Genomic DNA, 44,456 nt, shown 5'->3' with positions numbered 1-44,456 from the left:
GGCGGGCGCTCCGGGGTGCGCGGGAGGCGTCGCGGTGCCGCGGGGCGCGCGGTGGCGGCCGCCGGCGGCGGGCGCGCGGGTGTCGTCCATCGGGGGTGCACCTCCTCTGTCCCGCCGATCGGCCGCCGGCCGCGCTTCCTGAGCACCGCGCGCCACCCGTCCACAGGCTCGATCTCCCCTCCCCGACGAGCACCCCGGCGCCGGGTAGGGTCGGGTCCCTGCCCGCGCCTGCCACCGGCGGACGTGCACGAGGCAGCACACCGGTCGACGACGCCCGTGGGCCCTGGCGAGGAGGAACCGTGCGGAGCACCAGCGAGCCACTGCTCGTGGAGGTGGCGGCGACGGGGAACATGACGGACTGCGTCGTGGACACCGCCCGCGAGGCGCCGGCCCACGTCACCGTCAGCACCAAGGCCCCCGACGGCAGCTGGCACGACGTCACCGCCGAGGCGTTCCTCACCGCGGTGCGGGGCCTCGCCAAGGGCCTCGTCGCGGCGGGCGTCGAACCGGGCGACAAGGTCGCCCTGCTGTGCCGCACGCGCTACGAGTGGACGCTGGCCGACGTGGCGACCTGGTTCGCGGGGGCCGTGACCGTCCCCGTCTACGAGACGTCCTCGGCCGAGCAGATCCGCTGGATCCTCGCCGACTCCGAGGCCGTCGTGTGCCTCGTCGAGACCCCCGAGAACGCGGCCCGCGTCGCCTCCGTGCGCGGCGACCTGCCCCGTCTGCGCGACGTGTGGACGATCGACTCGGGCGCCGTCGAGGAGCTCACCGCCGCGGGCCGCGAGGTCGGCGACGAGCAGCTGGAGCGGGCCCGCACCTCGGCCGGCCCGCACGACCCGGCCACGATCATCTACACCTCGGGCACGACCGGCCGGCCCAAGGGCTGCGTCCTGTCCCACAGCAACTTCCGCGACCTGTCCCTGAACGCCTACGCCGCGATCCCCGAGGTCCTCGCCCGCGAGGGCGCCGCCACGCTGCTGTTCATCCCGCTGGCCCACGTCTTCGCGCGCTTCATCCAGGGCCTGTGCCTGGTGAACCGGATCCGGATGGGTCACACGCCCGACGCGAAGGACCTGCTGCCGGACCTGGCCGGGTTCCGCCCGACCTTCATCCTCGCGGTGCCGCGGGTGTTCCAGAAGGTCTACAACGGCGCCGAGCAGAAGGCCGCGGCCGGCGGCAAGCTCAAGGCCCGCATCTTCGAGGGCGCCTCGAAGACGGCGATCGCCTGGTCCCGCAGCCTGGACGACCGGGGCCCGAGCCCCGTCCTGCGTGCGCGCCACGCCCTGTTCGACCGGCTCGTGTACTCCAAGCTGCGGACCCTGCTCGGCGGGCGCGTCGAGTTCGCCGTCTCCGGCGGCGCCCCGATGGGCGAGCACCTCGCGCACTTCTTCCGCGGTGTCGGGCTCGTCGTGCTGGAGGGCTACGGCCTCACCGAGACGACCGCGCCGCTGGCCGTCAGCCGCCCGTCGCGCCTGCGCATCGGCACCGTCGGGCCGCCCCTGCCGGGCACCGACCTCACCATCGCCGAGGACGGCGAGATCCTCGCCCGCGGCCCGCAGGTCTTCTCCGAGTACCTGCACCGTCCCGAGGACACGGCCGCGGCGATGGCCGGCGGTTGGTTCCACACGGGCGACCTGGGCGACATCGACGCCGACGGGTACCTGCGGATCACGGGGCGCAAGAAGGAGATCATCGTCACGGCCAACGGCAAGAACGTGGCGCCGGCCCAGATGGAGGACCGGCTGCGGGCCCACACCCTCGTCTCGCAGTGCGTCGTCGTGGGCGACCAGCGCCACTTCATCGGCTGCCTCGTCACCCTGGACGCCGAGTCGCTGCCGAGCTGGGGCACCAACCACGGCAAGCCGGGCCTGGACGTCGAGCGCGCCCGGCAGGACCCCGACGTCCTCGCCGAGCTGCAGCGCGCCGTCGACGCCGTCAACGAGACCGTGAGCCGCGCCGAGTCGATCCGGAAGTTCCGCGTCCTGCCCGGCGACTTCACCGTCGAGAACCAGTACCTGACGCCGTCGCAGAAGGTGAAGCGCGGTGAGGTGCTGAAGGACTTCGCGGCCGACGTCGAGGCGATCTACGCCCCGTGACGCGCCGCTCGGCCACCACGCTCCTCGCGTGGTGGGTGCTGCTCGCCCTCGCGACCCACAGCGTCGTGCGCTACCGCTGGTGGCTGGTGGCGGGCTACGTGGCCGTGGCGGTCGTCGTCGTCCTGCTCGCGGTGACGGGCCGCGACGACCGCAGCGCTGACGGCGGCACCGACCGCAGGAGCGCACCGCGCCGGCGGTGGGCGGGCGCGGTCGGCGGGGTCCTCCTGCTGGTGGCCGCGACCCACCTGGCGCTGACCCCCTTCAGCTACGTCGCGCCCTCGACCCTGCTGGCGGTCCGGGCCGCCCTCGCCGTGGCCGCGGTGCTCGTGGCCGTGCTGCTGGCGCTCCCCCGCCGGGGCACCGGCGCGGTGGCGCTCGTCGTGGCGGTGGCCGCCTCGGCCGGGACGTCGGCCGCCGTGGTCGTCGGCGACCCCGCCCCGCACATCGACGTCTGGGTGATCCTGCAGCAGGCCGCGGACGGCATGGCGCAGGGCCGCTCGATGTACGCGCAGGTGTGGCGCGGTTCCCCCGGCATCACCGACGCCTTCGCCTACCTGCCGTGGACCGCGGTCCTGACGGCCCCCGGGCGCTGGCTCGCGGGTGACGTCCGCTGGGCGCTCGCGGGCCTGCTGGTCCTCACGGCCCTGCTCGTCGCGGCGACGGGCCGCTGGCGCCGCCCGGCGCTCGGCGCGGCCGCGCTCCTCCTGCTCTCGCCCGGGACGAGCACGCTCGTCGAGCAGGCGTGGACGGAGCCGACCGTGCTCGTCGGCCTGGCCGCGTGGGCGCTGCTCGTCTCCCGCGAGCGCGCCTGGTGGGCCGTGGTGCCGCTGGCGGTGGCGCTGGCGTCGAAGCAGCACGTCGTCCTGCTGCTGCCGCTGGTCGCCGTGTGGCCGCGCTTCGGGCTGCGCCGCACCCTCGCCACCGCGGGGGCGGCCGGGCTGCTGGTCGCGCCCTGGCTCGTCGCGGGGCTGCCGGACTTCCTGCACGACACCGTCTCCACGATGCTCGAGCTGCCGCCCCTGCGCTTCGCGGACACCCTCTACACGGCGCTGCTCAACGAGACGGGCGTGCAGCTGCCGTTCGCGGTCGTCGGCCTGCTGATCGGCGGGGTGCTGCTGCTGGCCGTCGTGCGCCTGCGCCGCCACCCCGTGGGGCTGCCGGGTCTGCTGACGTGGTGCGCGGCGGTGCTGCTGGTCGCCAACCTCGTCAACAAGCAGGCCTTCTACAACCAGTACTGGCTCGTGGGCGGCCTGCTGCTGGAGGCCTTGGCCGCGCGCGCCGGGCAGGCGCCCGCGGTCAGCGCGCCGGCGGCGCGTCCTCGACGTCCCGGCCGGCGAGCAGGGCGTCCAGCCGCTGCGCCTGGAGCGCCCAGCCCCAGCGCCCGCTGACCCACGCCCGCCCGCGCTCGCCGAAGGCACGCGCCGTGGCGCGGTCCAGCAGGAGCGCGGAGACCCGCTCCGCGACCGCGGCGACGTCGCGACCGTCCACGACGTGGCCGTTCTCCCCGTCGAGCACCGCGTCGGGGGCGCCGCCGGAGTCCCCCGCGACGACGGGCAGCCCGCACGCGGCGGCCTCGAGGTAGCAGATGCCCAGCGCCTCGGGTTCGAGACCGGCCAGGCGCGTGCGGGTCGGCATGCAGAAGACGTCGCCCGCGTCGTAGTGCGCGGGGGTGTCCGACCACGGCACGGCCCCGGTGAGGACGACGTCGTCCTGCAGGCCCAGCTCGGCGACGAGCTGCTCGACGCGGCGCCGGTGCGGGCCGTCGCCGACGATGAGCAGGGCCGCCCCGGGCACCGCGCGCCGGATCGCGGGCAGCGCCCGCACGAGGACGTCCTGTCCCTTGCGCGCCACGAGCCGGGACACGCAGACCACGACGGGCCGCTCCCCCAGCCCCAGCTCGCGGCGCACGCGCTCGCCGCCGCAGCCGGGGTGGAACACCGCGTCGTCGACGCCCGGGGTCAGCTGCCGCATCCGCGCCCGGGCCGCCGCGGTGAGCGGCCGCTCGATGCGCGAGCGGCACCACGGCCCCAGGTAGGTGAGCGTGTCCGTCGCCTCGCCGATGCGCCGCAGGGCGCGGCGGGAGCCCGGCAGGGTCGACCACCACACCTCGTGGCCGTGGGTCGTGGCCACCGCGCGCCGGACCCCGTGCCGGCGCAGGGCCGGCGCCATGAGGGCCAGCGGGGCCGCCGCCCCGAACCACACGCGGTCGCAGCCGTGGGCGCGGGCCGTCGCGGCGACGCGGCGCGTGATGGCCGGGGTGGGTACCAGGAGGCGGGACGGGTCGCGCACCACGTGGACGCCCTGCGCCGCGAGCTCGGCGTCGACCGCCGCGCTGCCGGGCTGGCGGGCGGTGTGCACGACGACGGCGGGGCGTGCCGCGTCCTCCCCGTCGGCTGCGTCCATCCGGTCCGCGTCGGCGCGGGCCAGGGCGGGCAGCCGCCGCACGACCTCCAGCACGAAGGACTCGATGCCGCCCGTGCGCGGCGGGAAGTCGTTGGTGACGACGAGCGTGCTCACGCGCCGATCATCCCGGTCGCCGGCGCCACCGGCAGCGCCCCGGTCACCGGCGCGGCCGGTCACCAGCCGTCCAGCCCGCCCCGCACGTCGGCCTCCCAGCGGCGCCGGACGTCCTCGAACGCCTCGCCGAACGCGCGGTAGCAGCCCTCGTCGAGCCGCTGGGCGGGCTCGGCGGCGGGTAGGCCGCCGCGGTCGGGAGCAGCGGCCAGCCCCCGGTAGAGCCCGGTGACGGCCTCCGCGGCGGTCCGCCGGGCCACCGACGTCACGAGCGTCCAGCCGGCTGCGTACGCGACCTGCAGCGCGGTGGGGTCGGCCGCGGCGAAGGCGTCGTCGTCCGGGACCAGGACGGGCGCCCCCGCCGCGACGGCGTCCAGCAGCGGCCGCGCGAGGGCCCGGGCGTCCAGGCCGCGACCGGCCCGGGCCGCGTAGTCCGCGTAGCCCTCGACGAGCCAGCGGGGCAGCGCCCCGGGCGCGGTCACCGTGGTGGCGGCCCGGGTGGCGACGTGGACGAGCTCGTGGGTCAGCGTGATGTGGCGGCCGAGCCGCGTGAGGCCCGGGAAGCGGGCGGGCTGCACGACGATCCGCACGCCCGCGGGGCGGCCGTCGGGGAGCTCCGCCTCGACGCCGACGGCGAGGGCGTCCAGGCCGGCCACCTGCGCCGGCGCGACCCCGGCCAGGCGGGCGGCGTCCGCGGCCGTCGCGGGCACGACGACCGCGGTCGCCCGGGGCCAGTCCGTGCCCCAGGCCGCGTCGACCCGCTGCGCGGCGTCGCCCAGGTCACCGGCCAGCTCGGCGGCGAGCGCCGCGGTGTCCACCGCGTCGGGACCGCTCCCCGCGATGCGCAGCACCACCCCGCGCTCCCCCGGCAGCACCTCGACGTCGCCGAGGTCCCACGGCTGCGGGGTCCCCGGGTCCGCGACGGGCGCGAGGAGCCAGCGGCCCTCGCGCCGCACCACGCCCGTGCGGGCGCGGGTGACGACGTCCCGCTCCTCGCCGCGCACGCGGACGCGCAGCAGCAGGTCGGCCGTGGCGGCGAGCTCGACGGCGCCCTCGGGCTCGGCCGCGGACGGGCTCACCGACGACGACGGGCCCACCGACGACGAGCCCGGCGACGGGTCCGACGGCGACGGGGCCGCCGTCGTGCCCGGCGTCGCGGCCGCCGTGACGTCGGCGGCCCACGCGGCGACCCCCGCGGCGACCGCCCGGGCGTCGGAGGTGCGCAGCGCGTCCAGCTCGGACGGGGCGGCCACCACCTCGGCCAGGGCGTCCGCCCCGGCGACCAGCGCGAGGCCGCGCCGCTGCAGGAGCCCCACGACCTCCTCGGCCGTGGGCACGGGGACGCTGCCGGGGGTCACCGAGGGCACGGCGGCCTCGCCCGGACCCGTCGCCGGACCCTGCGCCGCGTCGTCGCGGCCGCCGGTGCACCCGGCGAGCGCCGCGACCGCACCCGCACCCACCGCGCCGAGCACCGCGCGCCGGGTGGCTCGCCCGCGGCGGGGTCCGGACGTCGGCGGCACCCGGGCATCGTGTCACCGCCCGCTCCCTCGGCACCGGCCCGCACCGCCCCTCGGCGGGGGCCGGTGCTCAGCCCGCGGCGCGGCGGCCGGTCGCCCCCTCCCGGCGGTGCAGGCGCAGCGGGGGGACCATCCCGGCCCCGGCCAGCACCTCGAGGGCACCTCGCTCGTCGGCGTCCAGCTCGGGCCCGGCGGCCTGCGGACGCTCGCCCGGCATCCCGAGCAGCACCGAGACGACGCACTCGCCGCAGGCCCGGGGCCGTTCGGTGCAGCTGTCGCAGTCGATGAGCATCGGCACCTCCACACCGTCGCGGGCTGCTCCGCCCGACCGGTCCCTCGACCGGCCTGGCGCACGCTAGGGAGGACCTCCGACACGGGCCCCCGGCGCCGGCCGGACCGCCCTCCCGCGACGCTGCTCGCGACGCCCGGAGCGGCCGGACCCGGCGCGCCGCAGCGGGTGTGTCGCAGGCGGCTCCTACGGTGACCGACATGCCCACCGCGCTCCACCCCCCGGCCTCCCGGCCGCAGGCCGTGCAGACGAGCTTCGAGGACCTCGGCCGTCCGCTGGCGACCACGACCTTCGTCGTGGTCGACCTGGAGACCACGGGCGGGTCGCCGTCGGAGGCGGGGATCACCGAGATCGGCGCCGTGAAGGTCCGCGGGGGCGAGGTCCTCGGGGAGTTCCAGACGCTCGTGCGCCCGCCGTCGGCCATCCCGGCCTTCGTGCAGGTGCTCACGGGCATCACCAACGCCATGGTGGCCTCGGCCCCGACCGTGGAGGCGGTCGTGCCGAGCTTCCTGGAGTTCGCGCGCGGCGCGGTCCTCGTCGCCCACAACGCCCCCTACGACACGGGCTTCCTGCGCGCCGCCTGCGCCCGCAGCCAGATCGCCTGGCCGGCCCCCGAGGTCGTCGACACCGTCGTCCTGGCCCGCCACCTGGTGCTGCCCGACGAGGCCCCCGACCGCAAGCTCGGCACGCTCGCGCGCCTGTTCGGCGCGAGCACCACGCCGGACCACCGCGCGCTCTCCGACGCCCGGGCCACCGTGGACGTCCTGCACGCGCTGCTGGGGCGCCTCGGCAACCGGGGCGTGCAGACCCTGGAGGACCTCAAGACGTTCGCGGCCCGCGTGCCCGCCGCCCGCCGGGCCAAGCGGCACCTGGCCTTCGGGCTGCCGTCCGCGCCGGGGGTCTACCAGTTCCGCGACGCGGCCGGCCGCGTCCTGTACGTCGGGACCTCGGTCGACGTCCGCCGCCGGGTGTCGTCGTACTTCACGGCCTCGGAGACGCGCCCCCGCATGACGGAGATGGTGCGCGCCGCCACGACGGTCGTCCCGGTCGTGTGCGAGACCCCGCTCGAGGCCCGCGTGCGCGAGCTGCGGCTCATCGCCGAGCACGAGCCGCCGTACAACCGCCGCTCCAAGCGGCCCGAGCGCGGGACGTGGGTGAAGCTCACGGCCGAGGCGTGGCCGCGCCTGTCCCTGGTGAAGCAAGTCCGCGAGGACACCGGCGCCGGGGCCGCCTACCTGGGCCCGTTCCGCTCGGCGCACTCCGCCGAGCTCGCGGTCGCCGCCCTGCACGAGGCCGTCCCGCTGCGCCAGTGCACGCGGCGCATCCCCCGCACCCCGCGCGCGGAGGACCCGGGCGCCTGCGTCCTGGCCGAGCTGGGCCGCTGCGGTGCCCCGTGCCTGGGCCCGCAGCGCGGGGGTCAGGACGCGGAGTCCTACGCGGCGGTCGTCGACGCGGCCCGCCAGGCCCTGACCGTGGACGCCCGCTCGACGTTCCAGGCCGTGCGCGAGCGCATGACCTCCCTGGCCGCGCAGCAGCGCTTCGAGGAGGCTGCCACCCACCGCGACCGCCTCGACGCGTTCCTGCGCGCGGCCGAGCGCGCGCAGCGCCGCGCCCCCCTGGGCGACGCCCCGGAGCTCGTGGCCGCCCGGCGCAGCGCCCCGTCGCCCGGCTGGCCGGTGGGCGGCTGGGAGCTCGTCCTCGTGCGCTACGGCCGCCTCGCGGGGACGAGCCTGACCCCGCGCGGCGCGGACCCCATGCCGTACGTGGAGGCCCTGCGGGCCACCGGCGAGGTCGTGGCCCCTCCCGGCCCCGGGCGGCCCGGCCTGCTGACGGAGGAGACCGACGCCCTGCTGACCTGGCTGGAGCAGCCGGGCGTGCGCCTGGTGTCGGTGGAGGACCCGGAGGTCTCGCCGTGGACGTGCCCCGTCAACGGGGCGGGCTGGGCGCGCTCCCTGCTGGAGGCCTGAGGCCGCAGGGCGGGTGCGCGGGGCCCGCCCGCACTAAGCTCCCCGCGTGATCACCGCCATCGTGAACGTGCAGACGGACGGTCGGCGCATCCCCGAGGTCGCCACCGCCCTGGCCGAGATCCGCGGCGTGTCCGAGGTCTACTCGGTCACCGGCGACGTCGACCTCATCGTCATGGTGCGCGTCGCCCAGCACGAGGAGCTGGCCGACGTCATCGCCGGCGAGGTCAACAAGGTCGACGGCGTGACCGGCACGACGACGAACATCGCCTTCCGCGCCTACTCCCGCCACGACCTGGAGAGCGCCTTCTCCCTCGGCCTCGACGGCTGACGCGGGCCCCCGGGGCACCGCGGACGCGCTGGGTCACCGCGGACGCGCCAGGACGCCTGCGGGGCGCCGCGAGGCGTCAGGACGCGCTGGCGCGCACCCAGCGCTCGAGCACGTCGGCCGCGGCGCCGGAGTCGAGCGCGTCGCCCGCCCGGCGCACGGCCTCGGCCAGGTGGTCCGCGAGCGCGCCGACGAGGTCGCCGCCGGCGGGTGAGCGCACCCCCGCCGCGACCATCGCCGCGGCCGCGTTGAGGACGACCGCGTCGCGCACGGCCCCGCGCTCGCCCGCCAGGAGGCGCCGGGCGACCTCCGCGTTGTGCTGCGCGTCGGCGCCGCGGAGGTCCGCGAGCGTCGCGGGGGCGAGCCCCAGCTGGGCGACGGGGTCGATCAGCGTCTCGGACACCTCGCCGCCCTCGACCACCCAGACCGCGGCGGGACCGGTGGTGGTGAGCTCGTCGAGCCCGTCCTCGCCGCGGAAGACGAGGGCCGAGGTGCGGCGCCGCGCGAAGACGCCGGCGACCAGCGGGGCCAGCCGGCGGTCGGCGACGCCCACGGCGGCGGCCCCCGCGCGAGCCGGGTTGGTCAGCGGCCCGAGGACGTTGAACGCCGTGGGGACGCCCAGGCCGCTGCGGGCGCCCGCCGCGTAGCGCATGGCCGGGTGGAAGACCTGGGCGAAGCAGAAGGTGATGCCGACCTCGGTGGCGAGCTCGCCCACGCGCTGGGGCGGCAGGTCCAGGCGGACGCCCAGCGCCTCCAGCACGTCGGCCGACCCCGACGCCGAGGACGCGGCGCGGTTGCCGTGCTTGACGACGCGGTGCCCCGCCCCGGCCAGGACCAGGGCCCCCATGGTCGAGATGTTGACCGTGTTCGCCTGGTCGCCGCCGGTGCCCACGAGGTCGACCAGCGGCCCCGGGACGGACAGCGGCACGCCGTGGGCGAGCATCGCGTCGGCGAGCCCCTCGAGCTCGGCCACGCTCTCGCCCTTGGCGCGCAGCGCGACGAGGAAGCCGGCGAGCGCGACGTCGTCGGCGACGCCCGACATGACCTGGCCCATCGCCCAGGCGGCCTGCGGCGCCTCGAGGTCGCGGCCGGCCAGCAGGTCCGTCAGCAGGGAGCGCCACGTCGGCACCGCCGGGCGGGGTGCGGACGCCGCGGTCGGGGACGGGCTGCTGCTCATGGCGGGGTTCCCGGGGTGGTGGGGACAGGACGAGCCAGACCCTACTGAGCCGCCGCCCCGCCGCGGCGGCCCCGGGGACCGCGCGGCGGGCCCGCGCGGGGCGGCCAGGCGCCGTCCGCCGCGGCGGGAAGCGCCCTCCGGGACCTCCCCGCGACCCCGCCGAGTCCTCCCCGAGACCTCCGCGGGGACGTGAGCGACCTGCGGAGAAGCCGTGACGGAGCGTCGCGCCGGCTCGGCCGGGAGATCTACGACACGTTGTCGGTGGGCCGAGCGGCGCACCCCGGGGGACGTGGGGCATGATGTCGACGTGGCGAGTGCACAGGCTGTCCAGAGCAGTACCCCGAGCCCTGCTCACGGTTCCGTGAACCGGCCGAACATGGTCTCGGTCGGGGTGATCGTGTGGCTCTCGAGCGAGCTCATGTTCTTCGCCGGGCTGTTCGCGATGTACTTCACGATCCGCTCGGTCGCACCGGCCCTCTGGGAGTCCGGTCCCGCCGAGCTGAACGTGCCGTTCTCCAGCGTGAACACGACCATCCTGGTGATCTCGTCGTTCTGGTGCCAGTTCGGCGTCTTCGCCGCCGAGCGCTTCCAGCCGCGACGCACGGGCCGCCTGTGGCAGGCCTCCACCTGGGGCATGCAGGAGTGGTTCGTCCTCACCTACATCTTCGGCGCCCTCTTCGTGACCGGTCAGGTCTACGAGTACGCCGAGCTCGCCCACGAGGGCCTGACGATCGCGACCAACGCGTACGGCTCCGTCTTCTTCCTGACGACCGGCTTCCACGGGATCCACGTCCTCGGCGGCCTCATCGCCTTCCTCTTCGTCATCGGCCGCTCCTTCTCGGCCAAGCGCTTCGGCCACCAGGAGGCCACCAGCGCGATCGTCGTCAGCTACTACTGGCACTTCGTCGACGTCGTCTGGATCGGCCTCTTCACGGTCATCTACATCCTCAAGTAGTCCTCCCGGAGCGGTCCACGGCTCCGCACCGAACCGCACGCCCAGCACCGACGGAAGCGAGCACCACGACCGTGACCAGGACCCTCACCGCCCTCAGCGCCCGACGGCGCCACCCGCTGGCCGTCGTCGTGCTGATCGCGTTGGCGCTCCTCCTCGTCGGCGGGCTGTACGCGGCACTGGCGCCGCGCGCGGCGGAGGCCTCCACCGCGACGGCCTCGGCGGACGACGTCGAGACGGGCAAGAAGCTCTTCCTCGCCAACTGCGCCACGTGCCACGGTCTCAACGCCCAGGGCGGCGGGGTGACCGTCAACGGCGACACCGCCCAGAACCCGGGCCCGTCGCTCATCGGCGTCGGGGCCGCGGCCGTCGACTTCCAGGTCGGCAGCGGGCGCATGCCGCTCGCGCAGAGCGGGCCGCAGGCGCCCAAGGTCAACAAGATCCGCTTCTCGCAGGAGCAGATCGACCAGATGGCCGCCTACATCGCCTCGCTGGCCCCCGGCCCCGCCATCCCCACCGAGGAGCAGCTGGACGTCTCCACGGTGAACGACGAGCAGCTCGCCCGCGGTGCCGCGATCTTCCGCACCAACTGCGCCATGTGCCACAACTTCGCCGGCAAGGGCGGCGCGCTGACCGAGGGCAAGTACGCCCCGAGCCTCGACGAGGCCAGCGCCAAGCACATCTACGAGGCGATGCTGACCGGCCCGCAGTCGATGCCGGTCTTCAACGACACGACCATCAGCAGCGAGGACAAGACGGCGATCATCGCCTGGCTGACCCAGGACGAGAAGCGTCCCGACCCGGGCGGGCTCACCCTCGGCTCCGTCGGCCCCGTGAGCGAGGGCCTCTTCGCCTGGATCGCGGGCATCGGCCTCCTCATCGGGTGCTCCGTCTGGCTGGGGATGAAGTCCTCGTGACCCGGCGCTCCGGCGCCGGCCGGTCGCACCTCACCACCACCACCGCGTCAGCGGTACGTCGCACGAACGGGCAGGGAGCATGAGCGAGATCGAGCGCGCGGGCGACGCGCACGGGCAGGGCCCGGGCACGACCCTCGCCCGCGGCCAGGGCGGCGTCGCCGAGAAGTTCGAGAACCCGGGGCTGCCGGAGCACCGGCACCGCATGGGTGACACCGACCCGAAGGCCGCGCGCCGCGCCGAGCGTCAGGTCGCCATCCTCCTGGTGCTCTCGATGATCGGCTCGGTCCTCATCGTGGTGTCGATCATCGGCGTCAAGTACGACGGGTCCTTCAATCAGATCAGCCTGTCGACGAAGGCCATCGGCCTGTCGATGTTCCTCTCGCTGTTCGCCCTCGGCGTCGGCGCCGTGCACTGGGCCAAGACCCTCATGCCCGACGACGAGCGCATCGACTACCGCCACCGCCAGCGGGGCACCACGGCCGAGCGGGACCAGGCGGTGGCCATCCTCAAGGAGGGCACCGACGAGTCCGGCATCGCGCGCCGCCCCCTGATCCGCAACACGCTGATCGGCGCCGGCGTCCTCTTCCCGATCCCCGCGGTCTTCTTCTTCCGCGACACTGGCCCCCTCCCGGGCGACGACCTCTCGACCACGATGTGGCGCGAGGGCATGTACCTCACGAAGGACCCCGAGGGCGGGCGCATCCGCGCCTCCGACCTCGGTCTCGGCTCCGTCGTGCACGTCATGCCCGAGGGCATCGAGGACCAGGAGGAGATCCTCAACGCCAAGGCCAAGGCCGCGGTGCTCCTCATGCGCCTCGAGCCCGAGCTCCTCAACCCCGGTTCCGGGCGCGAGGACTGGGCGGTCGACGGCATCGTCGCCTACTCGAAGATCTGTACCCACATGGGCTGCCCCGTGGCCCTGTACGAGCAGCAGACCCACCACCTGCTGTGCCCGTGCCACCAGTCGACGTTCGACGTGACACGGGAATGCAAGGTGATCTTCGGCCCCGCCAAGAGGGCCCTCCCGCAGCTGCCCATCCGGGTTGACGCAGAGGGTTACCTTCAGGCACAGAGCGGTTTCCACGAAGCCGTCGGCCCGAGCTTCTGGGAGCGTGGATGAGCAGTCAGACCACCGTCGACAAGGTCGCGGCGGGCATCGGCAACTACGCCGACGACACCGCAGGCGCCAGCAAGATCGTCAACGGATTCGCCCGCAAGATCTTCCCGGACCACTGGTCCTTCATGCTCGGGGAGATCACGCTCTACAGCTTCGTCATCCTGCTGCTCACCGGGACGTTCCTCACGTTCTTCTACGAGCCCAGCGCAGCGGAGACGACCTACACCGGCATCTACGCCCCGCTGGCCGGTCAGACGGTCTCCGAGGCCTACGCCTCCTCGCTGCGCCTGTCGTTCGACATCCGCGGCGGCCTGCTGATGCGCCAGGTCCACCACTGGGCGGCCCTGGTCTTCGTCGCCGCGACGATCGTGCACATGGCCCGCGTCTTCTTCACCGGCGCGTTCCGCAAGCCGCGCGAGCTGAACTGGGTCATCGGTGGCGTCCTCGCCCTGCTGGCCGTGTTCGAGGGCTTCACCGGCTACTCCCTCCCCGACGACCTGCTGTCCGGGACCGGCATCCGCATCGCGGACGCGATCATCCTGGCCGTGCCCGTCGTCGGCAGCTACATCAGCTTCTTCCTCTTCGGCGGTGAGTTCCCGGGCCAGGACTTCATCCCGCGGTTCTTCACCATCCACATCCTTCTGCTCCCGGCGGTGATGCTGGCGCTGATCGTGGTCCACCTCTTCTTCGTGGTGATCCACAAGCACACCCAGTACCCCGGCCCGGGCCGGACCGAGGACAACGTCGTCGGCTTCCCGCTCTTCCCGGTGTACGCCGCGAAGGCCGGCGGGTTCTTCTTCATCGTCTTCGGCGTCATCGCCCTGATCGCCGCGCTGTTCTCGATCAACCCGATCTGGGCCTACGGCGCCTACGACCCCTCCCCCGTCACCGCCGGCTCGCAGCCGGACTGGTACATGGGCTGGCTCGACGGCGCGGTCCGGCTCATGCCGGGCTGGACGGAGATCTCGGCGTTCGGCTACACGCTCTCGCTGAACATCTTCATCCCGACGACCGTGATCATCCTGTTCGTGATGGGCGCCCTGGTGGCATACCCCTACCTCGAGCAGATCGCCACGGGCGACAAGCGTGAGCACCACCTGCTGGACCGCCCCCGCAACGCCCCGACCCGCACCGGGCTCGGCGTCATGGCCGTCACGTTCTACGTGCTGCTGTGGATCTCGGGCGGCAACGACATCATCGCCCACATCATGCAGCTGTCGATCAACGACATCACCCGGTTCTTGCGGGTGGCGCTGTTCGTCCTGCCGGCGATCGCGTTCGTGGTCACCAAGCGGATCTGCCTGGGCCTGCAGCGCAAGGACCGCGAGAAGGCGCTGCACGGTCGTGAGACCGGGCGCATCGTGCGGCTGCCGCACGGTGAGTTCATCGAGGTCCACGCCCCGCTGTCCGACCTGGAGCGCTGGACCCTCGTGCAGCACGAGGTGCAGCGCCCCATGGAGATCGAGGACCGCGTCGACGCGGGCAACCCCGACACCCTCTACGGGCGGTTCCAGCGCCGGCTCTCGAAGTTCTACTTCGAGGACCGCGTGGAGCCGGTGACCCCGGCCGAGGTCGAGGCCGCGCACAGCCACGGCGAGCTCGGCTCCGACGAGGAGCACCTGGCCGTCGGCGACAAGGAGAACGCCGCGATCGGCACCTCCCAGACGCTGCACGGCTGATCCAGCCGCACTGACGACGAAGGCCCCGGGCGATCCGCCCGGGGCCTTCGTCGTGTCCGGGGCACCCCTGCGAGACGGGCCGCCCGGGTCGTCGTCAGGTGACGCACGAGCCAACCGGCTGAGGAGGACTGGATCGGGCGAGCTGAGTGGAGCAGGCGGTGCTCGGCGTCGTCCGGGTCCGCGGTGCCGCCGCTCCCCCGCCGTCGACGGTGCGAGCCGCCCGCCCCGGAACGAAGACGTCACCGTCGTCGTCGTGACGGACTGCCGACTTCCCGACTGCTCGTCGAGCATGGACGCGGTGGTCCGCCGCCGCCAGTGCCGGCGACGGGGTCCGTCGCCGGGCTGCTCGTGGCGCACCGCCTCGCCGACGAGGTCTGGCCTCAGCCGACGAGCTGATGCACTTGCGCGGCGTCACACCCCCACCTGCAGCAGCCCGACCACCGACCCCTCCGTGATCATGCAGGTATTACCTGCATGATCACGGCGGGTGGTCGGGATCTTTGACGAAGGCCCCGGGCGGAGAGCTCGGGGCCTTCGTCGTGCCGTCGGCGTGCTGGCGCCTTCGTCGTGCGGGGTGCTGAGGGCAGGTCGGTCGACTTGTCCCGCAGCGGGGCTCAGGCGCCGAGGGCCGAGCCGGCCTTCCACTCCGGGAAGGTCTCGTTCCACACGTTGAAGCCGTTGCCGGGCTCGATGGTGCGGTCGCTGCCCACGTAGGAGACGACGTCGCCGACCTTGGAGTTGTCGAACATCCACTTCGCGTCCGCGGTGCTCATGCCGGTGCAGCCGTGGCTGACGTTGGCCCGGCCCTGGGACGACACCGACCAGGGGGCGGCGTGGAGGAACTCCCCCGAGTTGGTCAGGCGCATCGCGTACTTGGTCGCCACGTTGTAGTAGTTCGGGTCGTCCGGGCTGACGCCGGTGGTCTCCGCGTCCATCTGGCGGGTCGCCTCCAGGCTCATGATGACCTTGGTCCCGCTGCGGGTGATGTACTTCCCGCCGTTGCCGGTCTGCCCGAGCGTGACGGGGATGGTCCGCAGCACGGCCCCGTCGCGCGTCACCGTGAGCGTGTGGGCGGCGATGTCCACGGTGCTGACCATCGCGCTGCCGACGGTGAAGTCGATGTCGCGGGTCTTGCCCCAGACGCCGGGGCTGACCTCGACGTCACCGAGGTCGAGGTCGACGTGGACCGTCGTGTGAGCGGGCCAGTAGTCCGCGGGCCGGTACTCGAGCTTCGACGGGGAGATCCAGTTCCAGGCGCCCTCGACCGGGGCGGGCTGCGTGGTGACGTGCAGGTTCTGCTCGACGGCCGCGCGGGCGCTGTCGGCGACGGGCTCGTCGAGCGTCACGATGACCGGCATGCCGACCCCGACGGTCGAGCCGGACAGCGGCGCCACCGCGGGGAACGCGGTCGCGACCGGCGTGAGCGTCGTCAGGGCGCTGTCGCGCGTCACCTGCCCCGCCGCTCCGGTGGCGACGGCGTGCACGGCGTAGCGCGTCGCGGGCGCGAGGGCACCGGAGCTCGTCCACGTGGTGCCGGCCGGGTCCAGCGCCCCCTCCAGGGGGGCGCCGTCGGGGCCGGAGACCGTGACGTCCTGCAGCGTGCCGTCCTTCACGCTGACCGTCACCGGGGCGTCCAGGCGGACGTCGGCGGTCGCGTCGGTGGGCGTCACGGCGATCGTCGCCGGGACGGCCGACGGCGAGGCGGCGGACGAGGCCGGCGCGGCCGCGCCGTCGGAGGACGCCGTGGACTGGCACGACGCGAGCGGGAGGGCCAGGCCGGCCAGCACCAGAGCCGGCAACCACCGGCGTGCCCGGTGGCGGCGCTGCGGCGGCGCGGTGGTGCGGCTGGACGACGACGTGCTCACGACGGTGCTCCCCCTGTTCGGCCCGCCGGTCACGACCGGCGGGCGTTCTCCCCCGCAGCCATCGTGCCACGCGGTCCCCTCCACCAGAGTGACGTCACCGCGGTCCGGAACGTTGCACGCCACGTGTTCCGGATCCGTCACACGTCGGCTGGGCGGTGCGGTGCCGGCGGAGGCGGATCTCCCGGCCGCGGCCACCCCGCGGGTCCGCCCTGGTGCGGGCGGCGCGGACGAGGCACCGGACCTCCCCCGCCCTGCGTGCCCCCTGTGCCGCCGGGACCGCGCGGCGGTGCCACGGGTGCCACGAGCCGCGTGCGGGGCGCCCAGCGGTACCTGGAGAGCTCGAGGGAGACGTCCAGCCCCCACCCTCCGGGAACGACCGTGCGAGCGGGCTGCAGTGCCGCGCACCGAGCCGCCAACGCGGTGCTGCGCCAAGCAGGGCCGGCCCCCCCCAGAGACCGTCGGCTCGGGGTACGGGGCGACCGGGTCCCGCGAGGGCGCCCCGGCCGTCGGCGACTCCCCCGGCCGCGACACGGGGCCTGCGTACGCCCTGAGCCGTCACCCGGCGACCCGGTGACGCGGAGCGCCGGGGCCGGGGCCGGGAACGACGAAGGGCCCGCAGCACCGTGAGGTGCTGCGGGCCCTGCGGGGGTTCGTCCGCTCAGTGAGCGTGCTCGCCCTGGTAGTACTCGAAGACCCAGCCGAGGAGCATCGGGATGCTGACGACGACGCCGATGAGCCAGAGCCACCAGCCGACCGCCACACCGCCGAAGGCGATGGCCCCGCCGAAGGCGAGGAAGAGCGGCCACCAGCTGTGCGGGGAGAAGAAGCCCTGCTCGCCGGCGCCCTCCTCGACGTTCGCCCGGGGGTTGTCCTCCGGGCGGTCGTCGATCCGGCGCGCGGTGATGGCGAGGTAGGTGCCCACGAGCAGCGCCAGGCCGCCCGTGAGGATCAGGGCGATCAGCCCGACCGGCTCGTTCCACTGCGTGAGCAGCCCGTAGACGAACCCGATCGGGATGAAGAAGAGGATCCCGCCCGAGAAGAGCCAGGTTTCAGCCTTCATGAGTGGTCAGTGCCCCTTCCCGCCGCGGACGTCTTCCTGACGCCCGGACAGATCGGCTTCGCCGTACACGTGGTCGAGGAGGTTCTTGCTGCGGCCGTCGGTCGGGGTGTCGTGCGCGGCGACCTCGGGGTGGTGCAGGTCGAACGCGGGACGCTCCGAGCGGATGCGGGGCAGCGAGGTGAAGTTGTGCCGCGGCGGCGGGCAGGAGGTCGCCCACTCGAGCGAGGCGCCGTAGCCCCACGGGTCGTCCACGGTGACCTTCTCGCCGTGGCGAGCGGTCTGGTAGACGTTCCAGAGGAAGGGCAGGAAGGACAGGCCGAGGACGAAGGACCCGATCGTGGAGATCTGGTTCATCGTCGTGAAGCCCTCGCCCGGCAGGTAGTCCGCGTAGCGGCGCGGCATGCCGGCGGCCCCCAGCCAGTGCTGGATGAGGAACGTGGTGTGGAAGCCGACGAACAGCAGCCAGAAGTGGATCTTCCCCAGGCGCTCGTCGAGCATCTTGCCCGTGAGCTTGGGCCACCAGAAGTAGAAGCCGGCGAACATCGCGAACACCACGGTGCCGAAGACGACGTAGTGGAAGTGCGCGACGACGAAGTAGGAGTCCGACAGCTGGAAGTCCAACGGGGGCGCCGACAGGATGACGCCGGTGAGGCCACCGAAGAGGAAGGTGACCAGGAAGCCGACCGACCAGAGCAGCGGGGTGTCGAAGGTCAGCGACCCGCGCCACATCGTGCCCAGCCAGTTGAAGAACTTCACGCCCGTCGGGACCGCGATCAGCATGGTCATGAAGGCGAAGAAGGGCAGCAGCACCTTGCCGGTCACGTACATGTGGTGCGCCCACACCGTGACCGAGAGGCCGGCGATGGAGATGGTCGCGAAGACCAGGCCCTTGTAGCCGAAGACGGGCTTGCGGCTGAAGACCGGGAAGATCTCCGTCACGATGCCGAAGAACGGCAGCGCGATGATGTAGACCTCCGGGTGGCCGAAGAACCAGAACAGGTGCTGCCACAGGATCGGGCCGCCGTTCGCGGCCTCGAAGACGTGGGCCCCCATCACCCGGTCCGCCGCCAGCGCCAGCAGCGCGGCCGCGAGCACCGGGAACGCCATGAGGATCAGGACGCTGGTGATGAGCGTGTTCCAGGTGAAGATCGGCATCCGGAACATGGTCATGCCGGGGGCGCGCATGCAGACGATCGTGGTGATGAAGTTGACCGCGCCGAGGATGGTGCCGAAGCCCGAGAAGGCCAGGCCCATCACCCAGAGGTTGCCGCCGAGGCCGGGTGAGTGGACCACGTCGGACAGCGGGGCGTAGGCGAACCACCCGAAGGAGGCCGCGCCGCCCGGGGTCACGAAGCCGGCGCCGGCGATGAGGCCGCCGAAGAGGAACAGCCAGTACGCGAACATGTTCAGCCGCGGGAACGCGACGTCCGGCGCGCCGATCTGCAGCGGCATGATCGCGTTGGCGAACGCGGAGAACAGCGGCGTCGCGAACAGCAGCAGCATGATCGTGCCGTGCATCGTGAACGCCTGGTTGTACTCGTTCTTGGTGTTGAAGACCTGCATGCCGGGCTCGAAGAGCTCGGCGCGGATCAGCAGCGCCATGATCCCGGCGAGCAGGAACCAGATGAACGCGGTGATGAAGTACAGGTTGCCGATGACCTTGTGGTCGGTGCTGGACAGCCAGCCGGCGATCACGGCGCCGCGGCGCTGGGGGACGACGGCGCCGCGCGGCTGGCGGACCTGCGTCGTCACGCGGGCGGCGATCCCCGGTGCGTTGAAGCTCTCGGTGGCCATCAGTTGCTCCCGTCCACGGATGCGTCCTTCTCACGCTCGATGGAGTCCGCCTGGACCCCCGCGAGCTCGTTGGCACCCGCGAGGGAGGTGGGCAGCGAGCCCGTCTTCCCGACGGCTTCGAGGTCGTCCATGTGGTCCTGGTACTCCTCCTGCGAGACGACCTTCACGTTGAAGAGCATCTCCGAGTGGTAGTCGCCGCACAGCTCCGCGCACTTGCCGCGGAAGTCGCCCTCCTTGGTGGGGGTGACCTGGAACTTGTTCGGGCTGCCCGGGATGAGGTCCATCTTCATCAGGAAGGCGGGGATCCAGAACGAGTGGATGACGTCGCGGGAGTAGAGGTCGAACTGCACGCGCTCGTTCACCGGCAGGTAGAGCGTGGGCAGCTGCTCCTCGACCCCGGACTGACCCGTGAGGTCGGCCTGGCGACCTGTGTCGTAGACGTTGGAGTCGACGTAGTTGAAGTCCCACGACCACTTCTTGCCGACGACCTGGACGGTCACGTCCGGCTTCTCGCTCGTGTCGAGGATGGCCTGCTGGTCGCGCGCCACGTAGTAGAAGAGGACGCCGACCATCATGACCGGGACGATCGTGTAGAAGATCTCGATCGGCATGTTGTAGCGCACCTGCGCCGGCAGCTCCGGGTCGTTCTTGCGGCGCCGGTAGGCGACCACGACCCAGATGGTCAGGCCCCACACGAGGACCCCGACGGCGAGCGCCGCGATCCAGGAGCCGTTCCAGAGCGTCTGGATGCGCTCCGTCATGTTGGTCGCGCCCTCGGAGGCGTCCGGGAGGAAGCCGTTGCGCAGGCTCGCGTCCGGCACGTCGGCGTTGCTGCTGCAGCCCGACAGGAGCAGCAGGGCACCGGTGGCGGCTGCGGCGAGCAGCGTCCCGGAGGGACGGCGACGACGTGTCGCGCCCAGATCTCGCATGACCAAAGCCGGCCTTCCCACGGGTCCTCACGACAAGTTCGGGGCCGCCCGTGTGAGGAGTGTGTGCTCCTCGCACGGAGAGGTCCCGCTGAGTGGTGAGACTACCCCTCGTCGTAGCTGGTGCACCCCTCGGGGCGCGCCGAGAAGGACGGGGGCACAGGCAGCGCCAGGGCTGCCCCCAGCAGGCGCAGGTAGCGTCCGCGCGGGACCGCCTGCACGCCGAGGGTGGCGAGGTGCTCCGTGCGCCACTGCACGTCCACCAGCCGCCCCTCGACGCCGTCCGACGTCATGACGCCCGCCAGGGCGACGACCGCGGCCTTGGAGGCGTCGGTCGTGCGGTGGAACTTGGACTCGGCCGCGAAGAGGCCGCCGATGCTGATGCCGTAGAGGCCGCCGGCGAGCTCGCCGTCCTCGAAGACCTCCACCGAGTGGGCCCACCCGAGCGCGTGCAGGCGCCGGTAGGCGGCCGCGACGTCGGCGGTGATCCAGGCGCCCTCGCGCGAGGGGTCCGCGCAGCCGTCGACCACGTCGGCGAAGGCGGTGTCCACGCGGACCTCGAAGCGGCGCAGGGAGCGCCGCAGGGAGCGCGAGACGTGCACCGCGGCCGGCAGCAGGACGCCCCGGGGGTCCGGCGACCACCACCCGAGGGGTCCCTCGCCGCCCCCGCCGAGCCCCATGGGGAAGTAGCCCGCCGCGTAGGCGGCCAGCAGGGTCGAGGGCAGCAGGTCGCCCCCCGAGGCGACGAGGTCCTCCCCCGCCTCGGGCGTCAGGTGCGCGAAGTCGAAGCGGGCCGGCGGCACGGGGACGCGCGCACGGGGGCGGCTGACGCGGGGGGAAACGCCGACGACCCCCGCACCGGCCGGTGCGGGGGTCGTCGGGTCGTCCGCGACGGTCAGGGTGCGACCGTCAGGAGAAGGAGTCCCCGCACGCGCAGCTGCTGCCGGCGTTCGGGTTGTCGATCGTGAAGCCCTGCTTCTCGATCGTGTCGGCGAAGTCGATGGTGGCGCCCGAGAGGTACGGGGCGCTCATCTTGTCCACGACGACCCCGACGCCGGAGAAGTCGCGCACGGCGTCCCCGTCGAGGGTGCGCTCGTCGAAGTAGAGCTGGTAGATGAGGCCGGAGCAGCCGCCGGGCTGGACCGCGATGCGCAGACGCAGGTCGTCGCGCCCCTCGGACTCCAGCAGGGTGCGGACCTTGGTCGCGGCCACCTCGGTGAGCTCCACGCCGTGGGCTTCCGCGGGGGTCTGCTCGGTCTGGACGGTGGTGGAGGTGGTCATGGACATCGTCTCCGGTTCGCTCGTCGGCGGTCGTGACTTCTCGCCTGCTGCTTCGCTCAACCGGCGCGGGGTGACGGGTGTTCCCGCGCGCCCCGCTCGGCGTCGCCCCTGAAGACTACGACGACGCGGGGGCCGGCGCCGCCGTGGACGTCGTCGTCGGCGCGGTGGCCGCGAGCCCGTCGAGCAGCAGCACCTCCCCCAGGCACGCCGAGGCGAAGTCGGCCAGGTGCAGGGACTCGTCCGCGCCGTGGGCGCGGGAGTCCGGGTCCTCGACGCCCGTGACGAGGATCGCCGCGCCGGGGTAGACCGCGGCCAGATCGGCCACGAAGGGGATGGAGCCGCCCATCCCGATCTCCACGACCTCGGCGCCGAAGGCCTCGGCGAAGGCCGCGCGGGCCACGTCGTGCGCGGGCGAGGACGTGTCGGCCGCGAAGGCCTGCCCCGCCTCCCCCGCCGTCACCGTCACCCGGGCGCCGAAGGGCGCGTTGGCCTCGAGGTGGCGGCGCAGCGCGGTCATGGCGGCCGCGGGCTCCTGCCCGGGGGCGATGCGCAGGCTGAGCTTGGCGCGGGCGGAGGGGATGAGCGTGTTGCTGGCGTGCTCGACGTCGGTGGCGTCCAGGCCGATCACCGACAGGGCCGGGCGCGTCCAGAGCCGGCTCGTCAGGGGGCCGGTCCCGGCCAGGCGCACCCCGGGCAGGACGCCCGCGTCGGCGCGGAACTGCGCCTCGGTCAGCTCGGTGCCCGGCGGGAGGTCGGCCGCGACGCCGGTGTGCAGCCCGCGCACGGCGACGTCGCCGTTCTCGTCGTGCAGCGTCGCCACCAGGCGGCAGAGCGAGGTGAGGGCGTCCACGACCGGTCCGCCGTTGACCCCGGAGTGCACGGCGTGGGACAGGACGTCGACCCGCACGTCGCAGTCGACGAGCCCGCGCAGCGTGGTGGTGATGGCGGGCACGCCCGTGCGCCAGTTGGCGGAGTCCGCGACGACGATGGCGTCGGCGGCGAGGTCGGCGCGGTGCTCGGCGAGGAACGCCTGGAAGGTCGGCGAGCCGATCTCCTCCTCGCCCTCGACGAAGACGGTCACGCCCACGCCGTCCTCGGGGCCCCACAGGGGCAGGACGGTGCGCAGCGCGCTGACGTGCACCATGACGCCCGCCTTGTCGTCGGCGGCGCCGCGGCCGAACAGCCGCCCGTCGCGCTCGGCGGGCTCGAAGGCGGGGCTGGCCCAGTCCTCCGGGCGCCCGGGGGGCTGCACGTCGTGGTGGGCGTAGAGCAGGACGGTCGGGCGCCCGGCCGGCGCGGGCCGGCGCGCGATGACGGCGGGTGCGCTGGTGGCGCCGTCGCCCGTGGCGGTGACGATCCGGACCTCCGGCAGGCCGGCGTCGCGCAGCAGCCCGGCCACGGCCTCCGCGCTCGCCGCGACGTGCGCCTGGTCGAAGGCCGGCGCGGAGACGCTCGGGATGCGCACGAGCCGCTCGAGGTCGGCGCGCGTGGCGTCGCGCTGGGCCGCCGACGCCGCCCGCAGGGCCGCGGTGCGCTCCGGCCCGGGTGGGGGCAGGGCGCCCGGCGCGGTCGTGCCCGCCGCGCTGGCGGGTCGCTGGTCGCTGGTCGCAGAGGTGCCGTCGCTCACGGTGCGGACGCTACCGAAGTCGCCCGGGCGGGGCCGGTCGCCGGGGCGTCGCGCCGCCTCCCGCGCGGGCGGGGGTGCCGTACGCTCCTGCTCGTGTTCGGACGCCCGAAGGAGAAGCAGGCCCCCGGGGCCACCACGACGGTGAGCCTGAGCAAGGAGGGCGGCGACGCGCGGCCGGCGGGTACCGGCCGGCGCCTGGTGCGCGCCTCGCGCAAGGCGCCCGTGGCCACTCCCCCGGCGAGCCTGACCAAGGAGGGCGGCAAGGGCCGGCCGACGCCGAAGCGCAGCGACGCGCAGGCCCGCAACAAGCGCCCCCTCGTCCCCACCGACCGCAAGGCCGCCTCCAAGGTGGCGCGCGAGGCGGCCCGCGAGGAGCGCGCCCGCATGCAGGTCGCCCTCACCACGGGCGACGAGCGGCACCTGCCCGTCCGCGACCGCGGCGCGCAGAAGCGCTTCGTGCGCGACGTCGTGGACGCCCGCCGCAACGTCGGCGAGTACTTCCTCATCATCGCGGGGGCGTCGCTGCTGATCTCCCTGCTGTCGCAGTCGCTCGGCTCGCAGTCCCTGCTGGTCGCCACCACCGTGCTCATCTACGGGATGCTCGCGGTCGCGATCGCCGACTCCTTCGTGCTGAGCCGCCGCATCAAGCGCGCGCTCGCCGAGCGCTTCGGCGACACCCTCGAGGGCGGCCTGACGGGCTACGGCGTGACGCGCGCCCTGCAGATCCGCCGCCTGCGCCGCCCGATCCCGATGGTCCCCCGGGGTGGCGCACCCCGCTGACCCGGACGCCCGCCGCGCGGGGGCCCGCTGGCCCCGCGCCGGGCGACGGCCCTAGCGTGCGGTCATGGAGTTCCGACACCTCGGCAGCAGCGGTCTCAAGATCTCTGAGATCACCTACGGCAACTGGCTCACCCACGGGTCCCAGGTGGAGAACGACGCCGCCATCGCGTGCGTCCGCGCCGCGCTCGACGCGGGCATCACCACCTTCGACACCGCCGACGTCTACGCGAACACCGCGGCCGAGACCGTCCTCGGCCAGGCGCTGAAGGGCCAGCGCCGCGAGTCCCTCGAGATCATGACCAAGGTCTACTTCCCGACGGGCCCCAAGGGCCCGAACGACACCGGCCTGTCCCGCAAGCACATCAGCGAGTCCATCGACGGGTCCCTGCAGCGCCTCGGCACCGACCACGTCGACGTCTACCAGGCCCACCGCTACGACCACGCGACGCCGCTCGAGGAGACCGTCCAGGCCTTCGCCGACGTCGTGCGCGCGGGCAAGGCGCTCTACATCGGCGTCAGCGAGTGGACCGTGGAGCAGCTGCGCGCGGGTCAGGACCTGGCGCGCCAGCTCGGGTTCCGCATCGTGTCCAACCAGCCCGAGTACTCGGCGCTGTGGCGCGTCATCGAGACCGAGGTCGTGCCCGCGTCGCGCGAGCTGGGCATCGGGCAGGTCGTCTTCTCCCCCATCGCCCAGGGCGTCCTGACCGGCAAGTACCTGCCGGGGGCGGAGCTGCCCGCGGGCTCGCGGGCCACCGACGCCAAGGGCGGCGCGGACATGATCAGCCGCTGGCTGCAGGACGACGTCCTCACCCGCGTGCAGGCGCTCAAGCCCGTCGCGGACGAGCTGGGCCTGACGCTCGCGCAGCTCGCGATCGCCTGGGTGCTGCAGAACGACAACGTGTCCGCGGCCATCATCGGCGCCTCGCGGCCCGAGCAGGTCACCGCGAACGCGCAGGCGTCCGGGGTCGTGATCCCGCCGGAGCTGCTGCAGCGCATCGACGAGGCGCTGGGCGACGTCGTCGAGCGCGACGTGGCCAAGACGGCCGACCGCTCGCCTCGCGAGCGCCTCACCTGAGTCCCCGCTCCTGAGCCCGGACCCCCGCGTCCTCCGGCCGGTGACCGGCCGGAGGACACGGGGCCCGGGTGTCCCGTCGGGCGCGGGCGGTCAGTCCGCCGGGCGCAGGCTCAGCGGGCCGTAGATCCGCTCGCCGTCGGCGAAGAGGTGCGCGGACTCCACGCCCCCGGCGCGCAGGCCGCGCCAGCTCTCCCCGATCCAGACCTCGGCGTCCGACTGCGTCGGGAACACCTCACCGCCGCCCTCGACCGGGCGGCCGTCGATGTCCTCCAGCTGCCACGACCACTGCGCGATCCGGCTCACGGGTTCCCCTCCTCGACTGCTGCGACGTCCACCCGGCGCACGCTAGCCCGCGCCGGCGACACCCACCCCGCGACACGAGGCCGCGGCGGTGCGCCGGACGGGGGGGGCGTCAGCCGGTCGGCGCGCCCCGGCGGTGCCGCGGGCCGCGCTGCGCCGGCGTGGTGGCGTGCCTCCCGCCGGCCGCGGCGTGCGGGGCGCCCGCGTCGGGGTCCGCGGAGTGCTTGCGGCGGCGCAGGTCCAGCAGCGCGAGCACCAGGGCGAGCAGCACCAGGCCGAGCGAGACGCGCAGCCCCATCGACAGCGCGTCGCCGAACAGCGCCTGGACGGCCTCGGGCGGCCGGCCGCCCCCGCTGTCCGGGCGCCCGCCGCCGGCCGCGGAGGCGATGCCGGAGAAGAAGATGGCCGAGACCAGCGCCACGCCCATCGCGGAGCCCACGCGCTGCCCCGTCTGCAGGACGCCGCCCGCGACCCCGCCGACCTCGGTCGGCACCTCGGCGAGCGTGAGCGTCTGGTTGGGCGAGATGACCAGGCCCGTGCCGGCCCCCGCGACCATGAGGCACGCCGACAGCGCGATCGCGCCGGGGACCTCCTGCACGGAAGCCGAGACGAGGTCCGCCGCGACGAGCCCGACGGACATGACGACGAGGCCCACGACGACGGTCTGGCGGCCGAAGCGGTTGACGAAGCGCCCCCCGAGGCCCGAGCAGGCCGCCGACGCGAGCGCGAACGGCGTCTGGACGAGCCCGGCCTGCAGGGCCGTGAAGCCCAGCCCGGACTGCAGGTACAGCGTCACGACGAGGAAGATGCCGGTGAAGCCCGCGAAGAAGGCGATGCCGACGAGGGCCCCGCCCGTGAAGGACCGGGTCCGCACCAGCGCGGACGGCACGACGGGTTCGCGGCCGCGCCGCTCGTAGGCGCGCTCCCACAGGACGAAGCCGACGAGGAGCGCGACGCCCGGCACCAGCGACAGCCAGCGCAGGGGCTCGTCGTCCTGGCCCGTGGTGAGCACGAACGGGAGCATGAGGAACACGACGCCGACCGCGAGCAGGGCGAGCCCGACGAGGTCGAGGGTCAGCTTGCGCCCGCGCACCCGCTCGGCGCGGGGCAGCAGCCGCACCGCGAACGGCAGCAGCACCAGGCCGATCGGCACGTTGACGAGGAACACCGCCCGCCAGCCCGCGTCGGTGCCGAAGACCTGGATGAGCAGCCCGCCGAGCAGCGGCCCGACGGCCGTCGAGACCCCGACCGTGGTGCCGAAGAGGCCGAAGGCCTTGCCCCGCTCCGGGCCCTGGAAGAGCTCCTGCAGCAGGCCGATGACCTGCGGGTTCAGGATGCCCGCGGCGATGCCCTGCACGAGCCGCACGACGGCGAGCGCCGTGGCCGACTGCACCAGGCCGGCGCCCGCGCTGGTCACCGTGAAGGCGACCAGGCCGACGAGGAAGACGGTGCGGCGGCTGAACAGGTCGCCGAAGCGGCCCGCGGGGACGAGGACCAGGCCGAACGCCAGCGCGTAGCCCGCGACGATCCACTGGACCTGGCTGGGGCCCGCCCCGAGCGAGCCCTGGATCGAGGGCAGCGCCACGTTGACGATGGAGACGTCGAGCAGGGTCATGAACCCGGCGGCGAGGCAGACGGCGAGGGCCCTCCAGCGGTGCGGGTCGGGCTGACCGCTGCCGCCCTGCTGCGCAGGGGCGTCGGGCATGGGGGTTCTCCTCGGGTGCGGTGCTGGGGGTGGGCCGGTGGGCGCCACCCCCGACCGTCACCCGGATCGTCGCCCCCCACAACTCGACACGCTCGCCACCCGGCGCGCCGGATCGGCTCTCGTGCGAGGCGTCGCCCTCAGGGCGTGGCGGTGTCGGACTCCCGCCGGGTCCGGGAGGCCGCGAGGCCCTCCAGGACGCGCCGCGGCCACGCCGGGCCCTCGTAGACGAACGCCGTGTACGCCTGGACCAGCGACGCCCCGGCCTCCAGGCGCGCGGCCACGTCGGCGGAGGTCTCGATGCCGCCGACGCTGATCAGCACGAGGCGGTCGGTGGTGCGCTCGGAGAGCCGGCGCAGGACGGCGAGGGAGCGCTCCTTCAGCGGGGCCCCCGAGAGGCCCCCGCCCCCGGCCGAGGCGACCTCGGCCGCGGGGGTGCGCAGGCCCTCCCGCGTGATGGTGGTGTTGGTCGCGACGATGCCGTCCAGCCCGGTCTCCAGCGCGAGGTCGGCGACCGCGTCGACGTCGGCGTCGGAGAGGTCCGGGGCGATCTTGACGAGCAGCGGCACGTGGCGGTGCGCGGCGGCGTCGGCGGCGGTGCGCACGGCCTCGAGCACGGGCCGCAGCTTGCCGACGGCCTGCAGGTCGCGCAGGCCCGGGGTGTTGGGCGAGCTGACGTTGACGACCAGGTAGTCGGCGTAGGGGGCGAGCAGGCGGGCGGAGGTCGCGTAGTCCGCGGCGGCGTCGGCCTCGTCGACGACCTTGCTCTTGCCGATGTTGACGCCGATCGCCACGGGGTGGCGCGGGGGGACGGCGCGCAGCTGCCGCAGCCGGCGGGCCACGACCTCGGCGCCGGAGTTGTTGAAGCCCATGCGGTTGACGATGGCCCGGTCCTCGGTCAGCCGGGCCAGGCGCGGTCGCGGGTTGCCGGGCTGGGGCAGGGCCGTGACGGTGCCGACCTCGACGAAGCAGAAGCCCAGGTTCCCGAGCGCCTCGACGCCGAGGCCGTCCTTGTCGAAGCCGGCCGCGAGGCCGAGCGGGCCGGGCAGGTCCATGCCGAGGACGCGGGTGCGCAGCCGAGGGTCCGGGGCCACGAACAGGTGCCGGGTGAGGTCGGCGACCGGGGGGACGCGCGCAGCGGCGCGCATCGCGGAGAAGGCCCAGTGGTGCGCCCGCTCCGGGTCGATCTTCGTGAAGACGGTCCGGTAGAGCGCCCGGTACACCATGTCCTGCTCAGCCCCCTGCGTCTCGAGCCCCCGCCACCGCGGCCAGAGCGGCCGGGATCGACCTTAATCGATGCGCTCGCCGCCCGGCAGCAGACCGCCCCCGGACCGCGGGGTCCGGGGGCGGTCGGTGCGGCGAGGGGTCAGCTCGACAGCGACGCCGTGCGGGTCTCGCGCAGCAGGGCCAGCGCGACGAGGCTCACGACGGCCGTGCCGGCGAGGTAGAACCCGACCCAGCTGAGCCCGCCCGCCTGCGCGAGGCGCACCGCGGTGTAGGGGGCCAGCGAGGCGCCGAGGATGCTGCCGAGGTTGAAGGCCAGCGAGGCCCCCGTGTAGCGGACCGTCGTCGGGAACAGCTCGGGCAGGTAGGCGCCGATGGGCCCGAACACCAGGCCCATGAAGAACAGCCCGGCGCACAGCCAGAGCAGGACGAGACCGCGGTCGCCGGAGCCCAGCAGGGGCTCGGTGAGCAGGCCGACGACGGCCGCGCCGACCATCGCGACCGCGAGGACGGGGCGGCGGCCGAAGCGGTCCGAGGCCAGCCCGGACAGCGGCGTCGCGGCGGCCATGAACAGCACCGCGAAGCACAGCATCAGGAGGAAGTCCTGGCGCGGGTAGGCGAGGCCGGTGGGCGACGTCCCGAAGCTCAGCGACCAGGCCGTGGTCAGGTAGAAGAGCGTGTAGGTGACGATCACCGACACGGCGCCGAGCACGACGATCTTCCAGCTGGAGCGGAACAGGACCGCGACGGGCACGCGCACGGGCTTCTTCTCGGCCAGCGCCTGCGCGAAGACCGGGGTCTCGCTGAGGCTCAGGCGGATGTAGAGGCCGAGGCCGACGAGGACGGCGCTGAGCAGGAACGGCACGCGCCAGCCCCAGGACGTGAACGCCTCGTCGCTCATGCCCGCGGACAGCGCGATGAAGAGGGTGTTCGCGATGATGAACCCGAGGGGCGCGCCGAGCTGCGGCAGCATCCCGTACAGCGCGCGGCGGTTCGGCGGCGCGTTCTCGGTGGCGAGCAGCGCGGCGCCGCCCCACTCCCCGCCGAGGCCGAAGCCCTGTCCGAAGCGCAGCACGCACAGCAGGAACGGGGCCAGGTTGCCGGCCGTGGCGTGGGTGGGCAGCACGCCGATGAGGATCGTGCAGATCCCCATGACGAGCAGCGAGGCGATGAGGGTGGTCTTGCGGCCGACGCGGTCGCCGAAGTGGCCGAACACGATCGAGCCGAAGGGCCGGGCGACGAACGCCACCCCGAACGTCGCGAGCGAGGCGAGCGTCTCGGCGGTGTCGTTGTCGGAGGGGAAGAACAGCGGCCCGAAGACGAGGACCGCCGCGGTCGCGTAGACGTAGAAGTCGTAGAACTCGATCGTGGTGCCGACGAGGCTCGCGGCGGCGACCCGGCGCATCGGGTTCGCGGGGGCGGTGCCCGGCGCGGTGCGGGTGCTGGCTGGTGTCAGGTCGGGATGACCCATGGGAGGAGACCTCTGCTGGACGGGGCGGCCGCGCGGGGCGCGCAGGGATCGTCCTGCTCGGCGGCCTGGTCGTGGGCGGGCACCCCCGGCCACCAGGGTCTCCGGCCACCCGGGAGGTGCGGCGAGGAGCCTAGGGCATGCGCGGCCCGCGACCGGCTCTCCTGGAACCCGGGTGTCAGCCGAGGACGACGGTGCGGCCCTCGGCGGCGCTGGTGCGCGCGGCGTCGAGCACGGTCGCCGTGACGACCGCGTCCGCGGGCTCGACGGGCACCGGCCCCGTGCCGCGCACGGCCGCGGCGAAGCGCTCGTAGAAGAGCGGCCAGCGCCCGTTCTCGCTGCGCACCGGCAGCACCGGCCCTCCCGCGACGTGCAGCCGGCCCCAGCGGTGCGCGGGTTCCGCGCCCCACGCCTCCCCCTCCGCGGCGGGGGTGCGCCCGGCGAGCAGCAGCTCCTCCTGCACCTCCATCGGGGTGTCCAGGACGAAGGTGCCCGCGGTGCCCGTGACCCGGAACCGCGGCGCCGGGGCGGCCTGCTTCCACGAGCCCGAGACCTCGGTGCGCACGCCGACCGCGTGCTGCAGCTGCAGGCGGACGTCGTGCTCGGCGCCGTCCGCGCCGAGCGTCTGCGCGCTCACGGTCGCGACGGGGCCGAACAGCAGCAGCGCCTGGTCCACGAGGTGGCTGCCGAAGTCGCGCAGGAGACCGGCGCCGGCCTCCGGCGGGTCCCCCGCGGCCCAGCGCTCGAAGGAGGACTCGAAGCGCTGCACGCGCCCCAGCCCGCCCTCGTCGAGCACGCGCCGCAGCGTCAGCAGGTCGGCGTCGAAGCGGCGGTTCTGGTAGACGCTGAGCAGCACGCCGAGCTCGGCGGCCAGGGCGACGGTGCCCCGCGCGGCCTCGGCGTCCAGGGCGAAGGGCTTGTCGCACACCGTGGCCAGGCCCAGGCGCAGCGCCTGCTCGGTCAGGGCGGTGTGCGTCGCGGCGGGTGTGGAGATCGCCACCGCCTCGACGCCCAGCGCCGGGAGGTCCTCCAGGGCACCGACCACCGGCACGCCGTGCTCGGCGCGGGCCAGCTCCGCGCGCTCGGGCGAGCGGGTCACGACCGCGACCAGCTCGCACCCCGCCGCGCCCGCGACCACGGGGGCGTGGAAGAACCGGCCCCCCGCGCCGTAGCCGACGACGGCGGTGCGGACGGGTGCTGCGCTGGCGGCCGGGGTGCTCACGCGGTCGACGCTACCGGCCGGTCCCCCCGGCGGCCGGCACCTCGCAGCTCACGGGACCCGACAGCTCGTCCGGCACGCCCGCGGCCGTGATCAGCCGCGACCGGATGAGGAACCGGACGCCGTCGGGCGCCTCGAGCGAGAACCCCGCCCCGCGCCCCTTCACGAGGTCGATCGTCAGGTGGGTGTGCGACCAGAGCTGGAACTGCTCCTTCGACATCCACACGGGGACGGTGAACGCCTCGTCGTCGCCCTCGGCCGCGACCGCGAGATCGCCCAGCCGGACGTCCGCCTCGGAGGTGATGAAGTCGCCGTCGGGGAAGCACATCGGGGAGCTGCCGTCGCAGCAGCCGCCCGACTGGTGGAACATCAGCGGCCCGTTGCGCCGCCGCAGCCGCCGCAGCTGCGACGCGGCGGCGTCCGTCACCGCCACCCGCTCGGGGGTCCCTGCCTGCTCCACGCGTTCCTCCTGCTGGGTCGCGGACGGTTCCCCGTCCCGCTGGTGCGCTCCTCGCGGTGTCGCGGTCCTCCGCGGTCGAGCCTGGCCTCCGCGGTCGTGCAGGGCGTCCCTGCACGACCGCGGAGGGGTCGGGGTCGGCTCAGAAGAAGCCGAGCTTCGACGTCGCGTAGCTCACCAGCAGGTTCTTGGTCTGCTGGTAGTGGTCGAGCATCATCTTGTGGTTCTCGCGGCCGATGCCCGAGCTCTTGTAGCCGCCGAACGCCGCGTGCGCCGGGTAGGCGTGGTAGTTGTTCGTCCACACCCGCCCCGCCTGGATCCCGCGGCCCATCCGGTAGGCGGTGTGGATGTTGCGCGACCACACGCCCGCCCCGAGCCCGTACAGGGTGTCGTTGGCGATCTTCAGCGCGTCGTCCTCGCCGTCGAAGCGCGTCACCGCGAGCACCGGCCCGAAGATCTCCTCCTGGAAGATCCGCATGCTGTTGTCGCCCTCGAAGATCGTCGGGGTGACGTAGTAGCCGCCCGCGAGGTCGCCGCCGAGCTCGGCGCGCTCGCCGCCCGTGAGCAGGCGGGCGCCCTCCTGCTTGCCGATGTCGATGTAGGACAGGATCTTCTCGAGCTGGTCGTTGCTCGCCTGCGCCCCGATCATCGTGGCGGTGTCGAGCGGGTTGCCCTGCACCACGGCCTCGGTCCGCTTCACGCCGTCGGCGAGGAACGTGTCGTAGATCGAGCTCTGGATGAGCGCGCGCGACGGGCAGGTGCAGACCTCGCCGCCGTTCAGCGCGAACATCGTGAACCCCTCGAGGGCCTTGTCGTAGAAGTCGTCGTGGGCGCTGGCGACGTCCTCGAAGAACACGTTGGGGCTCTTGCCGCCGAGTTCCAGCGTCACGGGGATGAGGTTCTGGCTGGCGTACTGCATGATCAGCCGGCCGGTCGTCGTCTCGCCCGTGAAGGCGATCTTGCGGATGCGCGGGTTCGAGGCCAGCGGCTTGCCGGCCTCGACGCCGAAGCCGTTGACGATGTTCACGACGCCGGGCGGCAGCAGGTCCCCGATGAGCCCGAACAGGTACATGATCGACGCGGGCGTCTGCTCGGCGGGCTTGAGCACGACGCAGTTCCCGGCCGCGAGCGCGGGGGCCAGCTTCCAGAACGCCATGAGGATCGGGAAGTTCCAGGGGATGATCTGCCCGACCACGCCGAGCGGTTCGTGGAAGTGGTAGGCGACGGTGTCGTCGTCGATCTGCGAGATGCCGCCCTCCTGGGCGCGCACGACGCCCGCGAAGTAGCGCAGGTGGTCCACGACGAGCGGGATGTCGGCGGCCAGGCACTCGCGCACCGGCTTGCCGTTGTCCCACGTCTCCGCGACCGCGATGGCCTCGAGGTTCGCCTCGATGCGGTCGGCGATCCGGTTGAGGACCAGCGCGCGGGCGGCGACCGAGGTCCGTCCCCACGCGGGGGCCGCGGCGTGCGCGGCGTCCAGCGCCCGCTCGATGTCGGCCGCGGTCCCGCGGGCGACCTCGGTGAACGTCCTGCCGTTCACGGGCGAGGGGTTCTCGAAGTACTCCCCCGACGCCGGGGGGACCCACTCGCCGCCGATGTAGTGGTCGTAGCGCTCGGCGTACGTCATCAGGCTGCCGTCGGTGCCCGGGGCTGCGTACACGGTCATGAAGAACCTCCGCGGTGCTCTGCGCGACTCCCTCGTCGCGCGCAGGCCGCCACGCTAGGCCCCGCGGCGTTGCAGGTCCGTTGCAGCCGCCCCGGACGGCGCGGTCAGGGCGCGGGACGGGACCGGGTGCCGGCTCAGACGGCGTGCAGGCGGGTCGCCCGCGCGAGCGCCTCGCCGCGGGCCGGGTCGCCCGGCGCGAGGCGGCGCAGCAGCTCGGCGGCCACCCCGGCGTCGTCGCGGCCCTGCGCCGTGCGCGCCCAGCGCAGTAGGGCGTCGTCGTCGCGGCCCTCCAGCACGGCCGTGCGGACCCCGATCTCGAGCTCGTCGCGCAGCTCCCGCACGGCCGGGGCGTCGGAGGCCGGCAGCAGCGGGCCGCCCCAGGCGGCGACGGCGTCGGCGACGCGCCCCTCGCGCAGCGCGGCCCGCACGTCCAGGGCGTCGCAGCGGACGTCGCCGAGGACCCGGTGCGGCGAGGCGCTGATGCCCACCGCCCCGCCCGTGCGCTCCCCCAGCACCGCGCGCAGGCGGTGCACCTCGGCGCGCACCGAGCCCGGCGCCAGGTCGCGCTCGTCCAGCGCCGCCGCCAGCCGCGCGGCCCCGCAGCCCCGGCCCTCCTCGTCGGCGAGCAGCAGGAGCAGCAGCTCGCTGTGACGCAGCGACAGCGACCGCTGGACCCCGTCCGCCACCAGCGTGCCGTCGGCGGGCCCGAGCACCCGCAGCATCGCGACGGGGGCGGCCGCCCCGGCGGGGGGAGCACCGCCGGAGACGAGCCGGCGCAGGTCGGCGACCCGCAGCTCCGCCTCCACGGCCCCGGCGGCCGCGCGCACGAGCTGCAGGGCCCGCTCGCGGCCGAGCTCGTCGCCGCCCGTGAGGTCCAGGACGCCGAGGACGTCACCCGTCGCGGGGTCCCGCACGGGCGCGGCGGAGCAGCTCCACCGGGCCACCGCGGTGGCGTAGTGCTCGGCGGAGCGGACGCGAACCGGGCGCTGCAGGGCCAGCGCGGTGCCCGGGGCGTTCAGGCCCGCGACGTCCTCGCTCCACCGCGTGCCCTCGGTGAAGGACATCCGCTCCGCGGCGCGGCGCAGCCCGGGGTCGCCCTCGACCCAGAGCAGCGTGCCGTCGGCGTCGCTGACCGCCATGAGGACGGGCACCCCGAGCGGCTCCTCGAGCAGGAGCCGGCGCGCGGTCGGCAGGACGGGCGTGAGGCGGTGCGCGGCGCGGCGCTCGCGCAGTCCCGGGGCGTCCAGCGCGACCGGGGCCAGGACGCGGTCGGGGTCCAGGCCCGTGCCGCGGCTGCGCCACCACGACGAGGACACGAGGTCGCGGGCACCGGTCAGCGGCCGGCCGGCCGCGCTGTCGCTCAGCCAGTCGTCGCGCGCGGCGAGCAGCCCGTCGCCCTCGGGGGGCTCCGCGGTGCCTGGCGTCCTCACCGGTCCCCCTCCTCCACCGTCGGCCCGGGCGCGGCCGGCGGGCCGGGGCGTGCGTGCCGCCGACGGTAGGTCGGGCGGGCGGCCGGGACAAGGACCGCGGCGCGGACGGGTCGGGCCGGGCGACGGGCCGGGCCGGGCGAGGGGTCCGGCCGGGCGGGGGTCCGGTGGGGGCGGGACGCGCGGCGGGGCGGGGGTGCGGCGGCCCGGGTGCGACGATCGGGGGCCCCGCCCCGGGCGAGCGCCCCACGCGCCGCCCGGCCGACCACCTCACGCCCCGCCCCAGGAGGACCCCGATGAGCGACGGCCCGCCGCCGCTGAACCTGCGCGAGCTCGCCGAGGGCCTGAGCTCGCCCCGCCAGCAGACCGCGCCGCCGCGCGTGGACGCCCCGCTGCTGGCGGACTCGCGCCTGGAGACCGTGGGCCGCTGGCTCGCGAGCACCCAGGACCGCGACGTCCCGGCGCCCCTGGACCGCGTGCGGCTGGTCGTCTTCGCGGGTGACCACGGCGTCGCGCACGCGGACGTCTCCCGCCTCGCGCCGGGCACCACGGCCGACGCCGTGCGGGCCCTGGTGCAGGGCCGCGGGCCGACCGCGAGCCTCGCGGCGCTGCACGGGGTCGGGGTGGCGGTGCACGCCGTCGGGGTCGACGACGACCTGTCCGACCTGCCCGCGGCCGTGACCGCGCACGCGGTGCGCCGCGGCTCGGGCGACGTGCGCGTCGAGGACGCCATGACGCTCGCGGAGACCGAGACCGCCCTGCGCGCGGGCGCGGCCGTCGCGGATGCCGAGATCGACGCGGGCGTGGACCTGCTGGTGCTGGGCGACCTCGGCGTCGGGGCGACGACCGTCGCGGCCGTGCTGGTCGCGGCCTGCCTGCGCAAGGGCGCGGTCGAGGTCGTCGGACGCGGCAGCGGTGTCGACGACGCCGCCTGGATGCGCAAGACCGCCGCAATCCGCGACGCGGTGCGCCGCAGCCGGCGCCACGCGACCCGTCCCACGGTGCTGCTGCAGACCGTCGGCAGCGCCGACACCGCGGCCGCGGTGGGCTTCCTGCTGCGCGCCGCGGCCCGGCGCACGCCCGTGCTCCTCGACGGCGTGGTCTCGGTCGCGGCCGCGCTCGTCGCCTCCCGGGGCGTGCCGGGCGTGGAGAGCTGGTGGGCCCTGGCCGCCCGCAGCGCCGAGCCGGCGCTCGTCCTCGGGGCGGAGCGCACCAAGCTCGTCCCGCTGCTCGACCTCGGGGCCGGCCGCGGCGGCGGCACCGCCGCGCTCACCGCGCTGCCGGTCCTGCGGGCCGCCCAAGCGCTCGCGGCCTCCGACGCGGCGGACGCCCCGCCCGCCCCGGAGCCGGAACCCGAGCCGGAGCCCGTGGCCGGGAGCGCCCAGGAAGAGGAGGCGACCTCGGTCCACGCGGACGAGGTCGCGGCCGTGGAGGTCCTGCCCGTCGAGGTCGTGGCCGTCGAGGTCGTGCCCGTCGAGGTGGCCCCGGGCGAGCGGGTCCTGGAAGAGCGGGTCCCCGACGAGCGGGTCCCCGACGAGCGGGTCCCCGACGACCTCGACCGGGACGAGGCGGCGCCTCAGGCGGGCGCGTCCCCGTCCGCGGCGAACGAGCGCCCCAGCACGTAGCTCGTGGCCCCCGGCTCGGGCTCGACCAGCGGTCGCAGCCCGAGCCGGGCGTAGAACCCGACGGCCCGGGTGTTGGCCGCCCCCACCCCGAGGTGCACGCCCGGTGACCCCGCGTCGCGCAGCCGGCCGAGGACGTGGTCGATCAGCCGCCGGCCGAGCCCGAGGCCCTGGGCGACGGGCAGCAGGTCGACGTGCAGGTGCGACGGGTGGGTCGCCAGGTACGGGCGCTCCTCCACGGGTGCCGTGTGCACCTGCCGCAGCAGGGGGGCGTCGAAGGCGGACGCGTCGGGCCCGGGTGCGGGGTAGCGCTCCCGCAGCGCGGGCCACCAGTGCTCGGCGCACCACGCCTCGAAGGCGAGCGTGTCGCGGCAGCCGATGACGTAGCCGACGACCCGCAAGTCGAGCTCGACGACCGTCACGAGACCGGGGTCGGCGACGGCGTAGGGCGCGGCGTAGACGTCGCCCACCAGGTCGGGCCACGCGGTGAGCGCACTGCCGTCGGCGCCGAGGTCGCCCGTGCGCAGGCACACCTCCCGCAGGTCGCCGAGGTCGTCCGCGGCGAAGGGCCGCAGCCTCGGCTCGCCGCCGTCCGCACTGCGCTGCGCGGCCGCCGGCCGTCCCGTCCGCTCGTCGCTCACGCGGGGAGCCTGCCACGGCACCCGTCCGGGGGCCGCGGGCCCGTCGCTAGGCTGCGCAGGTGGTCCAACTGAGCCTGTCCGGGAAGTCCCTCAAGAGCGCTGCCGCCGACGTGCTGGTGCTGGCGGTCGCCGACGACGGGGGCAGCCCCGTCCTGCTGGCCACCGAGGAGCTGCCGCGCGCGGCCGCGTCCGCGCTGAAGAGCGCCGTCACCGACCTGCGGGTCACCGGGGCCGCGGAGTCCGTGCACCTGGTGCCCGCCGTGCCGGGGCTCGCGACCTCCCTCGTCGCCCTCGTCGGCGTCGGCCCGCTCGCCGCGGCCGACGGCCACGAGGTGCTGCGCCGTGCGGCCGGCGCCGTCGTGCGCTCCCTCGCCGGCCGCCGCAGCGTGGCGCTGGCGCTGCCGGTGCCCGACGCGATCTCCGTCGCCGCCGTGGCCGAGGGCGCCGCGCTCGGCGCGTACGCCTTCTCCCTCTACCGCACCGTGCCGAAGGCCCCGGTGGCCGAGGTCGCCGTCCTCGTCGCCAAGCCGCGCGACCGCGCGCTGCGGGCGGCCGTGGAGCGCGCCCAGGTCGTCGGCGAGGCCGTCGCCGTGGCGCGCGACCTGATCAACACCGCCCCCGGGGACCTCGCGCCCGCCGACCTCGCCGCGGCGGCCGTCCGCCTGGCGGAGGGCTCGTCGATGACGGTCCGCGTCCTCGCTGAGCAGGAGCTCGCCGACGGCGGCTTCGGCGGCATCCTCGGCGTGGGCCAGGGCTCCTCGCGGCCGCCGCGCCTCGTCGTGGTGGAGCACGCGCCCAAGGGCGCCCGGGGCCACCTGGCCCTGGTCGGCAAGGGCATCACGTTCGACTCGGGCGGCCTGTCGCTGAAGCCCCCGGCCGGCATGGAGACGATGAAGAGCGACATGTCCGGCGCCGCGGCCGTGCTGGCCGCGGTCAAGGCCGTCGCCGACCTGGGCCTGCCGCTGCGCGTCACCGGCTGGCTCGCGGTCGCGGAGAACATGCCCTCGGGCACGGCGATCCGCCCCTCCGACGTGCTGACGATGCACGGCGGGACGACGGTCGAGGTCCTCAACACCGACGCCGAGGGCCGCCTCGTCCTCGGCGACGCCCTCGTGGCCGCCACCGCCGAGCACCCCGACCACGTCGTGGACGTCGCCACCCTCACGGGCGCGCAGGTCGTCGCGCTGGGCAACCGGGTCTCGGCCGTCATGGGCAACCACGACGGGTTCCGCGACGGCGTGCTGGCCGCGGCCGAGCGCGCGGGCGAGCAGTTCTGGCCGATGCCCCTGCCGCGCGAGCTGCGGGCGAGCCTGGACTCCCCCGTCGCCGACCTGGCCAACATCGGCGACCGGGCCGGCGGGATGCTCGTGGCCGGGCTCTTCCTGCAGGAGTTCGTCGGCGCGGGCGCCGACGGCGAGCCGGTGCCGTGGGCGCACCTGGACATCGCGGGCCCGGCGTTCCAGACGGGTGAGCCGCACGGCTACACCCCTAAGGGCGGCACGGGCGTGGCCGTCCGGACGCTGCTGGCGCTGGCGGAGGACCTCGCGGGGTCCTGACGCGGACGGACGGCGGACCGGGTGACGGACGGTCACCCGATCGGGCTAACGGCGGGGCGCTGAGCGTGGTCTCCGTAACTTTCTGTCACAGATCCTCAGGATCAGGCGAGCTCCTGCCGATCTGGGCGGATCAGGAGTCGTGCACAGATAGCGACGGACGCTATGCTCTTGGTGACGATCCTCGGGGGACGTCGCCACCCGCCCACCCTTTCGCACCGTCCGGCCCAGCCGGGTTGCATCGCCCAGGAGGCCCCATGTCCCGCCTGCTCCACATCGCCCGTCGCGCCACCCTCGCCGCCGTCGGCACGGCCCTCGCGGCCGGCGCCGTGGTGGGGACGAGCGGTCTCGCCTCGGCCGCTCCCGTCGCCATCGCGAAGCAGACGAGCGTCGCGCCCGCCAAGAAGGAGGCCGCTCCTCTGAAGAAGGAGTCGGTCATCCTCAAGAAGGAGTCGGCTCCCCTCGCCAAGAAGGAGTCGACGACGCTGCTGAAGAAGGAGTCGGCGACCCTCCTGAAGAAGGAGTCGGCGACCCTGGCCAAGAAGGAGTCGGCCACCCTCGCCAAGAAGGAGTCGACCGTCCTGGCCAAGAAGGAGTCCTCGACCCTCGCGAAGAAGGAGTCGGCGACCCTGGTCAAGAAGGAGTCGAGCACCCTCGCCAAGAAGGAGTCGACCACCCTGGCCAAGAAGGAGTCGGCGCCGACGGAGTGGCTGCGCTGACCTCAGCGCCCCACCGGCACGCACGACGCCCCCCGCAGCACGACGACGGCGGCACCACGGCACCCGTGGTGCCGCCGTCGTCGCGTCCGGGCGCCTCCACCCGCACGCACCCGGCGTCCCCCCTGGCGCCGGAGGTGGGCCGTGGTGACAGACTTGCCCGGACCCAGTCGCCATCAGCCAACACCGGGAGCAATTCGTGGCAGGTGCCGCCGAGCAGGAGTACGACGTCGTCATCCTCGGAGGGGGCAGCGGTGGCTACGCCGCCGCGCTGCGCTCCGCCGAGCTCGGGCTGTCGGTCGCCCTCGTGGAGAAGGACCTGCTGGGAGGGACCTGCCTGCACCGCGGGTGCATCCCGACCAAGGCCCTGCTCCACGCCGCCGAAGTGGCCGACACCGCGCGCGAGGCCGAGTCCTTCGGGGTCCGCGCATCGCTCGAGTCGATCGACATGGCGGGCGTGAACAAGTACAAGGACGGCGTCGTCGCGCGCCTCTACAAGGGCCTGCAGGGGCTCGTGAAGTCCCGCAAGGTCGAGCTGGTCAGCGGTGCGGGCCGCCTGGTGGGCAAGCGCACCGTCGAGGTGGACGGGCAGCGCTACACGGGCAAGTCCCTCGTGCTGGCCACCGGCTCCTACTCCCGCACGCTGCCCGGTCTCGAGATCGGCGGCCGGGTCATGACCAGCGAGCAGGCGCTGCAGCTGGACTCGGTGCCGAAGTCGGTCGTCGTCCTCGGCGGCGGCGTCATCGGCGTCGAGTTCGCGAGCGTCTGGCGCTCCTTCGGCGCCGACGTGACCATCGTCGAGGCGCTGCCGCACCTCGTGCCGCTGGAGGACGAGGCCGCGAGCAAGGCGCTCGAGCGCGCCTTCCGCAAGCGCGGCATCGCGTTCTCCCTCGGCGTCCGCTTCGCGGGCGTCGAGCAGAGCGACAGCGGCGTCACCGTGAAGCTCGAGAACGGCAAGAGCTTCGAGGCCGAGATCATGCTCGTCGCCGTCGGCCGCGGGCCCAGCACCGCGAACCTCGGCTACGAGGAGCAGGGCATCACGATGGACCGCGGGTTCGTCCTCACCGACGAGCGCCTGCGGACCAACGTCGACGGCGTCTACGCCGTGGGCGACATCGTCCCCGGCCTCCAGCTCGCCCACCGCGGGTTCCAGCAGGGCATCTTCGTCGCCGAGGAGATCGCGGGCCTCGCCCCGGCCCCCATCGACGAGCTCGGCATCCCCAAGGTCACCTACTCCGAGCCCGAGGTCGCCTCCGTCGGGCTGACGGAGGCCAAGGCGCGGGAGAAGTTCGGCGACGTCGAGGTCGTCGAGTACAACCTCGGGGGCAACGGCAAGAGCCAGATCCTCGGCACGACCGGCTTCGTCAAGCTCGTCCGCCAGAAGGACGGCCCCGTCGTGGGCGTCCACATGGTCGGCTCACGCATGAGCGAGCAGGTCGGCGAGGCCCAGCTCATCGTCAACTGGGAGGCCTTCCCGGAGGACGTCGCGGCCCTCGTGCACACCCACCCGACGCAGAACGAGGCCGTCGGCGAGGCCTTCCTGGCGCTCGCCGGCAAGCCGCTGCACTCGCACAGCTGACCCCGTCCCGGCCGGCACCCCCGCGGGTGCTGGCCGGCACTCGCAGAACCGTCAGATCCGTGGGCGTCCTCCGGGCGCCCGGAGCACGCCCGTCGTGAGGAGAACCGAACAGATGTCGAACTCGGTGCAGATGCCGGCGCTCGGGGAGAGCGTCACCGAGGGCACCGTGACCCGGTGGCTGAAGCAGGTCGGCGACACCGTCGAGGTCGACGAGCCCCTGCTGGAGGTGTCCACCGACAAGGTCGACACCGAGATCCCCTCGCCGTTCGCGGGCACCCTCCAGGAGATCCTCGTCGAGGAGGACGAGACCGTCGAGGTCGGCGCCGACCTCGCGCGCATCGGTGACGGCGCGGCCCCCGAGGCCGCCGCCCCCTCGGAGCCGGAGCCGGAGCCCGAGGCCGCTCCCGAGCCGCCCACGACCCAGGACGCGCAGCAGGCGCCCGAGACCGAGCAGGAGCCGTCGCCCGAGCAGCCGCCCGCGGCCGCCGCGGCGCCCAGCTCCGGCGGCGGCACCGCCGTGAAGATGCCCGCCCTGGGCGAGAGCGTCACCGAGGGCACCGTCACCCGCTGGCTCAAGGCCGTCGGCGACGCCGTCGAGGTCGACGAGCCCCTGCTGGAGGTGTCCACCGACAAGGTCGACACCGAGATCCCCTCCCCCGTGGCGGGGACGCTGCAGGAGATCCTCGTCGGCGAGGACGAGACCGTCGAGGTCGGCACGGACCTGGCCCGCATCGGCGACGGCGCGGCTCAGCCGTCCGCTCCGCAGGAGTCGGCCCCCCAGGAGTCCGCTCCCCAGCAGTCGGCGCCCCAGGAGTCCGCCCCCGCGGCGGTCCCGGCCCCCGAGGCGCAGGACGAGCCGAAGGCCGAGGAGACGCTGGCCGACGAGGTCGCGGTGCGCGACAGCGCCCGCGAGCAGGCGGAGCAGGCCACGCAGCCGTCCGCGCAGCCCACCCAGGTGCAGGAGGAGAAGGCCTCCGCGTCCTCCTCCCCCGCGCCCGCCCCGCAGGCCGGCGAGGCGCCGGCCGCGCAGCCGACCGGCGGCACCACCTACGTCACGCCGCTGGTGCGCAAGCTCGCCAAGGACCTCGGCGTGGACCTGTCCGCGCTGACGGGCACCGGCGTCGGCGGGCGCATCCGCAAGCAGGACGTCACGGCCGCCGCCGAGGAGGCGAAGGCCGCGGCCGCGAAGGCCGCCGAGGCCGCGAAGGCCCAGCAGGCCGCCCCGGCTCCGGCCGCCGCCCCGGCCGCCAAGCCGTCGGCGCCCGTCGTCGAGGTCTCCGCCAAGCGCGGCACGACCGAGAAGATGTCGCGGCTGCGCAAGATCATCGCCCAGCGCATGGTCGAGTCGCTGCAGACGTCGGCGCAGCTCACGACCGTCATCGAGGTCGACGTCACCCGCGTGGCGCGGCTGCGGGCGCAGGCGAAGAACAGCTTCCAGGCGACCGAGGGCGCGAAGCTCACGTTCCTGCCGTTCTTCATCAAGGCCACGGTCGAGGCGCTCAAGCAGCACCCGTCGCTGAATTCGAGCATCGACGGCGACACCGTCGTCTACCACGCCAGCGAGAACATCTCGATGGCCGTGGACACCCCCAAGGGCCTCATCGTCCCCGTCATCAAGGACGCCGGGGACCTGAACCTGGGCGGCATCGCCCGCAAGGTCGGCGACCTCGCGGCCCGCACGCGGGCCAACAAGATCACCCCCGACGACCTGGCCGGCGGCACGTTCACCATCACGAACACCGGCAGCATCGGCGCCCTGTTCGACACGCCGATCATCAACCAGCCGCAGGTGGCGATCCTCGGCACGGGTGCGATCGTCAAGCGCCCCGTCGTGGTCGCGGACGCCGACGGGCAGGACTCGATCGCCATCCGGTCGATGGCCTACCTGGCCCTGTCCTACGACCACCGCATCGTCGACGGCGCGGACGCGGCCCGCTTCCTGCAGACGATCAAGAAGCGCATCGAGGACGGCGCGTTCGAGGGCGACCTCGGGCTCTGACGTCCCCGACGGGCCCCGTCCCCCTCGCGGGGCGGGGCCCGTCCCACGCCCGGCCCCAGCAGGGACCGGGCACCCCCGGAACGAGGAGAACCCCCGTGCGCGTCGTCGTGAGTGGTGCAAGCGGCCTGATCGGCCGGCACCTGGTGCCGTCCCTGCGCGCGGACGGGCACGACGTCCTGGTGCTCGTGCGCCGGGAGCCGCGCGGGCCCGGCGAGCTGCGCTGGGACCCGGCGAGCGGGAGCATCGACCCCGCGGCCCTGACGGGCGCGGACGCCGTGGTGAACCTCTCCGGCGTCGGGGTGGGCGACCACCGCTGGACCCCGGAGTACAAGCGGGAGATCCTCAGCTCCCGCGTGCAGACGACGTCGACGCTGGTCACGGCCATGATCGCGCAGGAGCGTCGCCCGTCGGTGCTCGTCAACGCCTCGGCGGTCGGCGCCTACGGCGAGGCGGGCGACGCGGTCCTCACCGAGGACTCCCCGTGGGGCGACGACTTCCTCGCGGGTGTCGTGCGCGAGTGGGAGGCCGCGACCCGGCCCGCGACCGACGCCGGGATCCGCGTCGCGATGGCCCGCACGGGCCTCCTGGCGAGTCCCGCGGGCGGCGCCTTCGGCCGCCTCCTCACCCTGTTCCACCTCGGGGTGGGCGGCCGCCTCGGCAGCGGCAACCAGTGGTGGAGCCTCATCTCGATGCCCGACGAGGTCCGCGCGCTGACGTTCCTGCTCGAGAACCCCGTCTCCGGACCGGTCAACCTCACCGCGCCCGTGCCGGCGCACAACGCCGTCGTCACCAAGGCGCTGGGGCAGGCGCTGCACCGCCCCACCGTCCTCGCCGTCCCCGGGATCGCGCTGCGCACCGTGCTGGGCGAGTTCGCGAGCTCGGTCCTCATGAGCCAGCGGGTGGTGCCGCAGAAGCTCCTGGACGCGGGCTTCGTCTTCCGCCACCCCGACGCCACCACGATCGTCGACTGGCTCGCCGGCGCCTGAGGCGTCAGCCGACCGCGTCGACCCGCCACTGACCGGCCACGCGGACCAGGGTCAGCCGCGACGTGCGCGGCGCGGCGGCCGCCACCGGGGTGACGCCCCCGTCCGCCGAGACCACCTCGTGCGCGCCCGTCACGACGCTCGCCAGGACCACGGCCCGCTGGGCCGAGGACTCCTCCACGCGCACGTCCCGCACGTCGAAGGACAGCCCCGACCAGCGCCGGCCCGCCGAGCGCAGCTGCTCGAGCAGCGCCATGTCCGCGGTCAGGGCGCTCGAGCCGCCCGCGTCGGCCAGGAGCAGGTCGGTCGTGACGAGGCTCGTCAGCGCCTGCGCGCGCCGCGCCGCCAGCTCGCGGACCGCCGCGGTCACGTCGTCCCCCGCCAGCACCTCCGCGCCGACGTCGCCGCCCTCCGCGGGGAGCGGCGCACCGGAGGAGGGCACTGCGGGTGAGGGCACTGCGGGTGAGGCGGGCACGGCCGACCCCGTCGCGGGCAGCGACGGCGCGAGGGCCGGCAGCCCGGGGCTGGGCGCCGGTGGCGTGGCGGCGTCGGACGCGGGCGCCGCCTCCTTGTCACGGCGCGCGACCACCCCCGGCGCCGCCACCTCTGCGGACGCACCCCTGCCCGACGAGCCGTCCGCCGACGCGGCACCGTCCTGCCGCTCGTGCACGAGGACGGCCGCCCCGGCGAGGGCCAGCACGAGGACGGGCACCCCGACGAGCAGCAGGCGACCCGTTCCTCCCTGCATCCGCCCGGTGCCCGCGCGGGCCGCACCCGCCCGCGGCGCGTCCGCCTGCGGGCGGGCGGGCGGGGTCGCCGGAGCCGGTCGTCGCCTCCCGGAGCGCGAGGTGACCCCGGCGGGAGGCGCCTCGGCACCGGCCGGCGCCGCGGCGGCGGCCTGCAGCTGCCGGGTGACGGCGTGGGTGTCCAGGCCCGGGC

At 74.7% G+C, this 44,456-nt stretch carries 36 protein-coding genes and 1 pseudogene; 16 read left to right on the top strand and 21 right to left on the bottom strand.

The annotated features are described in order from the left end of the window. Nucleotides 1-299 precede the first annotated feature (299 nt). Together F1544_RS16365 and F1544_RS16360 are read left to right on the top strand one after the other, a co-directional pair. Nucleotides 300-2,099, top strand: a complete 1,800-nt coding sequence (locus F1544_RS16365; RefSeq protein ID WP_167587148.1) for an AMP-dependent synthetase/ligase — start codon at nt 300-302, stop codon at nt 2,097-2,099. Then, complete coding sequence (locus tag F1544_RS16360; protein WP_167587146.1) at nt 2,096-3,487, top strand: hypothetical protein; 1,392 nt, start codon at nt 2,096-2,098, stop codon at nt 3,485-3,487. Before F1544_RS16365 ends, F1544_RS16360 begins: the two co-directional genes overlap by 4 nt. Here the strand turns inward: F1544_RS16360 and F1544_RS26500 are convergent. From F1544_RS26500 to F1544_RS16345, 3 genes are all read right to left on the bottom strand, one after another. Next, nucleotides 3,396-4,616, bottom strand: a complete 1,221-nt coding sequence (locus tag F1544_RS26500) for a glycosyltransferase family 4 protein (RefSeq protein WP_167587144.1) — start codon at nt 4,614-4,616, stop codon at nt 3,396-3,398. The two genes, F1544_RS16360 and F1544_RS26500, sit on opposite strands and share 92 nt — an antisense overlap. Nucleotides 4,617-4,675: 59 nt before the next feature. Further along, entirely contained in the window at nt 4,676-6,133 is a 1,458-nt protein-coding gene (locus F1544_RS16350) for a hypothetical protein (protein ID WP_167587142.1), read from the bottom strand. A 67-nt stretch (nt 6,134-6,200) separates the two neighbouring features. Then, nucleotides 6,201-6,422: a hypothetical protein gene (locus F1544_RS16345; RefSeq protein ID WP_208972029.1), complete on the bottom strand. Its 222-nt coding sequence runs from the start codon at nt 6,420-6,422 to the stop codon at nt 6,201-6,203. 197 nt (nt 6,423-6,619) lie between these two features. Here F1544_RS16345 and F1544_RS16340 point away from each other — a divergent pair, with 197 nt between their 5' ends. Both F1544_RS16340 and F1544_RS16335 read left to right on the top strand, forming a co-directional pair. Continuing rightward, entirely contained in the window at nt 6,620-8,386 is a 1,767-nt protein-coding gene (locus tag F1544_RS16340) for a DEDD exonuclease domain-containing protein (RefSeq protein WP_167587138.1), read from the top strand. A 46-nt stretch (nt 8,387-8,432) separates the two neighbouring features. After that, entirely contained in the window at nt 8,433-8,714 is a 282-nt protein-coding gene (locus F1544_RS16335; RefSeq protein ID WP_167587136.1) for an Lrp/AsnC family transcriptional regulator, read from the top strand. Between the two features lie 76 nt (nt 8,715-8,790). Here F1544_RS16335 and trpD read toward each other — a convergent pair whose 3' ends face one another. Next, nucleotides 8,791-9,888 carry an anthranilate phosphoribosyltransferase gene (gene trpD / locus F1544_RS16330; RefSeq protein ID WP_167587134.1) on the bottom strand — a complete coding sequence of 366 codons (1,098 nt, stop codon included), beginning with the start codon at nt 9,886-9,888 and terminating at the stop codon, nt 8,791-8,793. Nucleotides 9,889-10,195: 307 nt separating this feature from the next. Between trpD and ctaE the strand changes: the two genes are divergently transcribed. The 4 genes from ctaE (at nt 10,196) to qcrB (ending at nt 14,553) form a co-directional block, all read left to right on the top strand. Continuing rightward, on the top strand, nt 10,196-10,843 hold the full coding sequence (ctaE, locus tag F1544_RS16325) for an aa3-type cytochrome oxidase subunit III (RefSeq protein ID WP_167587132.1): 648 nt from the start codon (nt 10,196-10,198) through the stop codon (nt 10,841-10,843). A 71-nt stretch (nt 10,844-10,914) separates the two neighbouring features. Further along, nucleotides 10,915-11,757 (top strand): cytochrome bc1 complex diheme cytochrome c subunit, encoded by an 843-nt coding sequence (qcrC, locus tag F1544_RS16320; protein WP_167587131.1) that lies wholly within the window; start codon nt 10,915-10,917, stop codon nt 11,755-11,757. Between the two features lie 79 nt (nt 11,758-11,836). Further along, nucleotides 11,837-12,877 carry a cytochrome bc1 complex Rieske iron-sulfur subunit gene (qcrA, locus tag F1544_RS16315; RefSeq protein WP_167587130.1) on the top strand — a complete coding sequence of 347 codons (1,041 nt, stop codon included), beginning with the start codon at nt 11,837-11,839 and terminating at the stop codon, nt 12,875-12,877. Then, on the top strand, nt 12,874-14,553 hold the full coding sequence (gene qcrB / locus F1544_RS16310) for a cytochrome bc1 complex cytochrome b subunit (RefSeq protein ID WP_167587129.1): 1,680 nt from the start codon (nt 12,874-12,876) through the stop codon (nt 14,551-14,553). Before qcrA ends, qcrB begins: the two co-directional genes overlap by 4 nt. Before the next feature lie 614 nt (nt 14,554-15,167). Here qcrB and F1544_RS16305 read toward each other — a convergent pair. From F1544_RS16305 to F1544_RS16275, 7 genes are all read right to left on the bottom strand, one after another. Further along, complete coding sequence (locus F1544_RS16305) at nt 15,168-16,418, bottom strand: L,D-transpeptidase (protein WP_167587128.1); 1,251 nt, start codon at nt 16,416-16,418, stop codon at nt 15,168-15,170. Between the two features lie 658 nt (nt 16,419-17,076). After that, complete coding sequence (locus tag F1544_RS16300; protein WP_167587127.1) at nt 17,077-17,478, bottom strand: cytochrome c oxidase subunit 4; 402 nt, start codon at nt 17,476-17,478, stop codon at nt 17,077-17,079. A 6-nt stretch (nt 17,479-17,484) separates the two neighbouring features. Further along, nucleotides 17,485-19,272 carry an aa3-type cytochrome oxidase subunit I gene (ctaD, locus tag F1544_RS16295; protein ID WP_167587126.1) on the bottom strand — a complete coding sequence of 596 codons (1,788 nt, stop codon included), beginning with the start codon at nt 19,270-19,272 and terminating at the stop codon, nt 17,485-17,487. Beyond that, nucleotides 19,272-20,201: an aa3-type cytochrome oxidase subunit II gene (ctaC, locus tag F1544_RS16290; protein ID WP_167587125.1), complete on the bottom strand. Its 930-nt coding sequence runs from the start codon at nt 20,199-20,201 to the stop codon at nt 19,272-19,274. Before ctaC ends, ctaD begins: the two co-directional genes overlap by 1 nt. 101 nt (nt 20,202-20,302) lie before the next feature. Beyond that, on the bottom strand, nt 20,303-21,001 hold the full coding sequence (gene aat / locus F1544_RS16285) for a leucyl/phenylalanyl-tRNA--protein transferase (protein ID WP_167587124.1): 699 nt from the start codon (nt 20,999-21,001) through the stop codon (nt 20,303-20,305). Nucleotides 21,002-21,107: 106 nt separating this feature from the next. Beyond that, nucleotides 21,108-21,479 carry a HesB/IscA family protein gene (locus tag F1544_RS16280; protein WP_167587123.1) on the bottom strand — a complete coding sequence of 124 codons (372 nt, stop codon included), beginning with the start codon at nt 21,477-21,479 and terminating at the stop codon, nt 21,108-21,110. Between the two features lie 115 nt (nt 21,480-21,594). Beyond that, nucleotides 21,595-23,106, bottom strand: a complete 1,512-nt coding sequence (locus F1544_RS16275) for a dipeptidase (protein WP_167587122.1) — start codon at nt 23,104-23,106, stop codon at nt 21,595-21,597. A 93-nt stretch (nt 23,107-23,199) separates the two neighbouring features. Between F1544_RS16275 and F1544_RS25890 the strand changes: the two genes are divergently transcribed. Together F1544_RS25890 and F1544_RS16265 are read left to right on the top strand one after the other, a co-directional pair. Then, on the top strand, nt 23,200-23,886 hold the full coding sequence (locus tag F1544_RS25890; protein ID WP_208972019.1) for a DUF3043 domain-containing protein: 687 nt from the start codon (nt 23,200-23,202) through the stop codon (nt 23,884-23,886). A gap of 64 nt (nt 23,887-23,950) precedes the next feature. Then, nucleotides 23,951-24,961, top strand: coding sequence for an aldo/keto reductase family protein (locus tag F1544_RS16265; protein ID WP_167587121.1), 1,011 nt, complete (start codon nt 23,951-23,953; stop codon nt 24,959-24,961). A 90-nt stretch (nt 24,962-25,051) separates the two neighbouring features. Here F1544_RS16265 and F1544_RS16260 read toward each other — a convergent pair whose 3' ends face one another. From F1544_RS16260 to F1544_RS16225, 8 genes are all read right to left on the bottom strand, one after another. Then, on the bottom strand, nt 25,052-25,264 hold the full coding sequence (locus F1544_RS16260; protein ID WP_308470126.1) for a hypothetical protein: 213 nt from the start codon (nt 25,262-25,264) through the stop codon (nt 25,052-25,054). Nucleotides 25,265-25,373: 109 nt separating this feature from the next. Further along, a complete protein-coding gene (locus F1544_RS16255) occupies nt 25,374-26,966 on the bottom strand; it encodes an MFS transporter (RefSeq protein ID WP_244308815.1) in 1,593 nt (530 codons plus the stop codon). Between the two features lie 137 nt (nt 26,967-27,103). Beyond that, nucleotides 27,104-28,189: a quinone-dependent dihydroorotate dehydrogenase gene (locus F1544_RS16250; protein WP_167587120.1), complete on the bottom strand. Its 1,086-nt coding sequence runs from the start codon at nt 28,187-28,189 to the stop codon at nt 27,104-27,106. A 140-nt stretch (nt 28,190-28,329) separates the two neighbouring features. Continuing rightward, complete coding sequence (locus F1544_RS16245; protein ID WP_208972018.1) at nt 28,330-29,658, bottom strand: MFS transporter; 1,329 nt, start codon at nt 29,656-29,658, stop codon at nt 28,330-28,332. Between the two features lie 175 nt (nt 29,659-29,833). After that, the gene (locus F1544_RS26495) at nt 29,834-30,877 is read right to left on the bottom strand and encodes a Gfo/Idh/MocA family oxidoreductase (RefSeq protein WP_167587119.1); all 1,044 of its coding nucleotides are present in this window, start codon (nt 30,875-30,877) and stop codon (nt 29,834-29,836) included. Nucleotides 30,878-30,887: 10 nt separating this feature from the next. Next, nucleotides 30,888-31,334 (bottom strand): DUF779 domain-containing protein, encoded by a 447-nt coding sequence (locus F1544_RS16235; protein WP_308470125.1) that lies wholly within the window; start codon nt 31,332-31,334, stop codon nt 30,888-30,890. A gap of 139 nt (nt 31,335-31,473) precedes the next feature. Continuing rightward, nucleotides 31,474-32,997 (bottom strand): acetaldehyde dehydrogenase ExaC, encoded by a 1,524-nt coding sequence (exaC, locus tag F1544_RS16230; RefSeq protein WP_167587118.1) that lies wholly within the window; start codon nt 32,995-32,997, stop codon nt 31,474-31,476. A gap of 134 nt (nt 32,998-33,131) precedes the next feature. Next, complete coding sequence (locus F1544_RS16225) at nt 33,132-34,427, bottom strand: GAF domain-containing protein (RefSeq protein WP_167587117.1); 1,296 nt, start codon at nt 34,425-34,427, stop codon at nt 33,132-33,134. A 293-nt stretch (nt 34,428-34,720) separates the two neighbouring features. Here F1544_RS16225 and F1544_RS16220 point away from each other — a divergent pair, with 293 nt between their 5' ends. Beyond that, complete coding sequence (locus F1544_RS16220; RefSeq protein WP_167587116.1) at nt 34,721-36,049, top strand: nicotinate-nucleotide--dimethylbenzimidazole phosphoribosyltransferase; 1,329 nt, start codon at nt 34,721-34,723, stop codon at nt 36,047-36,049. Here the strand turns inward: F1544_RS16220 and F1544_RS16215 are convergent. After that, nucleotides 36,001-36,687, bottom strand: a complete 687-nt coding sequence (locus F1544_RS16215; protein ID WP_208972017.1) for a GNAT family N-acetyltransferase — start codon at nt 36,685-36,687, stop codon at nt 36,001-36,003. The genes F1544_RS16220 and F1544_RS16215 overlap by 49 nt on opposite strands. Nucleotides 36,688-36,746: 59 nt before the next feature. On the opposite strand from F1544_RS16215, the gene F1544_RS16210 reads away from it, so the two are divergent. The 5 genes from F1544_RS16210 to F1544_RS16190 all read left to right on the top strand — a co-directional run bounded on the left by F1544_RS16210 (nt 36,747) and on the right by F1544_RS16190 (nt 43,520). Next, the gene (locus F1544_RS16210; RefSeq protein WP_167587115.1) at nt 36,747-38,243 is read left to right on the top strand and encodes a leucyl aminopeptidase; all 1,497 of its coding nucleotides are present in this window, start codon (nt 36,747-36,749) and stop codon (nt 38,241-38,243) included. 254 nt (nt 38,244-38,497) lie between these two features. After that, nucleotides 38,498-38,959, top strand: coding sequence for a hypothetical protein (locus tag F1544_RS16205; protein WP_167587114.1), 462 nt, complete (start codon nt 38,498-38,500; stop codon nt 38,957-38,959). A 196-nt stretch (nt 38,960-39,155) separates the two neighbouring features. Further along, on the top strand, nt 39,156-40,535 hold the full coding sequence (gene lpdA, locus F1544_RS16200; protein ID WP_167587113.1) for a dihydrolipoyl dehydrogenase: 1,380 nt from the start codon (nt 39,156-39,158) through the stop codon (nt 40,533-40,535). A gap of 112 nt (nt 40,536-40,647) precedes the next feature. Beyond that, complete coding sequence (sucB, locus tag F1544_RS16195) at nt 40,648-42,534, top strand: 2-oxoglutarate dehydrogenase, E2 component, dihydrolipoamide succinyltransferase (RefSeq protein WP_167587150.1); 1,887 nt, start codon at nt 40,648-40,650, stop codon at nt 42,532-42,534. Nucleotides 42,535-42,629: 95 nt separating this feature from the next. Beyond that, a complete protein-coding gene (locus tag F1544_RS16190) occupies nt 42,630-43,520 on the top strand; it encodes a TIGR01777 family oxidoreductase (RefSeq protein WP_167587112.1) in 891 nt (296 codons plus the stop codon). Nucleotides 43,521-43,524: 4 nt separating this feature from the next. Here the strand turns inward: F1544_RS16190 and F1544_RS16185 are convergent. Next, nucleotides 43,525-44,456: pseudogene (locus F1544_RS16185) on the bottom strand (hypothetical protein); the annotation flags it as partial.

The organism is Kineococcus rubinsiae (assembly GCF_011839805.1).
GTDB classification, from domain to species: Bacteria; Actinomycetota; Actinomycetes; order Actinomycetales; family Kineococcaceae; genus Kineococcus; species Kineococcus rubinsiae.
This window is presented reverse-complemented; position numbering and strand designations above follow the sequence as displayed.

Coding starts and splice junctions, on each gene's coding strand:
- F1544_RS16345 (WP_208972029.1), bottom strand. CDS start 6,422: ATGCTCATCGACTGCGACAGCTGCACCGAACGGCCCCGGGCCTGCGGC.
- F1544_RS16340 (WP_167587138.1), top strand. CDS start 6,620: ATGCCCACCGCGCTCCACCCCCCGGCCTCCCGGCCGCAGGCCGTGCAG.
- trpD (WP_167587134.1), bottom strand. CDS start 9,888: ATGAGCAGCAGCCCGTCCCCGACCGCGGCGTCCGCACCCCGCCCGGCG.
- qcrA (WP_167587130.1), top strand. CDS start 11,837: ATGAGCGAGATCGAGCGCGCGGGCGACGCGCACGGGCAGGGCCCGGGC.
- qcrB (WP_167587129.1), top strand. CDS start 12,874: ATGAGCAGTCAGACCACCGTCGACAAGGTCGCGGCGGGCATCGGCAAC.
- F1544_RS16300 (WP_167587127.1), bottom strand. CDS start 17,478: ATGAAGGCTGAAACCTGGCTCTTCTCGGGCGGGATCCTCTTCTTCATC.
- ctaD (WP_167587126.1), bottom strand. CDS start 19,272: ATGGCCACCGAGAGCTTCAACGCACCGGGGATCGCCGCCCGCGTGACG.
- ctaC (WP_167587125.1), bottom strand. CDS start 20,201: ATGCGAGATCTGGGCGCGACACGTCGTCGCCGTCCCTCCGGGACGCTG.
- F1544_RS16280 (WP_167587123.1), bottom strand. CDS start 21,479: ATGACCACCTCCACCACCGTCCAGACCGAGCAGACCCCCGCGGAAGCC.
- F1544_RS16265 (WP_167587121.1), top strand. CDS start 23,951: ATGGAGTTCCGACACCTCGGCAGCAGCGGTCTCAAGATCTCTGAGATC.
- F1544_RS16255 (WP_244308815.1), bottom strand. CDS start 26,966: ATGCCCGACGCCCCTGCGCAGCAGGGCGGCAGCGGTCAGCCCGACCCG.
- F1544_RS16250 (WP_167587120.1), bottom strand. CDS start 28,189: ATGGTGTACCGGGCGCTCTACCGGACCGTCTTCACGAAGATCGACCCG.
- F1544_RS16245 (WP_208972018.1), bottom strand. CDS start 29,658: ATGGGTCATCCCGACCTGACACCAGCCAGCACCCGCACCGCGCCGGGC.
- exaC (WP_167587118.1), bottom strand. CDS start 32,997: ATGACCGTGTACGCAGCCCCGGGCACCGACGGCAGCCTGATGACGTAC.
- F1544_RS16220 (WP_167587116.1), top strand. CDS start 34,721: ATGAGCGACGGCCCGCCGCCGCTGAACCTGCGCGAGCTCGCCGAGGGC.
- F1544_RS16205 (WP_167587114.1), top strand. CDS start 38,498: ATGTCCCGCCTGCTCCACATCGCCCGTCGCGCCACCCTCGCCGCCGTC.
- sucB (WP_167587150.1), top strand. CDS start 40,648: ATGTCGAACTCGGTGCAGATGCCGGCGCTCGGGGAGAGCGTCACCGAG.